Below are 46,610 nucleotides of genomic sequence, written 5' to 3' on the forward strand. Positions count from 1 at the left end.
AGGTCACGGAGTCATCCCTCTTTAGTGACAGAAATAACCCCATTGCGATTCTGAAAAAACTCCGCGCACTGGGCGTAAGAATTTCCATTGATGATTTTGGCACGGGTTATTCGTCGCTCTCCAGACTCAGCGAACTGAATTTTGATAAAATCAAGATCGATAAATCTTTTGTCAATCCGATATCTACACAAGAAGATGCGCTTAATATTGTGAAGCTTATTACCGGTATGGCTAAGAGCCTTAATATGCGCGTTATAGCCGAGGGCGTTGAGACCGAAGAGCAGCTTGAGCGGCTTCAGGCTCTGGGTTGCGAGCTTGTGCAGGGATATCTTTTCAGCAAACCACAGCCTCGGGTCGACAGCAAAATTAAGAGCGGCCAGGAATGATTCCCTCTCCTCAGCCCGATGCCAACCGTGATCACGTTTTTCACCCCTGGGTATTCACTTATAAAAATCAGGTGTTATCATTCACCCCGTAAATACCTTTCAACTCAACCCGAGGCTTTGATGCTGGAGAATGTAATCATCCGATAATCAGCTTACCGACCTTTCCAGGCCGGACTGATTATCAATGCGCCGAAATCGAATGCGGACACCGCTGTGTGTTTGCACGTTTTGCACATGATGATTAAACAGGTTTTCCAGTATGAATTTATCCCGTCAGGAACAACGTACCTTACACGTTCTCGCCAAAGGTGGCCGTATTGTGCACGTCCGCAATACCTCCGGCCGCGTCACCGCCGTTGAATGCTATAGCCGCGAAGGGCTACTGCTGGCTGACTGCACGCTCGCCGTTTTCAAAAAGCTCAAAACCAAAAAGCTGATCAAATCCGTTAACGGTCAGCCCTACCGCATTAACACTACCGGGCTGAATAACGTCCGCGCCCAGCCCGATAACCGTTAAGGAGAGGATGATGGATATCCCACGTATTTTTACTGTTAGCGAAAGCGAACACCGCATTCATAACCCCTTTACGCAAGAGAAGTACGCGACGCTGGGCCGCGTGTTACGCATGAAGCGAGGCACACGCATTCTCGATCTTGGCAGCGGCTCGGGAGAGATGCTTTGCACCTGGGCACGTGATTACGGTATCACCGGTACCGGCATCGACATGAGCCCGCTCTTCACCGCGCAGGCCACGCGGCGCGCAGAGGAACTCGGCGTCAGCGAACGCGTCCATTTCATTCATAACGACGCGGCTGGCTATGTCGCGAATGAAAAATGTGACGTGGCGGCCTGCGTTGGCGCAACCTGGATTGCGGGTGGCGTAGCCGGGACGATGGATCTGCTGGCAAAAAGCCTCAAGCCCGGGGGAATAATGCTCATTGGCGAACCGTACTGGCGTCAGGTACCCGCGACGGAGGAGACAGCCCAGGCGTGCGGCGTCTCGTCGATTGCAGACTTTCTCACTCTGCCCGGTCTGGTTGCGTCTTTCGATCAACAGGGCTATGACCTGGTTGAAATGGTGCTGGCAGACCAGGAAGGCTGGGACAGGTACGAAGCCGCAAAATGGATGACCATGCGTCGCTGGCTGGAGGAAAACCCAGAAGATGACTTCGCGCAGGAGGTTCGGGCGGAGCTGACGATAGCGCCTGAACGTCATGTGACGTACTCGCGGGAGTACTTTGGCTGGGGGGTGTTTGCGTTAATGGCGCGATAATATGGCGCTGGCGGTATAGCCTTGGGGGTTATGCCGCCGATCAACAGACAGGGTTGAGCATTCAGCCAGAAAGTGCAGCATAGATGGGTTGAGTTGTTCAGGATGAACTGGATATTGATAGTAAGGCGCTACGCATCACCCAGGGCAAGACAGGTGCTCAAGGCTCGTTATAACGAACGCGGGGATATCAGCGAAGGCGCCGACGCCGAAGACCTGGTTTAAGAATAGTAAAGTATCAGGCTGGTAAATTCAGCCGTCCTGATACTTACGCGCATCAATTTTCAACAATTCAACATTGTATTTATTAATTAATTTCCGATTGGGCAAAAGCGACCAAAACATAACCGCCATATATAAACAAGACAACATCAAGATAATTCCAACAATCATATAGCCCGTACCATCCTTCAATAGCGTAGATGGAAATATAAGACCAAAAACAATATAGAAAATGGCAGCAAGTTTAGCACATAAACGATAGCGGCTATACTTACCCTTATAACGGATAAAGAACTTATCATATTTCTTCTGAATGTGGGGTGCTAAGTGTCCCCATCGCCATGATGGCATATTCAATTCGGAATGAGTCCTTATATACAGAACTAACTGCCTGAGTTTTTTGTTTTTCATTCCCAATACGCTTTTTTTAACATCCCTTTTTATTTCGGCTTTCATAAACTCCATTTCGAGAGGGTCAATATACTCAGAGTATTTTTCAAAAAGATGTGTATATCGCGTCGCTTTTGGTAGAAACCAACTCACATCTTTAAATAATTTATAAACGCCGACTGCTGCGGTTATAGACGTGATAACGAGCCCTGCAAATGTGAGTATATCTTTTATCTCCATACAACGATTCCTCCTGAGTAATAGCCATGAACAATATACTATGGGGAGACCTGGAATCCTATTACGAAAATCCCATCAACAATGGTATCCATGCCTATGCGGAGGGTGTCGAAGTAATGCTGTTCGCCTTGGCTACCTGTCCCAGCTCGTGGCACTTGCTCAGAACCGCTATCACGATGCGCCGAAAGAAAATGTTTTTACAGGGCATAAACTGGATGTACAAAATGATCGAGAAAGCTACGAACCTTTTAGCGGTGACGAACTGACTAAGGTATATACGGTGCTTGATGAAGAGATGAAAGCAGTAGCGATGGTGGGGATGTATAGCGGCATGAGATTAAACGAAATCTGCTCTCTGCGACTCAGCAATATCAAAACTATTGAGGGGAGTTGGTGTTTCGAGGTGACGGAAGGTAAGACACGCAATGCGGCTCGCCTGGTTCCAATTCATAGTCGATTGACGACGCTCGTTAAAGACCTCATCCAGAACAACCACAATGGCTACTTATTCTACTATGCCAGCATCACAGAACGTGCAGATGGCAAGCGCTCAACGTGGCATACACAGCGATTTATACGGGCTAAACGTAAAGCGTTGGGTGAAAAAGGCACGGAGCGGAAGGTGTTTCATAGTCTGCGAGGAATGTTTATCAGCCAGCTTGATCGGCATGGTGTACCAGAGGACAGGATCGCTTTGATTGTGGGTCATGAGCGAGGGAAAACGGAGAGTTTCAGAACCTACAGCAAAGGCGCGGGGATGAAAGAACTATCGGAGTATGTAGAGTTGGTAAGTTACGGTAATATAGAATGAAAACAAGGGGCAAGCCCTGCCCCTTTCAGAATGGGAGAGTGCCGGTACATGGACCTACAAGCATGGGATAACATTATCTCTATCGCTTCGAATGCAGTGACAGCGCTGGGTGTGGTTGGAGGTGTAGTTTTTGGCGGTTCGAAACTGAAAGACTATCTTGATGTAAAAAAGAACGATATTGCTTTTCACACCGCGTTAGCATTATATGATGAGATCACAAACACTCGTGCTAAGTATAGCCAAATACGTATTTCATTAAATTATGTAATGAACATGTTGGGTGAACTATGCAAAAGCAATACAAATATTACTTCTAGTTCATATTTCCAAATTCAAGAAATAGGCACCACCGCTTTTCAGAATTCATTGACCATTGGCAACCTCCTTATCAAAACCAACAACTTCAATGTATTATTTAAAGGTGATTCATTTCCCAAAATACATGATATCGTTAACACCACTAATAAAATATCACTTAATATCACTAATTTCTTCGCTTGTGCCATCAACTCATCAAAAGGGAAATTAATTTCAAAAGAAGAACTAGAAATATTATCAGGACACTATAAAGAATATGAAAAACTGACAAGTGAATATCTAGACAAGTGTTCTGAAATACAGAAAACAAAGTTTGAGGACTTCATTATGTTTAAATAAAAAAGCCGGGATTAACCCGGCTCTTATGTTTTATTCTTTCTCAACTTCAACAGCGCTTCACTGATAGCCTTCTCAAGCCCGTTTTGTTCAACGTCCATCATGAACGAAGAGCGTGGAACCTTCAGGAACCGACACACGGCGCTAACATTCAGAAAGTCTGAAACGCGCTCGTCTGCAACAATCAGCAGTGGGAAACCGTTATTCGTCTGAAATTGAATTTTCATAGTAATCACCTCTTCTTTGCCTCGCCCTCTATCACCTGCCGTGTAGGTTTGACTATAGCCAAATCGCCAACAGCGGTGGTATGGGCAATTCTTCACGGTGGGGCCAAATGGTCAGCCCCAAAATCCGCTTTCTTACGCTGTGTCGTTCGTTAGTCGTGTAGTGAAATCCGGACGGTACACAACAGGCAAGATAGAGCTTTCTGCGAATAGCTCAACGTTTTTAAACTTGTCTTGTACGCTCCAGATAATGGTGGAACATACGGGGCTGTTACGTTGGCTGTTTACGATTGTGTGGGGAAAGTAATTCATGATGGCAACGCCGCTAGGAGGATATCGCCTGTTGTTGGTGGGTTGTCTGATGGTGAAACCGGATGAATGCATCTATTTTATGTCGGAGGCCTCACTGTACACGCATAAGAGAATACTGAGTCTATTAACCCCCTTAGTTGTGGGAAAACATCAGAAAAGAGACGTCAGAGACAGTAAAAAGTCTATGCAAAAACAGACCTCTTTTATGCAGTGTTTATGCACTCGGTTTTATCGCCTTTTCACTAGAAAACATCGCTAAATAAGGCTTATAGCCTAATTAGGTCATGAGGCTGATCGCGTGGTGTACATAACGTACAATATGTTAAATGGCTGTACAATTAGTGAACACAGGCACTTCAAAACATCAAGTTATCTCCCTTGCCTCAGCCCAAAGCAGCATTGTGTAACTGCACTGCTTGTTGCAGTGAGGCGTGTCGCTGAAGGCATCACGTAGCGATATTTGGCGAAGAAAAGCGCTTTTCACCGAGGGCCTGGGCTGACGGTCTAGCAGATCACCAACAGAGCTGGGGATATTTTCAACAGGAGAATGTAAACTTGGAGGATAAAGAGCCGGGACACTTACGGGGCAGGTTGTAGAAATGAAGAAAATTTTACTATTTGTTGTGGCACTGCTGCCGCTGGCGGCTCATGCAGGAAAAATCACCATGAGCAACCCCGACGAACAAGTATTAAAGGGCGGGAGGAGGCTTTGCACTTACGAAAACAACATTTATCTGTTCACGCTGGTGACGCGCTCACAGTCCTGTCCTCACTCCAAGACGTTTGAGGCATCAGAGAACGAAAAATAGTTACTTGCTCTACTTCATATTGGATGAAATTTAATCGCAATGGTGATGGTGATGGTGATATGCTAAAGAAGAAATGGGTTAAGAATTTGTTGTTTTTCATCGCATTAGCACTCATAGGTGCTGGTGTATTTGTCACACTTATAGTAGGAGCAACTGAGGGAACTGTTGTCATTGTAACAGGTTTCGGGTTGATGGTGCTTACTCAATTTGAATGGCATGAAATAAAGCTCTTAGGCATGGAAGCAAAATTAAGAGATACTATTAACGATGCTGAAAAAGTTTTAGAGAGTTTAAGAAAAGTTTCCTTACCTATTTCTGAAGTAGCTATTTCATTAGCCTCCAGAACCGGACGTCTAGATACAGCAACATCAAACAAAGATCTTTATAAATTAGTATCTTCAATTTCGAGTGAACTTGAACAAATTGGAGTTAAGCAAGATGAATTAACCGCAATCAAACACGATTGGTTTTACTTTACTACTTTTGACATGTGCTCATTGCTCTCAAATAAAATCATAACTATTCTTCAGGATCATCATAAAGAAGCAAGCAAAATCTATCAACAGTGGGTTGGAAATAAACCTATTAACGATACAGAAAAACAGCTTGAACTTCTAAAACCCGTTCGGGATGCAAGTGCTGAAATTGAAGAATTCCGTCATGCTTTCTGGAAAAAACCCTATAAAGACATCCCTGGAATTCTCAAGAAGTTAATAGATGATAGTAAAGTCCTTACAATGAATGAAAAACAAATATTCTGGAAAGAAAATGAAGAAAGCTGGAATGATGTTCTTTATTTTATTGAAAAAAATGAATTTAGACGACCAGAAGTTTGGTTAGCTGCGTAATTAATATATTGGGGCTAAATGCCCCAATAATGTTAACAACTATGCTTATAATAACTATGGTAAGGGCTTCCAAGGTACTAAATAAAATTCTTCTCCAAGACACTCAACACTGAGTCTTTCCCAGTTTATAATTGCTTTGGCAGGGAAATCCCCCCTGTTAGGCAATACATAACCTACTGCCCCAGGAATAATAAACGAATCATTTATAATTTCTTTCCCCGGTCTGCTTTCAAAAGCAGTACGATCTGCAAGATAAAACCAACCGTCATGACTAGGCTTTTGGAAAACAAGTCCGTAGGTGATATCTTTCGAGTCAATGATCTTGAACTCATCATAGAGCATCGGCTGCCCATTAGTGCCAAGTTCAATGATACGCACTATACTGGGAGCAGTTCCAGGTGGAGTAGCGCTCATTAAAGCATCTAAAACTTCTTGGTCACGAGAGGTGGGTTCATCTGTATTCAGCCACGTCTCGACCATATGTTCCTTACCTTGCGCAAGAAAATAAATCCTAAAGTATCCCGCCATTATCAATGCCTCCGCACAGTGTTTAAACCGAACCAGCATAACTTAAAATTTCAACAATAGAAGCCATAAAGCCCCATTAGTGGTAAAGAGGCAAGCGGAGCCGTTAGGCGACTACATCAATGTTCAGAATGATCACACCTTATCAGGGTGCTCGTGTACCTTTCGGAGCGTGAGCGAAGCGCTGGCAGAGCCTGCATGTCGTGTGCAGGTACGTTTACCACTATTCACCTGTTTACGTGGCTCATACGGCCACACATCGGGCTTAAATGCGTGTGATCAATCTGTTTCGGGAGGATTTAGAGACGTTGGCAGCGTCATCAGCTTCGAGTTGATAGCGGTTCGTATGGACTGTTCACGCTTTGTACCTGTTCGAGCTTTACAACTACAGGCCGCTACGTGCTAACATCCCTGAATAGCCACTGTTAACCATAGCGGCAACTGTTGGTCATAGAATCCCTTAAAAAAAGATTGTATCTTGAGAGCGATAATCGCCTTAAGATATTGTTTTTAAAGGATTTTGTTGTGTGAGTGCCGATAATAGGAGTCGAACCTACGACCTTCGCATTACGAATGCGCTGCTCTACCAACTGAGCTATATCGGCCCTGAGAGGCCGGTTACGAGCGTAACCACGGGGCAAAAGAGTAGATCTAACCGGGTGATGCGTCAATGCCCTTTTGAATCAAACGGCTATTTTTGCATCACCCGAGATTATTTACGCACGAATGGTATCATCACCGAAGCCGATCCACTTGTAGGTGGTCAGCGCTTCCAGCCCCATCGGACCGCGGGCATGCAGCTTCTGAGTGCTCACAGCCACCTCCGCGCCAAGACCAAACTGGCCGCCGTCGGTGAAGCGCGTCGAGGCATTCACGTAAACCGCAGACGAATCCACTTCATTCACAAAACGATCGGCATTGCGCAGGGTGCGCGTCAGGATCGCGTCAGAATGCTGGGTTCCGTGTTCACGAATGTGCGCAATAGCGTCATCGAGATCCGCAACTACCTTCACGTTCAGATCCAGCGACAAATACTCATCGTCGTACTGCTCCGCGTTAACCGGAACGACCTTTGCCGGACCGTCTTTCAGCAGGGCGAGAGCCTTCTCGTCCGCATGCAGCGTAACGCCACTTTCCGCCATCTGCTTGCTCAGCGCTGGCAGGAAGGTACTGGCGATGCCCTGATGCACCAGCAGCGTTTCCACCGTATTACAGGTGCTTGGACGCTGAGTTTTAGCGTTGACGATAATCTTCAGTGCAGGTTCGATCTCCGCGGTGTCATCCACCACGATATGGCATACGCCGATACCGCCGGTAATGACCGGAATGGTGGAATGCTCACGGCACAGCTTGTGCAGGCCCGCGCCGCCGCGTGGGATGAGCATGTCGATGTGTTTGTCCATGCGCAGCATCTCGTTGACCAGCGCGCGGTCGGGGCTTTCAATCGCCTGCACGGCAGCCGCCGGTAAGCCGCACTCCTCCAGCGCCTGCTGAATGACGTTCACCGTCGCGGCGTTGGTGCGCCAGGTCTCTTTCCCGCCACGCAGGATAGCGGCGTTACCGGTTTTCAGGCACAGGGAGGCAACATCCACCGTCACGTTTGGACGCGCTTCGTAAATCACACCGATGACGCCGAGTGGCACACGACGACGCTCAAGGCGTAACCCGCTGTCGAGCACCCCACCGTCAATCACCTGCCCTACCGGGTCGGCGAGGTTGCACACCTGACGGACGTCGTCGGCGATACCTTTCAAACGCGCCGGGGTCAATGCCAGACGGTCGAGCATCGCTTCGCTCAAGCCGTTGCGACGCGCTTCCAGCAGATCCTGCTCGTTGGCGAGCAAAATTTCCTGCGACTGGGATTCCAGATAATCAGCGATTTTTTCCAGCACGCGGTTTTTCTCGCGGCTGGAAAGGAGCGCCAGTTTATACGAGGCGGCTTTCGCGGCTGCGCCCATTTGTTCCAGCATGTTCTGGCTCCTTAACGAATAATCATGTCGTCGCGATGCACGGCAACCGGGCCATATTCATAGCCCAGGATGGCGTCGATCTGCTGGGAATGGTGGCCAGCAATCCGACGCAGCGCGTCGCTGTTATAACGGCTTACGCCATGAGCGATGTCGCGACCTTCAAGGTTACGGATTCGGATCACTTCACCACGCGAGAAGTTGCCTGTCACGCTTTTAATTCCTTTTGGAAGCAACGAGCTTCCTCTTTCCAGAATAGCGGCGGTCGCGCCTTCATCCACGGTCAATTCACCAGCCGGGGGCGCGCCAAAGATCCAGCGCTTGCGGTTTTCCAGCGGGGAGTCCTGGGCGTGGAAGCGTGTGCCCACAGAGATGCCTTCCATCACATCACCTATCACGCCCGGACGGCTGCCCGCGGCAATGATGGTGTCGATACCGGCCCGGCACGCCACGTCCGCAGCCTGGAGCTTGGTGCCCATACCGCCTGTCCCAAGACCAGAAACGCTGTCTCCCGCAATGGCACGCAGCGCATCGTCAATGCCGTGAACGTCTTTGATCAGTTCTGCCTGTGGATTGGAACGCGGGTCAGCGGTAAACAGCCCCTGCTGATCGGTCAGAAGCAGCAGCTTATCGGCCCCTGCCAGGATCGCCGCCAGCGCAGAGAGGTTATCGTTGTCGCCTACTTTGATTTCAGCGGTGGCAACAGCGTCGTTTTCGTTGATGACCGGAACGATATGGTTATCCAGCAGCGCGCGCAGCGTATCGCGGGCGTTCAGGAAACGTTCCCTGTCTTCCATATCCGCACGCGTCAGCAGCATCTGCCCAACGTGAATGCCATAAATGGAGAACAGTTGTTCCCAGAGCTGTATGAGTCGGCTTTGTCCTACGGCGGCCAGCAGCTGTTTGGAGGCGATCGTCGCGGGGAGCTCGGGGTAGCCCAGGTGTTCACGCCCGGCGGCAATCGCCCCGGAGGTCACAATCACAATACGATGCCCTGCGGCATGCAACTGAGCGCACTGACGTACAAGCTCAACGATATGGGCACGATTAAGGCGGCGCGATCCGCCTGTTAACACACTGGTACCGAGTTTTACCACCAGCGTCTGGCTGTCACTCATGATTCTCTGCCGTTCAACAATAAGGGAAAATGATGTCAGTCAGACGTTTTAACAGGTGTCAGCCCCGTTGCCAACTGCCTTAGCACATCACCCGTCACTTTGTTGCGCGGGATCAGGAAGCGTAGCGGCAGATTTTGACAATTTTATTACCGAAAAATTAAAACATACTTTTTTAGACATATTCTTACTTTGTCATAAAACGTTCACCCACTAACGATAAAACCCTTCCTGTTTTTCACGGGGTAATAAGTTGAATCTTATTGCTCAGCGAATATTAGCGCGTTTTTATAAAATCAGGATTGAAAATGAAAAAGAGCACTCTGGCATTAGTGGTAATGGGCGTAGTTGCATCCACATCTGTTCACGCAGCAGAAGTTTATAATAAAAACGGTAATAAACTGGACGTGTACGGCAAAGTAAAAGCAATGCACTACCTCAGTGATGATGACGCGAAGGATGGTGATCAGACTTACGTTCGTTTTGGCTTTAAGGGTGAAACGCAGATTAACGATCAGCTGACGGGCTACGGACGTTGGGAAGCAGAGTTCGCGGGTAACAAAGCAGAAAGCGATTCTTCTCAAAAAACGCGCCTGGCATTTGCGGGTATTAAACTGAAAGATTTTGGTTCTTTTGATTACGGTCGTAATCTGGGTGCGCTGTATGACGTCGCCGCATACACCGATATGTTCCCGGAGTTCGGCGGTGACGGCCTGGCGCAGACCGATAACTTCATGACGAAACGCGCTTCCGGTCTGGCCACATACCGTAATACCGATTTCTTTGGCATGGTTGACGGTCTTAATATGACCCTGCAATATCAGGGTAAAAATGAAAACCGCGACGTGAAGAAGCAAAACGGTGACGGCTTCGGTACCTCCCTGAGCTATGACTTCGGCGGCAGCGATTTCTCTGTGATTGGTGCGTATGCCAACTCCGATCGCACCAATGAGCAAAACCTTCAGGCACGCGGCGAAGGTAAAAAAGCAGAAGGCTGGGCGACCGGTCTGAAATATGATGCCAACGATATATATCTGGCCACTCTCTATTCTGAAACCCGCAATATGGCCCCTATTTCCGGTGGCTTTGCAAATAAAGCGCAAAACTTCGAAGTGGTTGCGCAATATCAGTTTGACTTTGGTCTGCGCCCATCTCTGGGTTACGTGCAGTCTAAAGGCAAAGATATCGAAGGCATCGGCGATGAAGATATCGTGAAATACATCGATGTAGGTGCGACCTATTATTTCAACAAAAACATGTCTGCGTTTGTTGATTATAAAATCAACCAGATCGATGACGATAATAAACTGGGCGTAAGCAGCGATGATATCGTTGCGCTGGGCATGACCTACCAGTTCTGATGTTGTGGTAATAAAAAAACCGGCGCTGAGCCGGTTTTTTTGTGCCCGGTGACGCTGTGCTTACCGGACCTGGGGAGTAATACGTTTTTAGGCCGGGTAAGGCGTAGCCGCCACCCGGCGCTGTGACATCATCAGGCTCTCAGTTTCACCGCTTCGCTGGAAAAATCGTCCGCAGGCTCCAGCTTCAGATCCAGCGTTGCCAGCAGGTCGCGAGCTCTGCCGTGAAATTCTTTTAGCGTATGCTCCAGGCGATCGATCACTTCCTGATCTTTGATGCTCGTCGCCTGCCAGTGCCCGTCTTTATTAAACAGGCCAAACTGATAGCTATAGGTAAAACGGTTTTCCTGTGCTTCCATTTCCATCCACCAGCCCCAGAACTCACGTTTTTCGGGTGCAGGCTTCACGTTGACGCAAACAGCCAGGCAGTCGAAAAAAAAGCGATTCTCTTCACACTGCTCTTCTCGAATATACGGGCCAAGAGCCATGAACTTCTTAATCAGTCTACTTTTCGGGTGTCCACTCGGTAACGTCATTGCGATCTCCTTTTGTGAAGCACTGTTTTACCAAACCAACGAAATTTAGCAAACTATTAACACAATCTCTGCGTGATCCAGCGTGTGATCTCTTTAAGCGCTTTGTCAAAATTCTGGTACACCGGGCTGAAGGGTACCTCCAGCAATTTGCCATCCGAAGATGACGAGGTGATTAAGCGTGACTCCTCTTCCGGGCTAAATGGATCGTTCTTCCAGAAACCGGACATCATCGGGGTTGGGCAACGGCGGCCCAGCAAGCCCTGCGTTTTTAAAGAATACCGATTAAGTTCAATGCGCAACGCTTCATCTGAAGCATCATGCATGCCAAGTCGGCTCGCCAGCACGTCCAGATACATTTCAGGAACGCTACCCTGACGCGCAGGATCGCTTAACAGTGCATGCACTACCGGGCCAAGACAGGCGACGGCCTTCAGGCGGGAAGATTCAAGGTAGGCCAGCCGTACCGCGACGTTAGCGCCAAAGCGGAAGCCAAACGCACCTACCCGGGTATGGTCAACCCAGGGGATATTCTCCAGCGCTTTTAATGCATGCTGGTGCAGCAGGCTGGAATCTTGCGTAAGTTTCCATTTGGATGAAAAACCAATTGATGGCATATCGAGCGTCAGCATGGCGATCCCGTTTGGGGCAAAGTAGCGCTCATACAGGCTGTAATAATCAATTTGTAACGAATCCAGGCCGCCGCACATCAGAACCGTCGGGAACGGGCCTTCCCCCTCCGGCATATGCAGGAATCCAGTCACCGGGCTACCGCCGGGAATGGCGAACTCAATTTCACGCATCCGGCCAGGCAGCCGCTGGGCGGCCTCTTCATAAGCCCGGTTTGCCAGCGCCTGGGCCTGCTCCGCCAGTTCGTCTCCTTTCAGATGCGGGTATGCAGCGATGCTGTAAAGGTTTGCCGCATGCAGCCAGTGTTTGCCGCTGAGAGTGGCATCTTCTTCCTGGCTCGCTTTTTGCTGCCAGAGCATGGCCTGCTTTGACCATTCGTAGATCCAGTTCCCACCACGGTAGCCCACTACCGTGTCGTAGAGATCGCTGTCGGTGCGCTCAGACTCGCTCATCACGATACGCGCCTGCACGTCGAGGATTTCGCGCGGGTCGATACCACGCCAGATCCACATCAGGCGGTTAATCATGCGATACCAGTGGGGCACGTTTTTACCATCTAACGCTGACTGTACAGCAGGCATGGTCCCCGGATTAAACCGACGCACCAGCGTCGAGGTTTCAGGGTGCTTGAAACGGGGTTTGAAAAGAGTTTCGGTGAGATTCGCCTGCGCCATTGCGTTGCCTCCATGGATACATCACTTGGAGACCATTGTAACGCGTGGCAGGGTAAAAAGAACAACGCCCGGCATAACCGGGCGTGTAAAGTTACGTACTGAAATTAACGGCCAGAGATAGGCGGTACGAAGACCACGCCCATATCCCATGGCTGTTCAATCCAGGTATCCTGCGGGATATCAATGACGTAATCATCAACCAGGGGACGACCCGCTGGTTTCGCGAAGATAGTGACGAAGTGCGCTTTTGGATACATTTCGCGGATAGCCACAGCGGTACCGCCGGTGTCCACCAGATCGTCGATAACGATAAAGCCTTCACCGTCGCCTTCCGCGCGCTTCAGCACTTTCAGCTCACGCTGGTTATCGTGGTCATAGCTGGAGATACATACGGTATCGACATGACGAATACCCAGCTCACGTGCCAGCAGCGCCCCCGGTACCAGACCGCCACGGCTGACGGCAATAATGCCTTTCCACTGTTCGGAAGGCATCAGACGCGCAGCCAGTTTGCGTGCGTGAATCTGCAACATGTCCCAGGTGACGACGTATTTTTCGCTCATGTGAAGTGTCCCAGCCTGTTTATATACGGCTTAAAAAAATGAGGGTGAACCAGGTTGCGCGAGATTATAAAGATCTGACGCACTAAAAACCAGTGTTACGCGCCATGAGCCTGAGTTTTTACATGCTTAATGCTACCAGCCACGGGAGAAAGTGGTATTCTCAGATGCATCTCGCAAGCCCGTCTTGTGGTAACGATTAACCTGCTAACCCAGTGACCTGCAACATTGTTTTGCAGCGCAACGACAAGGAGACCTATCGTGTCTGAACTGTCTCAATTATCTCCACAGCCGCTGTGGGATATTTTTGCCAAAATCTGCTCCATTCCGCACCCTTCCTATCACGAAGAACAGCTTGCCGAACATATTATGGGCTGGGCAAAGGAAAAAGGTCTGCACGCTGAGCGCGACCAGGTTGGCAATATTCTCATCCGCAAACCTGCCACCGCAGGTATGGAAAACCGCAAGCCGGTTGTATTGCAGGCGCACCTGGACATGGTTCCGCAGAAAAACAACGACACCGTTCACGACTTCACAAAAGACCCGATTCAGCCGTACATCGACGGTGAGTGGGTGAAGGCGCGCGGCACGACCCTGGGCGCAGATAACGGTATTGGTATGGCTTCCGCGCTGGCCGTGCTGGCTGACGACAGCGTGGAACACGGTCCACTGGAAGTGCTGCTGACCATGACTGAAGAAGCGGGCATGGATGGCGCGTTCGGTCTCCAGGCAAACTGGCTGCAAGCGGACATTCTGATCAACACCGACTCCGAAGAAGAAGGTGAGATCTACATGGGCTGCGCGGGCGGGATCGATTTCATCTCTACCCTGCCGCTGTCCCGCGAAGCGATTCCTGCCGGATTCGAAACCTTTAAGCTGACGCTGAAAGGGCTGAAAGGCGGTCACTCCGGCGGCGATATCCATCTGGGCCTGGGCAACGCCAACAAACTGCTGGCACGTTTCCTGGCGGGCCATGCCGCTGAACTGGATCTGCGTCTGGTGGACTTCAACGGTGGCACTCTGCGTAACGCGATCCCTCGTGAAGCCTTTGCGACCGTGGCGGTGCCTGCGGCGAAAGCGGAAGAACTGAAAAAACTCTCCAGCCTGTATCTGGATATCCTGAAAAACGAGCTGTCTGAGAAAGAGAAAAACCTGACGGTGGTACTGGAGTCCGTTACAACGGATAAAGCCGCGCTGACCACTCAGTCTCGTGACACGTTCGTCCAGTTGCTGAACGCAACGCCAAACGGCGTGATCCGCAATTCTGACGTCGCAAAAGGCGTGGTTGAAACCTCCCTGAACGTGGGCGTAGTGACCATGGGCGACGACAGCGCAGAGATCATTTGCCTGATCCGTTCCCTGATCGACAGCGGTAAAGAGTACGTTGTGAGCATGCTGGAATCTCTGGGTACCCTGGCGGGCGCGAAAACGTCTGCAAAAGGCAGCTACCCGGGCTGGCAGCCGGATGCAAGTTCTCCGGTCATGGCACTGGTGCGTGAAACTTATCAGAGACTGTTCAACAGCACCCCGAACATTCAGGTTATTCACGCGGGTCTGGAATGTGGTCTGTTCAAGAAACCGTATCCGGATATGGACATGGTCTCCATCGGGCCGACCATCACGGGGCCACACTCCCCGGATGAGCAGGTTCACATTGAAAGCGTCGGTCACTACTGGACGCTGCTGACTGAGCTGCTGAAAGCAATCCCTGTTAAGTAATAAGCCGTTTGATGCCCGGTGGCGCTTCGCTTACCGGGCATACGATTAGCCTAATCTACAGTCCCAGCACCAGCTGACGCTCCAGCTGCGGATCCAGCAAGGTGACGTGCAGCCCCACCAGCCTTACCCCTCGTCCGCCCCGCCGCTCTTCCCATGCCTTTTTTGCCGTCGCAATAAGATCCTCTTTGTTGAGGCGTGGCCAGACGTGTTCCTGCGTCGTCTGCTGAAAATCGTTAAATTTCAGTTTGATGCCCTGCCGGGCAATAAGCAGATCTGGTTTGACCTTCAGTAAGCGTCGTTCAAGCTCAGGATAGAGTTGTTCCGTAATAATGGTTTCACACTCCGTCCAGTCATGGATATCTTCGCTCAGCGTGCGTTCAACGCCGACCGATTTACGCAGCCGTTCGTTGTTCACATCCCGGTCATCAATGCCCTGACTGCGTTCCCACAGTACGCGGCCAAACTTACCAAAACGCTTAAGCAGCAGCGCCAGATCGCTGCGCTGAACGTCTTCACAGGTGCGTAGCCCCATATTTTCCAGCTTCGCGGCGGAGACTTTACCCACACCGGGGATTTTGCTGAGCGGCAGCGTCTTTAAAAACGCCGGAACCTCTTCCGGGGTGATAACGTACTGGCCGTTGGGCTTATTTAAATCGGAGGCGATTTTGGCGAGAAATTTTATCGGCGCGACGCCTGCCGATGCCGTCAGGTTCAGCTCGTTAAAAATAGTCTGGCGGATCTCCTGCGCCATCAGGGTGGCGGAGCCGTGGCAGTGCACGCTGTGGGTGACATCCAGATAGGCTTCATCCAGCGATAACGGTTCAATCAGAGAGGTGTAGCGGGAGAAGATCTCCCGAATGTGGCTCGATGCTTCTTTATAGGCATCAAAACGTCCGGGCAAAAGAGTGAGATGCGGGCACAGTTTTAGCGCCATCGCTGTCGGCATGGCGCTGCGCACACCGTATTTGCGAGCAGGATAGTTGGCGGTGCTGATGACACCGCGCTGAACCCGGCTGCCGCCAATGGCGATGGGAATATCCCGCAGCGCCGGGTTGTCACGCATCTCCACTGCGGCAAAAAAGCAGTCCATATCGACATGGATTATTTTGCGCATAGTAAGCCCTCACTCATTACTGGATAAGTATACAGTAAACAAATGAGGGTTGAGAAGTATGCGTGGGAATTGTCGGGTGGCGGCGTTGCCTTACCCGACATACAAAACTAAATAATGCGTTGCTGCTCGCGAGCCATCCGTTTTTTTCGCGCATCGCACGGTTCCGGACAATCGCACACTTTTTCCATTCCGATGGAAGATATACCTCCACAGCTGCCCTGGATGCTTTTACGCTTGATGATCCAGCCTAAGGACATCCCGAATATCACCAGTACAAACACCGCAAATGTCGCCAGAAAGGTCAGCATAATCAACCTCCGAAATCATCGAGCATGATGTTCTCATCTTCCACGCCAAGATCTTTTAGCATCTTAATCACGGCGGCGTTCATCATTGGTGGACCACACATATAGAACTCGCAGTCTTCCGGTGCCGGGTGCTGTTTGAGGTAATTTTCATACAGCACGTTGTGGATGAAGCCCGTATAGCCTGTCCAGTTATCTTCCGGCTGCGGATCGGATAGCGCCACATGGAAGGTAAAGTTAGGGTTATCACGCGCCAGTTGTTCAAACTCATCGTCATAGAACATTTCGCGCAGTGAACGCGCCCCGTACCAGAAGCTGATCTTACGCTTGCTGCCAAGTCGTTTGAGCTGGTCAAAAATATGCGAACGCATCGGCGCCATCCCCGCACCGCCGCCGATAAAGACCATCTCCGCATCGGTATCTTTGGCAAAGAATTCGCCGAACGGGCCGGAAATCGTCACTTTGTCGCCAGGCTTGAGGGACCAGATATAGGACGACATGACGCCAGGGGGTGCATCAGGCACATTCGGCGGCGGCGTGGCGATTCGCACGTTGAGCATAATAATGCCCTTCTCTTCCGGATAGTTAGCCATGGAATAAGCGCGAAGCGCGGGCTCTTTTACTTCGGAAACAAAGCGGAAGAGGTTAAATTTATCCCAGTCGGCCCGGTACTCCTCGGGCACGTCGAAGTCAGCATACGCCACGGTATGTGCCGGACAATCAATCTGGATATACCCACCCGCACGGAACGGGACGCTCTCCCCTTCAGGAACGCGCAGCTTGAGCTCTTTAATGAACGTGGCTTTGTTATCGTTAGAGATAACTTCGCACTCCCATTTTTTCACGCCGAAGATCTCCTCCGGCAGCTCAATCTTCATGTTCTGGCGCACAGCGACCTGACACGCCAGACGGCAGCCCTCTTTCGCTTCACGCTTCGTGATATGCGACAGTTCTGTTGGCAGAATATCCCCGCCTCCCTCTTTCACCGTCACACGGCACTGTCCACAGGAGCCACCGCCGCCACAGGCAGACGAGACAAAAATCCCGTTGCCGGAGAGCGTATTAAGCAGCTTATCCCCTGCCGGGGTACGGATCTGATTCTGCGGATCGTCATTGATATCAATGATCACATCCCCGGAATTAACCAGCTTAGCACGCGCTGCCAGGATCAGCCCTGACAGCACCAGTACTATCAGCGTGAACATCACCACGCCAAGAATAATTTCCATCTTTTAGCCCTTATAGCTGCACACCGGAGAAGGACATAAAGCCCAACGCCATCAGGCCGGTGGTGATAAAGGTGATCCCTAAGCCACGAAGCCCCGCAGGTACGTTGGCATATTTCATTTTTTCACGGATCCCCGCCATGGTGACAATCGCCAGCATCCAGCCGATACCGGAACCGAAACCATACACAACCGATTCACTGAAGTTGTAATCGCGCTGAACCATAAATGAGACGCCGCCGAAAATGGCGCAGTTCACTGCGATTAGCGGCAGGAAGATCCCCAGTGCGTTGTACAGCGACGGGAAGTATTTATCGAGGATCATCTCCAGGATCTGAACAAGTGCCGCAATCACCCCGATAAAGGTGATGAAGTTCAGGAAGCTAAGATCAACGCCCTCCACCAGCGCGCCATCGCGAAGCACGAAGTTGAACACCAGGTTGTTAATCGGAACGGAAAGCCCCAGCACAACAGTGACCGCCACACCCAGACCGAATGCCGTCGATACCTTCTTAGAAACAGCAAGGAACGTACACATGCCCAGGAAGAAAGCGAGCGCCATGTTTTCAACAAACACCGCGCGCACAAATAAACTCAGGTAATGAGCCATTGTCGGTTACTCCTTTTCCTGCTGTTCAGGCTTCAGCGTACGAATCAGCCAGATCAGCAAACCGATAATGAAAAATGCGCTTGGTGCCAGCAGGAACAAACCGTTCGGCAGATACCAGCCGCCGTTCTGTACCGTATCCAGCACCGAGATGCCAAACAGTTTTCCGCTGCCAATAAGTTCGCGCAGGAAACCAACCGTCAACAGGATCACGCCATAACCCAGCCCGTTGCCGATACCGTCCATAAAGCTCGCCAGTGGCGGCATTTTCATCGCATAGGCTTCAGCGCGCCCCATCACGATACAGTTGGTGATAATCAGGCCGACAAACACCGAAAGCTGCTTCGAGGTTTCATAAGCGAAGGCGCGCAGAAGCTGATCAACCACGATCACCAGCGAGGCGATGATCGCCATCTGGACAATGATCCTCACGCTGTTGGGTATGTGGTGGCGGATCATTGAGATAAACATGCTGGAAAACGCTGTCACCAGCGTTACCGCCAGCGTCATGACCACCGCCGTTTCCAGCTTGGTGGTTACCGCCAGAGCCGAGCATACGCCCAGCACCTGAAGCGTTATCGGGTTATTGGCTAAAAGTGGGCCAATCAGCACCTTTTTAACTTCTTTCAGTTCACCCGTATCAGCCATTGTTCAGCGCTCCTTCACGTACATTCTTCAGGAAGGGACCAAAGCCCAGTTCACCCATCCAGAAATCAAAGCTGTGCTGCACCCCATTAGAGGTGAGCGTGGCGCCGGAAAGGCCATCAACGGCAAATTCATCACCGGGACGCGCTCCTCCTTTCACCACCTTCAGCGCAGGCTGGCCGTTGTCATCGAGCACTTTTTTACCGACAAACTGTGCCCGCCAGTTAGGGTTCTCAACTTCGCCCCCCAGCCCTGGTGTTTCGCCCTGATCGTAATATGTAATGCCTTTGACCGTACGGCCATCGGTATCCAGCGCCACAAAGGCGTACATCATTGACCATAAACCGTTGCCATAGATGGGCAACACGATTTCCTGGATGCGCTTTTGCTCGTCGCGGACGAGGTAAATCTCCGCGACATTGCTGCGGCGCTTAATGCCTGCCGGATCCTGCGAGGCGTCAAGCATGGTGCTCATCTGCGGATCTTTTAGCGCCAGCGCCTGGTTATATTTCGCCGGGTCTTTATCCATTAACTCCCCGGTTTTTAAATCCACCAGCCGTGCGGTAATGCGTTCGGCAAACACCGCTGCGACGTCATCCTTCGTCATGCCTTCCTGCATCAGCCCGGCAACGGCCAGGATGTTACGCTGTTTATCCAGCGCACGTTGCTCCTGCTGTAGCGGTTTCAACCCAACGGCAGAACCGGCCACGACAATGGAGCAGACCAGACACAGTACCAGCACCACCAGCAGCGTTTTGCTGATACTGTCGTTATTTTTGATCTCAGCCACGCGCCTTCCTCCGCTTAATGTTGGCGCGCACGACCAGGTAGTCGAACAGCGGCGCAAACAAATTGGCAAACAGAATGGCCAACATCATCCCTTCCGGATAGGCCGGGTTGACCACGCGAATAAGTACACACATCACCCCAATGAGCGCGCCGTAGCACCATTTACCTCTGTCGGTAAACGAAGCCGAGACGGGATCGGTGGCCATGAACATCATGCCAAACGCAAAGCCTCCCAGCACGAGGTGCCAGTACCACGGCATGGAGAACATCGGGTTAGTGTCTGAACCAATGAAATTGAAAAGCGTGGCGGTGAGGACCATCCCAAGCATGACGCCAGCGACAATGCGCCAGGACGCCACGCGGCCAAAGAGGATGATGGCTCCGCCGATCAAAATCATCAGGGTAGACACTTCACCGATGGAGCCTGGAATATTGCCAATAAACGCATCAAACCAGGTGACAGGCTGTCCGGTTGCATTGTTAACCAGCGTTTCGCCGCCGCCAGCCGCCCACTGTGAAAGTGGCGTCGCGCCGGAGAATCCGTCTGCTGCCGTCCACACCAGGTCGCCCGAGATTTGCGCCGGATAAGCAAAGAACAGGAACGCGCGCCCTGCCAGTGCCGGGTTGAGGAAGTTGCGTCCGGTCCCGCCGAAGATCTCCTTGGCAATCACCACGCCAAAGCTGATCCCCATCGCCGCCTGCCAGAGCGGCAGCGTTGGCGGAACAATCAGCGCAAACAGAATAGAGGTAACAAAGAAGCCTTCGTTTATCTCATGTTTGCGAATAATAGCGAACAGAACCTCCCAGAAACCGCCCACAATAAAGACAGTCATATAGATGGGGAGGAAGAAGACAGCGCCCAGCGTCATCATGCTGATCCAGCCTGCATCTGCCGCAAAGCTCACCCCCAGCGACTGCGCCAGACGATAGTGCCAGTCAGACTGAATCACCTGCGCCAGCTGCTCTGCATCGTACATATGGTGCAGCGCCGGAATAGTCTGCAACCCAACGTTATACATCCCCCAGAACATGGCCGGGAAGACCGCAAACCAGACCAGAATCATCATTCGCTTGAGGTCGATGGCGTCGCGAACGTGCGCCGCGCCTTTCGTCACCAGACCCGGCGTGTAGAAAATGGTCGTTGTCGCTTCATACAGCGGGTAGTACTTTTTGAGCTTCCCTTCGGTAAAGTGCGGCTCTATTTTTTCAAAGAGGTGTTTTAAGCCCATGGTTATCCTTCCTGCTCAATGCGGGTTAACACCTCGCGCAATACGGGTCCATATTCGTATTTACCTGGACACACATAGGTACACAGCGCCAGATCTTCCTCGTCCAGCTCCAGACAGCCCAGCGCCTGGGCACCGTCGGTATCGCCAGCCAGCAGATCGCGCAGCAGCACAGTGGGCAGAATATCCAGCGGCATCACGCGTTCGTAGTTGCCAATCGGGACCATGGCGCGCTCACCGCCGTTGGTGCTGGTGGAGAAGTTAAACAGCTTACGACGCAAAAAGTGGCCGAGCGTGGTACGGGTTACCGAGTATTTTTCTGCGCCAGGCAGCACCCAGCCGAACAGCTCTTTCTCGCGCCCTTCAAGCACCACGCTCACCTGAAGATGGAAACGACCCAGCCAGGCCATCGGGCCTGTCGCGTGTCTGCCGCTCAGCACCGAGCCGGAAATAATGCGGTTTTCACCTTCTTTCGTTTCGCCAGCCAACAGCGCCGTCAGGTCTGCCCCAAGCAGCGTGCGAACCAGACGCGGTTGGGTTGCCTGAGGGCCGCCGATGGCAATAATGCGTTCTGCGCACAGCTCACCCGTGGTGAAGAGCTTACCGATAGCGATCACGTCCTGATAATTAAGATGCCAGACCTGTTTCGTCAGGCTTACCGGCTCCAGGAAATGAATATGCGTTCCCACCAGCCCGGCCGGATGCGGGCCGGCAAATTCATTAAAGGCGACCTGCCCTTGCGGATGCCCGCCCAGCTTACCGCCGCTGGCCTGGCAGACATGCACTTTGCCCGGCGTCAGGCGCGTTAACACGGTGAGGCCGGCATCGAAAGCTTTGCGTTCCGCCAGGATAAGAGGCTGCGGATCCGCGCTGAGCGGGTTAGTGTCGATGGCCGTAACGAAGATAGCGGCTGGCATCGTGCCAGGTACGGGCGTTTTGCTATAGGGACGCGTGCGAAGCGCCGTCCACAGTCCTGATTCCAGCAGTTGTGTCTGCACCGCGTCGTGGCTGAGGCTAGCGAGATCGGCGGCGTCAAAACGCGCAAACTCGCGTTTCTCATCGCCTTCAATTTGAATAACTACCGATTGCAGAACGCGACGCTCACCACGATGGATGGCGACGACGGTACCGCTGGCAGGGGCTGTAAACATAACGCCAGGATTTTTTTTATCCTCGAAGAGTGCCTGGCCTTTTATTACACGATCGCCTTCCTGTACCAGCATCGCGGGGCGCATGCCCACGTAATCATCACCCACAATAGCGACATGATGAATACTGGCGCCGGTCGTTACGTGCTGTTCAGGCACGCCAGAGATTGGCAGATCGAGTCCTTTTCTGATTCTAAACATGTGGTTAGCAGGTATCCATGAACAACAATCCAGAGAGGCCGGAGTGTACCATTTTCGGCCCTGCCAAGGGCAGTAAATCCGCCGTCTGGCGCGCCGAAATGCGAGCTATTGCGCAAAGTTCCTGGAGTCAGGACAATATGAATGGGTTATAAAGTAAAACTAATTTGTAAACGCAAAGGTTGGCTCTTGCGAAAATCTCCATCGGTGCTAATGTGAGCGCTCCTGTCCAGATTAGTCTGATTTCGGGTGTCTTTTGCCGTTCTGGCAAGTTGGTCATTGTTTTATCAAGGAACCAGTAGTATGCGTAAAATCGCATTGTTCATTGCGATGCTTCTGATACCGTGCATGTCGTTTGCCGGGCTGCTTGGCAGTAATAGTTCAACGACGCCGGTCAGCAAAGAGTATAAACAGCAGTTGATGGGATCCCCTGTTTATATTCAAATCTTCAAGGAAGAGCGCACACTCGATCTGTTTGTCAAAATGGGCGAGACGTATCAACTGCTCGATAGCTACAAAATCTGTAACTATTCTGGCGGACTGGGGCCGAAACAGCGCCAGGGTGACTTCAAAAGTCCGGAAGGGTTTTACAACGTTCAGCGTAACCAGCTAAAACCGGACAGCCGCTTCTATAAAGCGATTAACATCGGTTTCCCCAATGCCTTCGACCGTGCGCACGGTTACGAAGGGAAATACCTGATGATCCACGGCGCCTGCGTGTCTGTCGGCTGTTATGCGATGACGGATTCCGGCATTGATGAAATCTTCCAGTTTGTCACGGGCGCACTGGTCTTCGGCCAGCCGAATGTTCAGGTCAGCATCTATCCGTTCCGTATGACGGATGCCAACATGGCGCGCCATAAGTACTCTGTTTACACAGATTTCTGGAAACAGCTAAAACCGGGTTATGACTACTTCGAGCAGACCCATAAGCCGCCGGTGGTGTCCATCGTCAATGGCCGTTACGTGGTGAGTAAACCGCTCAGCCATGAAGTGGTTCAGCCTCAGCTGGCGTCAAATTACGCGGTCCCCGAGACAAAATAGCGCCCACTCGCCTGGCATGATCTTTTGCCAGGTTTCGTTGCCCGTCAGCGGCTGCGTTGCAATGACAGTGACCACATCGTTCGGTGTGGTCTCCTTCTGAAAATCAATTTCCACATCCTGATCGAGCAGCGTGGCGACGCCAAACGGCGCACGTCGGGTGATCCAGAACAGGTTTGTCGAGCAGAATGCCATCACGTAGCGTCCGTCAGACAGCAGCATATTAAACACGCCCTTCTCGCGTAACTCAGACGCCAGTGACGCTATGTACTTAAATACTGCGGTCATGTTGCCGGGCGTACGGGGGTAGCGCTCGGTCAGCTTGTGCAGCAGCCAGCAAAATGCTTTTTCGCTGTCCGTTTCACCGACAGGACGAAAATTGCCGGTTTCCAGTGATTTATAGCCCGAGAGCTGCCCGTTGTGCGCATAGGTCCAGTTACGTCCCCACAGTTCACGGGTAAACGGATGGGTATTTTCCAGCGCCACTTCGCCGCGATTGGCCTGGCGGATATGGGCGATCACCGAACAGGATTTAATAGGATAGTCCTGCACCAGTCTGGCAATGGGTGAGTTAAAGCTGGGCTGTGGATCTTTAAACGTGCGACATCCTTTGCCTTCGTAGAAGGTAATGCCCCAGCCGTCTTTATGCGGCCCGGTTCCTCCACCGCGCTGAACCAGCCCGGTGAAACTAAAGCAGATATCGGTTGGCACATTGGCGCTCATCCCGAGCAGTTCGCACATAGAACACCTCCACAACAGCGGGGGGCACCGGCGCCCCCCAGCGAAGTCTTACTTAACCATCTCTTTTTCGATCAGTTGGATCAGGATGTGGATCACTTTGATGTGAATTTCCTGAACGCGATCCGCATAACCGAAGTGTGGTACACGGATTTCAATGTCCGCTGTACCGTCCATCTTACCGCCATCTTTCCCGGTCAGGGTGATCACTTTCATGCCCTTCTCACGCGCGGCGGCGATCGCTTTGATCACGTTAGCGGAGTTACCGGACGTGGAGATCCCCAGCAGCACGTCGCCTTCACGGCCTACGGCTTCAACGTAGCGGGAAAAGATATGGTCGTAACCGAAGTCGTTGCCTACACAGGAGATGTGGCTCACGTCGGAAATCGCAATCGCCGGGTAGCCCGGACGGTTTTCGCGATAGCGTCCGGTCAGCTCTTCGGCGAAGTGCATGGCGTCACAGTGGGAACCGCCGTTACCGCAGGAGAGCACTTTACCGCCGGCTTTGAAACTGTCGGCAAGCAGGACCGCCGCGCGCTGAATAGCGTGAATATTGGCATCATCTTTCAGAAAATTCGCCAGCGTTTCCGCCGCTTCGTTCAGTTCGTTACGAATAAGATCCTGGTACATGAGGATAATCCTTCAGTATTGATGAAATAACACAGTGGAGTGTACCGGATAGCAGTAAAAGCGAGAAGCTAAAGCCATGCGAATCGTCCGGCGTTTTGATTTTTTGTGCCGGCTAAAACGCGAACAATGTGAACCAGGTTGTAATTATTTTGTAAACACATTGCTAAAGGAAATGACATCAACTACAACCATATCATCACAAGTGGTCAGACCTCCTACAAGCAAGGGAGCTTTTCTTTATGATGATTTTGAGCATTTTCGCAACCGTTGTGCTGCTCGGGGTGTTGTTCTATCACCGTGTCAGTTTATTCCTGAGTAGCCTGATTCTTCTGGCCTGGACGGCTGCACTTGGCGTAGTTGGCCTGTGGAATATCTGGGTACTTGTTCCCCTGGCAATCATTTTGCTGCCGTTTAACCTGACGCCGATGCGTAAGTCGATGATCTCCGCGCCGGTGTTCAAGGGATTCCGTAAAGTGATGCCGCCGATGTCGCGCACGGAGAAAGAGGCGATTGATGCGGGCACGACCTGGTGGGAAGGCGATCTGTTCCAGGGCAACCCGGACTGGAAAAAGCTGCACAACTACCCGCAGCCGCGTCTGACCGCCGAAGAACAAGCCTTTATTGACGGCCCGGTGGAAGAAGCCTGCCGCATGGCGAACGATTTTGCCATCACTCACGAAATGGCCGACCTGCCGCCTGAGCTGTGGGCATATCTGAAAGAGCATCGCTTCTTCGCGATGATCATTAAGAAAGAGTACGGCGGTCTGGAATTCTCCGCTTACGCTCAGGCTCGCGTCCTGCAAAAACTGGCGGGTGTTTCTGGGATCCTGGCGATCACCGTTGGCGTGCCAAACTCCTTAGGCCCGGGCGAGCTGTTACAGCATTACGGTACGGAAGAGCAGAAAGATCACTATCTGCCGCGTCTGGCGCGTGGTCAGGAAATTCCGTGCTTCGCGCTGACCAGCCCGGAAGCCGGTTCTGATGCCGGTGCGATCCCGGATACTGGCGTGGTCTGCATGGGCGAATGGCAGGGCGAACAGGTGCTGGGCATGCGCCTGACCTGGAACAAACGTTATATCACCCTGGCGCCTATCGCCACCGTACTCGGTCTGGCGTTCAAACTTTCTGACCCGGAAAAACTGCTGGGCGGTGATGAAGATCTGGGCATTACCTGTGCGCTGATCCCAACCTCGACCCCGGGGGTTGAAATTGGTCGTCGTCATTTCCCGCTGAACGTACCGTTCCAGAACGGCCCGACTCGCGGTCAGGATATCTTTGTGCCGATTGACTACATCATCGGTGGACCGAAAATGGCCGGTCAGGGCTGGCGTATGCTGGTGGAATGTCTGTCGGTGGGCCGCGGCATTACCCTGCCGTCGAACTCTACCGGCGGTCTGAAATCGGTGGCGATGGGGATTGGGGCTTACGCGCATATCCGCCGTCAGTTCAAAATCTCCATCGGCAAGATGGAAGGTATCGAAGAGCCGCTGGCGCGTATTGCGGGCAATGCCTACGTGATGGACGCCGCAGCCTCGCTGATTACCTACGGTATTATGCTGGGCGAGAAACCCGCCGTGCTGTCGGCGATTGTGAAGTACCACTGTACCCACCGCGCACAGCAGTCAATTATTGATGCAATGGATATCGCAGGCGGTAAAGGCATTATGCTTGGCGAAGGCAACTTCCTGGCGCGCGGCTATCAGGGCGCACCGATTGCCATCACCGTGGAAGGGGCAAACATCCTGACCCGCAGCATGATGATCTTCGGCCAGGGTGCGATTCGCTGCCATCCTTACGTGCTGGAAGAGATGGCCGCCGCGCAGAATAACGACGTGGATGCCTTCGACAAGCTGCTGTTCAAACATATCGGTCACGTTGGCAGCAATGAAGTTCGCAGCTTCTGGCTCGGCCTGACGCGGGGGCTGACCAGCGCGACGCCGACCCGCGATGCAACCAAACGTTACTACCAACACCTGAACCGTCTGAGCGCTAACCTGGCGCTGCTGTCTGACGTCTCCATGGCCGTTCTGGGCGGAAGCCTGAAGCGTCGCGAACGCATCTCCGCCCGTCTGGGTGATGTGCTGAGCCAGATCTTCCTGGCCTCTGCGGTGCTGAAACGCTACGACGATGAAGGCCGTCAGGAAGCGGATCTGCCGCTGGTGCACTGGGGCGTGCAGGATGCGATGTATCAGGCGGAACAGGCGATTGACGACCTGCTGGCAAACTTCCCGAACCGCTTCGTGGCGGGCGCCCTGCGCGCGGTGATCTTCCCGACAGGTCGTCACCATCTGGCACCGTCTGACAAGCTGGATCATAAAGTGGCGAAGATCCTCCAGGTACCAAGCGCAACCCGTTCCCGTATTGGCCGTGGTCAATACCTGGAACCTACCCCGCATAACCCGGTAGGTTTGCTGGAAGAAGCGCTGCTTGACGTGATGGCCGCCGACCCGATTCACCAGAAGATCTGCAAACAGCTGGGCAAAAACCTGCCGTTTACACGACTGGATGAGCTGGCAAAACAGGCGCTGGCGGGTGGCATCATCGACAACAGCGAAGCTGCGATTCTGGTGAAAGCCGAAGAGAGCCGTCTGCGCAGTATTAACGTGGATGATTTCGAACCTGAAGAGCTGGCGACTCAGCCGGTAAAGCTGCCAGAGAAGCACCGCAAACCTGAAGCGGCATAAGGTATTTTGCTCTCACAAACCCCGCCCCGCGCGGGGTTTTTTATTGCCACATTTTCTGGTAATGACGTGCTACAGTGTCAAAAAGTGTTTATTAAGGAGCCTGTATCGTGCCTGGTTTAAAGATTTCTGTTTTGCAGCAACCTTTAGTGTGGATGGACGGCCCCGCCAACCTTCGCCATTTTGATCGCCAGCTGGAAGAGATTACCGGACGCGATGTGATTGTCCTGCCGGAGATGTTCACCACAGGTTTCGCGATGGAGGCAGCAAAACAGTCCATGCCGCAGGACGAGGTGGTGGCCTGGATGCACGCCAGGGCGCAGGAAACAAACGCGCTGATTGCCGGCAGCGTCGCGCTCCAGACCGCGCGCGGCCCGGTCAATCGCTTCCTGCTGGTCGAGCCGGAAGGAAACGTCCATTTCTACGATAAGCGCCATCTGTTCCGCATGGCGGATGAACATCAACATTATGAAGCCGGAAACGAACGCGTGGTATTTGAATGGCGCGGCTGGCGTATTCTGCCGCTGGTCTGCTATGACCTGCGCTTCCCGGTGTGGTCGCGCAACCGCAACGATTATGACCTGGCGTTGTACGTCGCCAACTGGCCCGCCCCACGCTCCCTGCACTGGCAGGCTTTACTGACCGCGCGCGCGATTGAAAATCAGGCTTATGTCGTTGGCTGTAACCGTGTAGGAACGGACGGTAACGGGCATCACTATCGCGGTGACAGCCGGGTGATCAGTCCGCAGGGTGAGATTATTGCCACCGCCGAGCCGCATCAGGCGACACGAATTGACGCTGAGATCTCGTTAACGGCGTTAAAGGAGTATCGGGAGAAGTTTCCGGCCTGGCAGGATGCAGATCCATTTAGCATTGGATAAGAAAAAGCCGGGTGGCGGCTGCGCCTTACCCGGCCTACAAATCAGCTCACCAACGCCTGCCCGTCTTTGCGGCTCTCCGTCGCAGCCACGTAGTGCCCTTCCGGCATACGGTAAATCACCTGCGCGCCGCCAAAATTGTAATCCTGAAGCGGATCTTCCACCACGATCTGGTGTCCGCGCTCGCGCAGCGCCGCGATGGTATTGCGATCGAAGGTCGATTCAACAACCACTTCCCTGCCCTGCACCACGCGCCAGCGCGGGGCGTCAATCGCCGCTTGCGGGTTTTGCCCGTGCAGCATAATGCGCAGCGCCATCTGCATGTGCCCCTGCGCCTGCATCGGGCCGCCCATCACGCCGAAGGACATCAGCGGTTTGCCGTTACCGTCCATCGCAAAGCCCGGAATGATGGTGTGGAAAGGACGCTTGCTGCCCGCCAGCGCGTTCGGGTGTTTGGGATCGAGTACAAAGCCGCAGCCGCGGTTTTGCAGGCTGATCCCCGTATCCGGCACCACGATCCCTGAACCGAAGCCCATAAAATTGGACTGAATAAAGGAGATCATCATCCCGCTGGAATCCGCTGCGCTGAGGTAAACCGTCCCACTCTGCGTCGGCGATCCGTACACAAAATCAGAGGCTTTATCGTGATTGATAAGCGCGGCGCGCGACTTCAGATAATGGTCGCTCAGCAGCGCTTTGGCGGCAAACTCCATATGCTCTTCATCCGCAACGTAGCGATCGAGATCCGCCAGCGCCAGCTTCATTGCCTCTATAGAGAGGTGCAGCCCCTGCACGGAATCCGGGTGATGTTTCTCGATGCCGCACTGCTCCAGAATGCCGAGCGCAATCAGGGTGGCGATCCCCTGACCGTTTGGCGGCAATTCCTGCACCGAACCGCCCGCGAAGTCGCGCGATAGCAGTTCCACCCAGTCCACACGGTGATTCGCCAGGTCTGCTTCGGTCAGGTGTGCACCATGTGCTTTGGCGAAGGCGGCAATTTTCTGCGCCAGTTCGCCACGGTAAAACGCGTCGCCGTTGGTTTTGGCGATCAGCTCCAGTGAGTTCGCCTGCGCCGGGTTACGGAAGATCTCCCCCACGCGCGGCGCGCGGCCTTCCGGCGCAAAGCAGGCACTAAACCCGGGCTGATCTTTCAGCTTGTTGTAGCCGCGCTGCCAGAGATGGCCGATCAGCGGCGAGACCGGGAAACCGTTACGCGCGTAATCAATGGCTGGCTGCGCGAGCGTGGTCAGCGGCAGCGTGCCAAAACGTTCAGCCAGCGCCACCCAGCCCGACACCGCACCCGGCACGGTCACCGCGTCCCAGCCGATTTCCGGTACGGCGGTTTTTCCGGCAAACAGATCCGCATGCCAGCTGGCTGGCGAACGACCGGACGCATTCAGACCGTGAAGTTTTTCACCGTCCCAGACAATGGCAAAAGCATCGCTGCCGATGCCGTTGCCGGTCGGCTCGACAACGGTCAGCGCCATGGCGGTTGCAATCGCCGCATCAACGGCATTTCCGCCCAGCTGTAGCATCTTCATTCCCGCCTGTGCCGCCAGCGGCTGCGAGGTGGCAACGGCGTTATGGCCCATCATCGGCGGGCGTCGTGAATCGTAACCGGTTGTAAAATCGAGCGCTTTGGTCATCATGACTCCTTAGTCGTGGCGCGGATCGAGCGCATCGCGCAGCCCGTCGCCGAGTAAATTAAAGCCCTGAACGGCAAGGAAAATCGCCACGCCGGGGAAAACCGACATCCACGGCGCCTGTTCGAGAAACCCTTTTGCGGTGTTGAGCATGGAGCCCCAGGATGGGTTCGGCGGCTGTTGGCCTAACCCTAAAAACGAAAGGCTGGCTTCGGCGATAATCGCCGAGGCAATGGCCAGCGTGGCCTGCACCAGGATAGGTGACATCACGTTGGGCAGAACGTATTTAATGATGATCCAGCGGTCCGGCAGGCCAATCGCCCGCGCGCCGTCGATGTACTCTTCGTTGCGAATGGCGATCACCTGGCCGCGCGTCAGGCGGGCGAAGATCGGCATTGCCGAGAGTCCAATAGCGATCATGGCATTCGTCAGGCTTGGGCCTAAGAATGCCCCCAGCGCGATCGCCATGATCAGGAATGGACAGGCCAGCAGTGCCTCAATAAAGCGGGAGATCACCCCGTCCCACATCTTCTGGAAATAACCCGCCACCAGCCCCAGCGGCACGCCGATGACAACCGCGATCGCCACCGACATACAGCCCGCCATCAGCGAGGTTCTCGCCCCCCAGATAATGCGGGACAAGATATCGCGCCCCAGCTCGTCGGTGCCGAACCAGTACATCGCCGATGGCGCTTTGCGCACCGCGAGGAAGTTAGCTTTGACCGGGTCAAATGGCGCGATCCACGGCGCCAGCAGCGCCACCAGCACAAAAAAGCCCACCACAAGCGCGCCAATCACCGCACTTTTATTGGCGAGGAATTTTTTCAGCACCCGGTTTTGCGCGCGCGGCAGCGCGGGCGCCACGGTTTGCGTCGTCAGTTCCGCCATGATTAACCTCGCATTTTCGGGTTGATAAGGACGTAGAGCACGTCAGCCAGCAGGTTGAGCATCAGGAAACCGATCGCCACGATCAGCACTACGCCCTGCACCACCGCGTAGTCGCGGTTGAACACCGAGTCGACGATCATTTTGCCGAAGCCCGGAATGGTGAACACCTGCTCGGTCAGCACCGCCCCGCCCAGCAGCTCGCCGAACAGCAACGTGGTGAGGGTGATCACCGGCACCAGCGCATTGCGAAAGGCGTGCTTCAGGATCACCGCTTTCGGCAGCAGCCCCTTAGCGCGCGCGGTGCGGATGTAATCCGCTTTCAGCACCGCAATCATCGACGCGCGGGTATGGCGCATCAGCGTCGCCGCCAGGCCGGTTCCGAGCACGGACGCGGGCAGCAGCAATGTCCGCAGGTTCTGGATCGGATCTTCACTGAACGGCACATAACCGGACGCAGGCAACCATTGCAGGTTTACTGAAAAGACCAGAATCAGCAGGATCCCCAGCCAGAAGTGCGGTATTGAGATCCCCGAGATCGCCACAAAGTTCGCCCCGTGATCGACCCAGCTGTTTTTGTTCACCGCCGCGAGGATCCCCATGCTGATACCAAACACCAGCGCGATAATCATCGCCAGCAGCGACAGTTCCAGCGTGACCGGCAACTTGCTGGCAATCAGTTGCGTGACCGGCTCATGAGTGCGTAAGGAGACACCCAGATCGCCTTGCAGCGCGCGCGTCAGCCAGTTGAAATACTGCACGGGGATCGGCGCGTCCAGATTCAGCTCAGCACGCAGCTGGGCGATCACCGCCGGATCGCGCTCCTCCCCGGCCATGGCAATCAGCGGATCGCCAGGCAGCAGCTTTTGCAGGCCGAACACCATCATGCTCACCAGCAGCAGAGTGGGTATAGCCAGCAGCAGACGTTTGCAAATCAGTTCCAGCATGGGTTCTCCTCAGGAGGTTTATTTCGCCAGCGTTAAGCCAGCCAGACGCACAATGCCGTCCGGGTACGCTTTAAAGCCCTGCACGCGCTTGTTCAGGCCAAAAATGCGCGGTTCGAAGTAAAGGTATGCAATCGGCATATCGGTCTGAAGCTGCTTCACAACCTTGTCATACAGCGGCTGGCGGGCGGCCTGATCGGTGCTCTGGCGCGCCTGCGTCAGCCATTCATCCACCTGAGCATTGCTGTAGCGGCCGTCGTTGAGGGTGCCTTTGCTGTTGATAAAGCCGTAGATGCTGCCATCTGGATCCGGGCGACCCGACCAGCCGGAGAAGCTCAACTGGTAGTCACCGCTCTGCTGGCGATCCAGCAGCGTGGCGAACTCGGTCATTTGCAGGTTCAGGTTAAAGCCCGCCTCTGCCACCATCGCCTGCAATACCTGGCCCACCTGCTGCGAGGTTGGGTTGTTCGGCACCAGTAGATTGACGGTCAGCGGCGCGGTGACGCCTGCGGCTTTCAGCAGCGCTTTGGCTTTTTCGACGTCACGCGGGGGAACCGGAAGATTGACGTGATACGGGCTTACCGGCGAAAACGCCTGGTTTGCCGGAGTGTAAAGCCCTTCGAACACTACCTGGTTTAAAGCATCGCGATCTATGGCCTGGGAAAATGCTTCACGCACGCGGGCATCTTTGAAGGGATCGTTCGCCGGGACTTTGCCATTGTTAATATTGAAGGTGATGCCCTGGTATCCGAGGCCCGTCACCTTCGCCAGCGCCAGCTTGCTGTCGGCTTCGACGGTTTTGACGTCGCTGGCGGCAATGCCTTCGGTCAGGTCGAGATCGCCCGCGCGCAGGTTCGCCAGGCGCACGGAGGCATCCGGGATCGGCAGATAGATAATTTTATCGAAGTGGTAGGCGTCTTTGTTCCAGTAGTTGTCGAAGCGGGTCAGCACAATGCGGTCCTGCGACACGCGGCTGTCGAATTTATACGGGCCGGAACAGACCGGATGGGCGGCAAAATCGGCTTTTTTCGCGGCTTCCGGCGCCATCATTGCGCCTGCGCGATCGGTGAGCTGCATCAGAAGTGCGGCATCCGGCGTTTTCAGGTGCAGGGCTATCTGCATCGGGCCGGTGACCTCCACCGACTCAACGGAAGAGAGTTCACTTTTACGCAGAGAGCCTTTTAGCGTCAGGGCCCGGTCGAGGTTGTATTTCGCGGCGGCGGCATCGAATTTTTCACCGTCGTGGAAGGCCACGCCTTCACGGAGATCCAGGGTCAGCGTTTTGCCGTCATCGCTCCACGCCCAGGATTTCGCCAGTCCCGGCACCACCTTGAGGTGCTCGTCCACGTCCACCAGCCGGTCACACAGGGAGGCAAAGACGAAGCGGCCATAATAGGTACGCGCCAGATGCGGGTCCAGCATGTCCGGATCTGCACCCAGGCCGATTCGCAGCACGCTTTGAGAATGGGCGGGCAGCGCCGCACCAAGCAACATAACACTTCCCAGTACGGTCAAAAGAGAATTACGCATTGTCATTATCATGAGTTCCTTGAAGGAAGGGAGGAGTGAGTAGCCGCGTGTTCAAACAGCGCGCGGCGGCGCAAAAATGCGGCGGATGGCGGTGCGATCTGTATAACGCTGCGATCGCGATTAATCTCCTGCCAGCGGTGGCAGGCGACCTGACGTCCGCCGTCGATTACCTGATGAATCGGCTCAACCTGACGACATTCATCGCTAACATAGGGGCAACGGGTGTGGAAACGGCAGCCGGAGGGCGGATTAGCCGGGTTCGGTAAATCACCCTGCAACAGCGGCGCATCCCGCGCTACGCCTGGCTGCATTTGCGGCGCAGAGGCAATTAATGCCTGGGTATAAGGATGCAGCGGCGCGTCGAAGATATCGTCGACGGTGGCCAGCTCGACGATTTGCCCAAGATACATCACCGCCACGCGGTCGCTCATATGACGGATAACCGCCAGACCGTGGGCGACGATCACCATCGTTAGCCCCAACTGGTGCTTCAGGCTTTCCAGTAAATTGACCACCTGTGCCTGGACGGAAACATCCAGTGCGGAAACCGGTTCATCGCCCAGCAGCAGCTTTGGGCCTGACGCCAGCGCGCGCGCAATGCCGATACGCTGACGCTGCCCGCCGGAAAATTCGTGCGGATAACGTCCGGCCCAGGCCGCGGGCAAGCCGACCGTCCTGAGCAGCTCGGCGACGTGGTACTGGCGATCCGCTTTTTTCATGTTCTGGTGCAGCCACAGCGGCTCACCGACAATCTGTTCTACCGTCATGCGCGGGTTCAGCGAGGCGAAGGGATCCTGAAAGATGATCTGTAGCTCACGCCGGAGCTGGTTCAGACGTGCGCCTGAGGCGTGGGTGATCTCCTCACCCTGATAAAATACGCGCCCTTCGCTGGCGCCCAGCAGGCGCAGCAGCAGACGGCCGAGGGTGGATTTCCCGGAACCTGATTCGCCGACAATAGCCAGCGTTTCGCCTGGCAGCACCGACAGTGAAACGCGGTCAACAGCCGTGACAAAGCGGGCCGGCGTAAACAGTTTTTTCGGGCCGGGGAAAAGCTTGCTCAGATCCCGGGCTTCAAGAATGGGCGTGGTCATGCAATTTCTCCCAGGGCAATGTGTTGTTCCAGCGGCACGCGGAAGCAGGCAACCTGATGACCCGTGCCGAGCATAGTGAGCGGTGGTTTTTCAGCATGACAGCGCGTCTGCGCGAAGGGACACCGGGTGGCGAAGCGGCAGCCCTGAGGCATAGATTCCGGCAGCGGGACCGATCCGGGAATGGTGGAAAGCTGGCCCTTGCGTACGCCAAGGGAGGGGATCGAGCCCATCAGGCCAATTGTGTACGGGTGCTGCGGGTCGGCAAATATCGCCTCGACGCTTCCCTGCTCTACTACCTGGCCGGCATACATCACCGCCACCTGCTGTGCCACTTCGGCCACCACGCCTAAATCGTGGGTGATCATCAGCACCGCCGTGCCCGTTTCTTCTTTTAAGGTATTGAGCAGGGCGAGAATTTGCGCCTGAATGGTCACGTCCAGAGCGGTAGTGGGTTCGTCAGCGATCAGTAATTTGGGATGGTTTATCAGCGCCATCGCAATCATCACGCGCTGGCGCATCCCCCCGGAAAGCTGATGCGGGTAAGCCTTAAGGCGCATCTCTGCGGCCGGGATCTGCACCTTCTCCAGGATCTGTAGCGCAACCGTCAGCGCCTCAGCCCGGGAGATCGTTTGATGGCGCATCACCGCTTCACTGAGCTGATCGCCAAGCGTGAAAGCCGGGTTGAGCGAGGTCATGGGCTCCTGGAATATCATCGCCAGCTCGCTGCCGCGCAGATTGGCATACTCGCGCGGCGAGAGCTTGCGCAGATCGTGGCGGCGGAAGTGCATCTCCCCACTGACGATCCTGGCGCTGGCAGGCAATAACCCCATCAGCGCCAGGGAAGTGATGCTTTTACCGCAGCCGGACTCGCCCACCAGCGCCAGCGTTTCGCCCGCCCTTACCGTCAGCGAGATGTCTTCGAGCACGCTTACCGGCGAGCCCGCGAATTTAACGTTGAGGTTTTGCAGCCGCAGTACGGGCATGGAGTCCTTAAAGGGTATCGTCGTCATAGCGTGGAATCGTCCTCAAGGTGGATGGCCTGAATCAGGGCGGTTTGCAGGCTGAGCAGGTGTTCGCGCATGGCGGCCGCAGCTTCATTAGGCTGGCGATGAATAATCGCTGACATGATTTTGTGATGGTGGTCGTTATAGTTGTCGACACGTTCGGGGGTGCGGGCAAGCTCGCGTAAATACTGCCAGCCGGGCTCCCGGCGGACGGCATCTATCGCATCGAAAAGCCCTAGCATCAGGCGGTTGCCGGCAGCTTCCGCAATGGCGCGGTGAAAGGCGCTATCCCACAGTTCGTTAAGATCGCGGTCATCCGGGCTGACCTTGTCAATGCGTTCCAGCATGCGCTGCATGAGCGCGAGGTTTTCCCTGGTGGCACGCAGTGCCGCAAGTCGGGCTAAGCCGGGTTCGAGCTGTAGTCGAGCTTCCATGACTTCCAGCAGGTTGGTTTGCTGAACCAATCCCTGAAGCGCCAACGGCTCAACAGGGGCAGCCGGACCAATGAAGGTACCTTTGCCCTGCTTGCGCCAGATCCGCCCTTCTTCTTCCAGCACGTCCAGCGCGCGACGCACTTCGCGTCGTCCTACGCCGAGTGTTTCCGATAGCTCACGTTCAGTGGGCAGCGGAGTGCCTGGTGTTGACTCGTGCTGGTTGATAAGCCCGCGCAACTGGTCAAGCGCGGTGCTGGAATTTGCTAAAACCCGTGAAGGTTTTTCCATATTGGTTCGCTCGCTTTCATCATGACTTTATTTTTATTAACGATAAGTTATTGATATGACGGACTACTTATCGTGCTAATGATTAAGCAATAAGCGAACCAATAGCGCATTGGTTCAGATCTTTTCTGAAAAATGATCGGTAACCGAATGATTTCTTATGAATTATTTTTACATAATTATTACATAACTAAGTGAGGTTCGGAGAGGGGATGGGCAAACAATGCACAAAAGCAGTGCAAATAACGCACTAAAACCGTGCAAATGTTAATAAATTGCACTGATTATATTAACTTTTTGTTAACGAAAATAAGAAGAGAGTTAAGCGAGTGTAGGGAGTATAAAACGACGAAAGCCTGAATCATTTCTGATTCAGGCTTTCTGAATAGTGGCGGAACGGACGGGACTCGAACCCGCGACCCCCTGCGTGACAGGCAGGTATTCTAACCGACTGAACTACCGCTCCACTGTTCCCGCTTGGGGAACGAGGCGAATATTACGGTCTGCCTCGTAACTCGTCAACGCTTTTTCTCAGGTTTTGAATCGTTTGCTGCAAAAATCACCCAAACGGTGATTTAACAAACGTTTCCGCCTTTTTTCACCCACGCCACAGACAGCTTCCGCCCTTCTTCTGCACTAAATCGAGGCGAGATTCGTGGTTCATCAGCTCTTCATCACTGGCTAAAACAACCCGCAGGCGATTAGCCTGGCGCACGACACGCTGAATGCCGCCTTCATCCCGCGTCTGCTGGGATTCATTTTCCATACTGAATTTTATCGACGTTTGCCCGCCGGTCATGGTCAGGTAAACATCGGCCAGGATCTGGGCATCGAGCAATGCGCCGTGCAGGGTTCGCTTGGTGTTGTCTATCTCATAGCGAGAGCACAGGGCATCAAGGCTGTTACGCTTGCCGGGAAACATCTTCCTTGCCAGCGCCAGGCTATCCGTGACTTTACAGAACGTATTGGTCTTTGGAATATCGCGGTTGAGCTTGCTGAACTCATAGTCCATAAAGCCGATATCGAACGACGCGTTATGAATGACAAGTTCCGCACCTCTGATGTAGTCGAGAAATTCATCCGCGACATCGGCGAAGGTGGGCTTATCCAGCAAAAACTCATCGGCAATCCCGTGAACGCCGAACGCTTCCGGATCCACCAGCCGATCGGGTTTGAGGTAAACGTGGAAGTTGTTGCCCGTAAGACGGCGGTTCACCACTTCAACGGCACCAATCTCAATGATTTTGTGCCCTTCGTAGTGGGCGCCAATCTGGTTCATACCGGTGGTTTCGGTATCAAGAACAATCTGGCGAGTAATTGCAGTGCTCATAGCGGTCATTTATGTCAGACTTATCGTTTTACTGAACGTTTCAAATACAGGAAGTCTACCAGAGATGCGTAAACAGGTAGAAATTTTCACCGATGGATCTTGTCTCGGTAACCCAGGGCCCGGCGGCTATGGCGCCATTATGCGCTATCGCCAGCATGAAAAAACATTTAGTGAAGGCTATTTCCTGACCACCAACAACCGCATGGAGTTGATGGCGGCCATCGTGGCGCTGGAAGCCTTAAAAGAACATTGTGACGTGGTGCTGAGTACCGACAGCCAGTATGTTCGCCAGGGCATTACCCAATGGATCCACAACTGGAAAAAGCGCGGTTGGAAAACGGCAGAGAAAAAACCCGTCAAGAATGTCGATCTCTGGAAGCGTCTTGATGCCGCCCTCGGTCAGCACGAAATCAAATGGGAGTGGGTAAAGGGGCACGCCGGTCACCCTGAAAACGAACGCTGTGACGAGCTGGCTCGCGCGGCGGCATCAAACCCAACCCATGAGGATGCAGGTTATCAACCTGAATCCTGATCACGGTTTTTTGTACTGCCGCGTGGCACCCACGGTCTGGCGGATCCGCGTTTTTGATTTGCTTTGCTTCATTGGGTTGAGCGTAAGTGGGATCGTCCTCTTACGCGCGACAATAAATTGCATGCAGCCCAGCGCGGGTAAATGGGTACTTAATAAGACCCCGCCTTTACGCGTCCAGGGGATGACCTGAAAACCCCCGTAGCTCAGCACTTCGAAATTTAACAGTGAAAGCCAGTCCAGCTGGCGCATCATGGTAAACATCCGGCTGTTATATGGCGCCGTGCGGCGCAGAACGGGCGTCAGTTTACGTAGCCCGATCAGACTCAGCGGATTAAAACCGCTCAGGATCAGCCAGCCGTCATCAATCAAAACGCGGTCGGCTTCCCGCAGCAGACGATGGGGATCGCTGCACCAGGGCAGCGTATGGGCGAGCAGACAGGCATCAATGGATTTTTCCGCAAAAGGCAAATGCAGCGGATCAGCCTTCACCTGAACCGGGGAGCCATTAAGCGATACGCTAACCTGATGCGAGATAGCGCAGCTTTCGGTATTGATTTCTGCGCTCAGATTGCCAATCTTAAGCAGGTGAAAACCATACATTTTCGCGAGCCAGGGTTTAAGCTGAAGTTCTAAGGCCTCGCGATAATATTCACCCCAGGGCAACTCTGCCCAACGTTCCGGTGGTGCGACAGTCTGAGGTATCCTTGCCGGTTTCATCAAAACACCCGCCACGCTATAAGAGGTAATGCATGAATCTTATCAGTATTTCCGCCTTTCAGGACAATTACATCTGGGTTTTAGTCGATGACGATCGCAGATGCATCATTGTTGATCCCGGCGAATCCGTACCGATCCTGCACGCGATAGAAGAAAACGACTGGCAGCCTGAAGCGATCCTCCTTACCCATCACCATCACGATCATGTCGGGGGTGTTCCCGATCTCCTTGCGCGCTATCCCCATATTCCCGTCTACGGACCAGCAGAGACACAGGATAAGGGTACGACGCAAGTTGTCGAAGAAGGCGAAAGTATCCTCATCCTCGGGTGCGAGTTTTCCGTATTTGCTACGCCAGGTCACACTTCCGGTCATCTCTGTTTCTACAGCAAACCTTATCTTTTTTGTGGCGACACGCTGTTTTCCGGCGGCTGTGGAAGGCTGTTTGAAGGCACGCCAGAACAGATGTATCAATCTTTACAAAAAATTAATGCGCTGCCAGCCGACACCGTAATTTGTTGCGCACATGAGTATACATTAGGGAATATGAAGTTTGCTGCAAGCGTACTACCAGAGGATCGGGCGATTCAGGATTATTACCAGAAAGTGAAGGAGTTACGTGCAAAAAACCAAAAAACACTCCCCGTAATTCTGAAAAATGAGCGACAAATAAATTTATTTTTAAGAACGAATGACGTTGATTTAATTAATAAAATTAGTCAAGAAACAAATTTGTTACAACCTGAAGCGCGATTTGCATGGTTAAGGTCAAAGAAAGATAACTTCAGATAATTGCGGGTTGCCTTTTCAAAATTTCGCCGTTATCATCGCTCGTCTTTTAAGCAACTATTGACACACACATGAAGGCAAAAGCGATATTACTCGCCTCTGTCCTGCTTGTAGGTTGCCAGTCACAAAACGGCAGCAACGTACAACAGCACGCACAGAGCCTTTCTGCGGCTGGTCAAGGGGAAGCAGGGAAGTTTACAAGTCAGGCGCGATGGTTGGACGATGGGACATCCTTCGCGCAGGAACAAGACTTGTGGGCCTCTATTGGCGACGAGCTAAAGATGGGAATTCCGGAAAACAGCCGGATTCGCGAACAGAAACAGAAGTATTTGAGAAATAAGAGCTATCTCCACGATGTAACATTACGGGCAGAGCCGTATATGTACTGGATAGCAGGGCAAGTTAAGAAACGTAACATGCCTATGGAACTGGTACTACTACCCATAGTGGAGAGCGCTTTTGACCCGCACGCGACGTCTGGCGCCAATGCAGCAGGCATCTGGCAGATCATTCCGAGCACAGGGCGAAATTATGGTTTAAAGCAGACCCGCAACTACGATGCGCGTCGTGATGTTGTCGCTTCAACGACAGCCGCTCTCGACATGATGCAACGTCTGAACAAGATGTTTGACGGCGACTGGTTATTGACTGTCGCGGCGTATAACAGTGGTGAAGGTCGTGTACTGAAGGCAATGAAAGCGAATAAAGCGCGTGGAAAATCCACAGACTTCTGGTCGCTCTCACTGCCACAGGAAACAAAGATTTACGTACCGAAAATGCTGGCATTGAGTGACATTCTCAAGAACAGCAAACGTTACGGTGTACAACTGCCAACACCAGACGAAAGTCGTGCACTGGCGCGTGTCCGCCTCAGCAGCCCTGTTGATATTCAACAGGTTGCCGATATGACGGGTATGTCGGTAAGTAAGCTTAAAACCTTTAATGCAGGTGTTAAAGGCTCCACGCTGGGTGCAAGCGGCCCGCGCTATGTGATGGTTCCGCAGAAACACGCGGAGCAGTTACGTGAGTCTTTAGCTTCGGGTGAAATTGCAGCCGTTCAGTCTACGCTGATTGCTGATACGTCGCCTGTAAGCAGCCGCAGCTATAAGGTGCGTTCAGGTGATACGCTTTCAGGTATTGCATCACGTCTTGGCGTGAATACGAAAGATCTCCAGCAGTGGAATAATCTGCGCGGATCCGGTCTGAAAGTGGGTCAAACGCTGACCGTAGGTGCAGGTAGCAGCGCACAGCGTCTCGCTAAAAACAGCGATAGCATTACCTATCGCGTACGTAAAGGCGACTCGCTGTCCAGTATTGCTAAGCGTCACGGCGTAAACATCAAAGATGTGATGCGCTGGAACAACGATACTGACAACCTGCAACCTGGCGACCAGCTGACGTTGTTTGTGAAAAACAGCGCTACGCCAGATTCCTGATAGTACGATCGCTTATTAAAAAGGCACCGATTCCCCTCGGTGCCTTTTTTGTTTATCCCGCTTTTTGCGCTTCAGCCATAATGGTGTCGCTGGTAAACGATCCATCGTCATGCAATTCAAAGTACGCCTTGACATCAGCAGAGGCACTCTCCTGATACAATCGGATCGCCTGAGTTAATGCCTCCGGTGTGCGCATCCGTGCAATCCATGACGTGAACTCCAGCGACAAACGGTCGGTTATCAATGAGCGTGAAATCAAGCCAGCTTCGGTGATAAACGTAAGCCACTCTCCACTGGAGTAGTTTTGCACGTGCGAGGTATCACGCAGCGCTTCAACCGTCTGGAGCCAGATATTCCGTACCGGATGCCCGGGAGACATCACGTCCATGATGATGAATATTCCGCCCGGTTTGAGCACGCGTTTCACTTCCCGTAATGCCTGCCCCACATCATGCCAGTGGTGTGCAGAGTAACGGCTAATCACAGCCTCAAAGGATGCATCCTCAAAGGGTAAAGATTCAGCGTAGCCCTGGCGCGTCGTGACGTTATTCAGCCCTTTCGCTTTCGCCGCTTCAGCAACCACATCCAGCATCTGGCTCGATAAGTCATACGCCGTCACCTGAGCAACCTGCTGTGCGGCGGTAAAACTGGCGTGCCCCGCTCCGCAGCCTAAGTCCAGCACGTGCGCGTCAGGAAACGCGGCGAGCCGTTCGCCGAGACGTACCAGATCGCGGCCAGAGGCATGTACGGCACTGCTCAGGTAGGCACTTGCCTGAGAACCAAACTGTTTTTCGACGTTGTCATGATGGGAGTGTGTTGTTGTCATGTTGCTGTCCTTTTATGGGTTAAAAAATAAAGGGCAGCACCCGCACAGGCCTGCCCCACGGCAGACCTGACGCACCATTATTTATCAGGTTTGCCGGGACTGAATTCGACTAGTAGAGGATTATGATCGGAGGCGCGCGTCACCAGAACGGAGGCGTCGTGCACGCTTAAACCCCGATAGAAGACAAAATCGAGAGGACGACCAAACGCTTTCTTGCGCTGGTCATCGTTAAAACGAACTTCACGCAGCGACATTTCACGCGCGAAGCGGTACAACGCGTTCATACGCGGACGGCTCCAGGCATTGAAGTCCCCGGCCATAATGATCGGCCCACTGTGATGAGCAATCTGATCGCCGATGGGAAGTAACTGCTTACTGTACACATCAACACCCAGGCTGAAGTTCACCGCATGAATGTTTACCACCATCAGCAGACGGGTGTCGGGCAACGGATAGACCGTGACCAGCGCTGATTTTGCCAGACGCAGGATCGGCTCACGTTCACGCAGCGGGCAGCAATAGACCGGATGTGCGGCTGAAAGGGTCATCACCCCGGAAGGATGCTGTGGCAGAACAAAGGCAGGCACCTGATCGGCTGCAAGATAGTTCGTCGTTGCAAACCTGACCAGTTCAGGCGTGGTTTGCGCCTCCTGTAACAGAACCAGATGCGCATCTTTACCAAAATTTTGAAGTACGGATAACCACTCCGCACGCTGTTGCTTAAAGATGTTCCACACCAGTACGCGAATTTTTTCGTCACTGCTTAATGGAGTGCCCGCTGGTAATGCCTGGCTAAGGCTCGCAAACGACCCCGGAGGCAAGATCCTCTCCGCAGGCATTCCGGCAACATAACGCATGGCATAGGTATTTTTTCGCACTTTTGGAAACGGCCTCTGTAACATGAACCAGCCCGGAAAACGGACTGGTTCTAATGTTATAGGGATTTTAGGTCACACTTTCAACGCAATTACTGAGAAACCGCTTTCCAGTTTTGTAAGCAAGCACTTACTGATACTTATCCAAGTGCGACGCGAGCGGGTTTATCAAGCCGTCCACTGAGACCAATAAGGAGGAAAGCGATAAGCACAATTACCGCACCAATCCATGGCGTTTGGGTTAATCCAACATGTTCAACCACCAGCCCACCGATAACCGAACCGAGTGCGATACCGATATTAAATGCGGCGATATTCAGCCCAGATGCGACATCCACCGCATTAGGCGTATAACGTTCGGCTTTCTGCACAACATATACCTGCAATCCCGGCACATTACCAAAAGCGAATATCCCCATAACCAACACCGTTACCAGCGCGGCGTATTGCATCGATGCGGTGAACTGGAAAATCATCAGCAGGGCAACCAGGGCGGCGAAGATGAATTTCAGCGCCGGTACCGCACCATGCTTATCCGCAAGCTTGCCGCCCCAGATATTGCCGATTGCGACGGAGATACCGTAGCCCAGTAAAATCCAGCTCACCGCGCCCGGAGAAAAACCAGCCAGTTCCTGCATCATCGGTGCAAGGAAGGTGAACGCAGTGAACACACCTCCATAACCCAGGGCCGTAACGGCATAGATCAGCAGCAGGCGCGGGTGTGTCAGAACTTTAACCTGATCGCTCAGGCTGGCGCTCGCGCGCCCCGGAATACTGGAGGGCACCAGCAGCAGGCTGGCTACCAGAGCAATCACGCCCAACAGCGATACCGCGAGGAAGGTTTCACGCCAGCCAAAATGTTGTCCGATAAACGTTCCTAACGGCACGCCGGTGACCAGCGCGACGGTTAAGCCACCAAACATAATCGCAATGGCTGACGCCGCTTTCTCTTTTGGCACCAGGCTGGTTGCAATCGTGGAACCGATGGAGAAGAAGACACCGTGCGCGAGGCCTGTCAGCAGGCGGGCAATGACCAGCGTGGAGTAATCCGGTGACTGCCACGCCAGAATATTGCCGGCGGTGAAGAGCACCATCAGGGCAACTAACAGTTGTTTACGTGGAAAGCGTCCAGTCAGTGCGGTCAGCACAGGCGCCCCAACAGCGACGCCTAACGCGTAAATAGATACCAGCAGCCCGGCAGAAGGCAGCGAGATAGCGAGTTGTTCAGCAATGGTAGGAACAAGTCCTACAATAACAAATTCGGTCGTGCCGATTGCGAAGGCACTGATCGTCAGGGCAAGAAGCGCCAGTGGCATAAAATACTCCGTCTCTTCAGGATTAAGATGACAGGCAGTATGCGCCAGTGTTTAAATAACAAAAATGGTTAGAATCTCAATAGAATTTTGCAGGTGATGCAATAATGAAAGCCACATCGGAAGAACTGACTGTCTTCGTTGCCGTTGTTGAAAGCGGCAGCTTCAGCCGTGCTGCCGAACAGCTCGGACAGGCGAACTCCGCCATCAGCCGCTCGGTGAAAAAGCTGGAGATGAAGCTCGGGGTGAGTCTGCTCAACAGAACAACGCGGCAGCTCAGCCTGACGGAAGAAGGTGAACGTTATTTTCGACGCGTGCAGTCCGTTTTGCAGGAGATGGCGGCAGCAGAAACGGAAATCATGGAATCTCGCAGCACGCCGCGTGGGCTGCTGCGCATAGATGCGGCGACGCCGGTCGTGCTGCATTTCCTGATGCCGTTGATTAAACCCTTCCGCGAACGCTACCCGGAGATGACCCTGTCTCTGGTCTCCTCTGAGACGTTCATTAACCTGATTGAGCGTAAAGTTGACGTGGCGATCCGCGCGGGAACCCTGACGGATTCAAGTTTACGCGCTCGCCCTCTGTTCACCAGCTACCGCAAAATTATCGCGTCACCGCAATATATTGCAGAGCATGGCAAACCTGAGACCGTTGAGGAGCTGAAGCAGCACCTGTGCCTGGGCTTTACGGAGCCTGTCTCGCTGAACACCTGGCCCGTGGCCTGTCATGACGGACAACTTCATGAGATCACCTGCGGACTTTCGTCTAATAGCGGGGAAACGCTGAAACAGCTATGTCTTGAAGGAAACGGGATCGCCTGTTTATCAGACTATATGATTGATAAGGAAATAGCTGCGGGCCAGCTAGTTGAGCTAATGGCTGACAAACGCTTACCTGTAGAGATGCCTTTTAGCGCGGTGTATTACAGTGACAGAGCAGTAAGTACGCGCATACGCGCTTTTATCGACTTCCTTAGCGAACATATAAAAACAGCTCCCGGAGGAGCTGTGTGAGGGTTTAAGGGTACAGAGGGAGGGTTTTTATTAATCCCAGTTAGGTGCTAACCCTTCGGGACTGACCAGACGATCGTTGCATTCCAGTGCAGCGATCGCTTTTTTATCTTCATCATCGAGCTGGAGATCCCACGCTAACAGGTTACTTGCCAGGTTTTCACGTTTGGTTGAAGACGGGATCACGGCATATCCTTCACCTATCGCCCATGCCAGGATCACCTGTGCAGCTGTTGCTTTGTGTTTTTCAGCGATGCGTGCAATCACTTCATCTTTCAGGGCCTTACCATATGCCAGCGTCATGTACGAGGTGATGTGAATGCCATGCTGTTTCGCCCAGTCCACAACTTTGCGGTTTTGCAGGTAAGGAGAGAGTTCAATCTGGTTAGTAGCAATATTCTCTTTACCCACTGCGGCAATGGCTTTTTCCATCAATGGGATAGTGAAATTCGAGATACCAATTTCACGCGTCAAGCCCTGCTCTTTTGCTTCCAGCAGCGCCTGCATGAACTCTTCTACGGAGACGGCATCGCCAGGTGATGGCCAGTGGATCAGCGTCAGATCAACATAATCAGTACGCAGCTTTTTCAGACTTTCCTTCAGGCTTAGGATCAGCTTGTCTTTGCTGAGGTTCTCAATCCAGATTTTGGTGGTGATGAAAAGCTCATGGCGCGGTACGCCGCTCTCCTCGATAGCCTGACCTACGGCAGCTTCGTTGTCATAAATCTGCGCCGTATCAATAGCGCGATAGCCCAACTCGAGTGCGGTTTTAACAGATGCGATAACAACGTCGTCCTTCAGGCGAAAAGTGCCCAGACCCAGTGCAGGGATAGTCATATCATTCCTCAATCGTTATGTTCGTAAACTGAGGAGGATTATCGCTGTGGTTGTTATATCGAAAAAGATCGTAAAATGCAGAGGATTTTTGCTAATTTCGCAATAGTAAAACGACAGATATGAAAAAAGCCCTGAGCGTTAGCTCAGGGCTTTTAATAAGTGGCGGAACGGACGGGACTCGAACCCGCGACCCCCTGCGTGACAGGCAGGTATTCTAACCGACTGAACTACCGCTCCACCGAATACTTCTGTAACCACCGGATTAATGCACCGGCTTACTACTTAATTTGATGCCTGGCAGTTCCCTACTCTCACATGGGGAGACCCCACACTACCATCGGCGCTACGGCGTTTCACTTCTGAGTTCGGCATGGGGTCAGGTGGGACCACCGCGCTAAAGCCGCCAGGCAAATTCTGTTAATCTGTATCAGGCTGAAAATCGTCTCTGTCTCTTCGCCAAAACAGCTTCGGCGTTGTAAGGTTAAGCCTCACGGTTCATTAGTATCGGTTAGCTCAACGCATCGCTGCGCTTACACACCCGACCTATCAACGTCGTAGTCTTCAACGTTCCTTCAGGAGACTTAAAGTCTCAGGGAGAACTCATCTCGGGGCAAGTTTCGTGCTTAGATGCTTTCAGCACTTATCTCTTCCGCATT

General features: G+C 53.2%; 46 protein-coding genes, 3 tRNA genes, 2 rRNA genes and 1 pseudogene (1 of these 52 cut by a window edge). 16 read left to right on the top strand and 36 right to left on the bottom strand.

Annotated elements, in window-relative coordinates; all coding sequences use genetic code 11:
- From ACNQ0T_RS10935 to ACNQ0T_RS10945, 3 genes are all read left to right on the top strand, one after another.
- On the top strand, positions 1-386 hold the final stretch of the coding sequence (locus ACNQ0T_RS10935; protein ID WP_417930029.1) for a putative bifunctional diguanylate cyclase/phosphodiesterase. It extends 1,552 nt beyond the left edge of the window; the window shows 386 of its 1,938 coding nt (coding positions 1,553-1,938); its start codon lies beyond the left edge, outside the window; its stop codon occupies positions 384-386.
- A gap of 259 nt (positions 387-645) precedes the next feature.
- A complete protein-coding gene (locus ACNQ0T_RS10940; protein ID WP_022647185.1) occupies positions 646-903 on the top strand; it encodes a YjhX family toxin in 258 nt (85 codons plus the stop codon).
- Between the two features lie 10 nt (positions 904-913).
- Complete coding sequence (locus ACNQ0T_RS10945) at positions 914-1,660, top strand: SAM-dependent methyltransferase (RefSeq protein ID WP_022647184.1); 747 nt, start codon at positions 914-916, stop codon at positions 1,658-1,660.
- Between the two features lie 249 nt (positions 1,661-1,909).
- Here ACNQ0T_RS10945 and ACNQ0T_RS10950 read toward each other — a convergent pair whose 3' ends face one another.
- Positions 1,910-2,509 (bottom strand): hypothetical protein, encoded by a 600-nt coding sequence (locus ACNQ0T_RS10950; protein WP_045308927.1) that lies wholly within the window; start codon positions 2,507-2,509, stop codon positions 1,910-1,912.
- 136 nt (positions 2,510-2,645) lie between these two features.
- Between ACNQ0T_RS10950 and ACNQ0T_RS10955 the strand changes: the two are divergent.
- Positions 2,646-3,320 (top strand): annotated as a pseudogene (locus ACNQ0T_RS10955) (site-specific integrase); the annotation flags it as partial.
- A 48-nt stretch (positions 3,321-3,368) separates the two neighbouring features.
- Positions 3,369-3,977, top strand: coding sequence for a hypothetical protein (locus ACNQ0T_RS10960; protein ID WP_199126354.1), 609 nt, complete (start codon positions 3,369-3,371; stop codon positions 3,975-3,977).
- 23 nt (positions 3,978-4,000) lie between these two features.
- Here ACNQ0T_RS10960 and ACNQ0T_RS10965 read toward each other — a convergent pair whose 3' ends face one another.
- Positions 4,001-4,201, bottom strand: coding sequence for a hypothetical protein (locus tag ACNQ0T_RS10965; RefSeq protein ID WP_045308928.1), 201 nt, complete (start codon positions 4,199-4,201; stop codon positions 4,001-4,003).
- A 908-nt stretch (positions 4,202-5,109) separates the two neighbouring features.
- Here ACNQ0T_RS10965 and ACNQ0T_RS10970 point away from each other — a divergent pair.
- Positions 5,110-5,319: a hypothetical protein gene (locus ACNQ0T_RS10970; RefSeq protein ID WP_199126352.1), complete on the top strand. Its 210-nt coding sequence runs from the start codon at positions 5,110-5,112 to the stop codon at positions 5,317-5,319.
- Positions 5,320-5,378: 59 nt separating this feature from the next.
- Positions 5,379-6,167, top strand: a complete 789-nt coding sequence (locus tag ACNQ0T_RS10975; protein ID WP_199126350.1) for a hypothetical protein — start codon at positions 5,379-5,381, stop codon at positions 6,165-6,167.
- A 54-nt stretch (positions 6,168-6,221) separates the two neighbouring features.
- Here the strand turns inward: ACNQ0T_RS10975 and ACNQ0T_RS10980 are convergent, their stop codons facing one another.
- The 4 genes from ACNQ0T_RS10980 to proB all read right to left on the bottom strand — a co-directional run bounded on the left by ACNQ0T_RS10980 (position 6,222) and on the right by proB (position 9,777).
- Complete coding sequence (locus ACNQ0T_RS10980) at positions 6,222-6,695, bottom strand: hypothetical protein (RefSeq protein WP_265186656.1); 474 nt, start codon at positions 6,693-6,695, stop codon at positions 6,222-6,224.
- A gap of 529 nt (positions 6,696-7,224) precedes the next feature.
- Positions 7,225-7,297, bottom strand: a tRNA-Thr gene (locus tag ACNQ0T_RS10985).
- Positions 7,298-7,408: 111 nt separating this feature from the next.
- A complete protein-coding gene (proA, locus tag ACNQ0T_RS10990; RefSeq protein ID WP_022647151.1) occupies positions 7,409-8,662 on the bottom strand; it encodes a glutamate-5-semialdehyde dehydrogenase in 1,254 nt (417 codons plus the stop codon).
- 11 nt (positions 8,663-8,673) lie between these two features.
- On the bottom strand, positions 8,674-9,777 hold the full coding sequence (gene proB, locus ACNQ0T_RS10995; protein ID WP_126504231.1) for a glutamate 5-kinase: 1,104 nt from the start codon (positions 9,775-9,777) through the stop codon (positions 8,674-8,676).
- Positions 9,778-10,082: 305 nt separating this feature from the next.
- On the opposite strand from proB, the gene phoE reads away from it, so the two are divergent.
- Positions 10,083-11,135, top strand: coding sequence for a phosphoporin PhoE (gene phoE / locus ACNQ0T_RS11000; RefSeq protein WP_063151178.1), 1,053 nt, complete (start codon positions 10,083-10,085; stop codon positions 11,133-11,135).
- A 131-nt stretch (positions 11,136-11,266) separates the two neighbouring features.
- On the opposite strand, the gene crl is transcribed toward phoE, so the two are convergent.
- From crl to gpt, 3 genes are all read right to left on the bottom strand, one after another.
- Positions 11,267-11,668, bottom strand: a complete 402-nt coding sequence (crl, locus tag ACNQ0T_RS11005) for a sigma factor-binding protein Crl (RefSeq protein WP_022647149.1) — start codon at positions 11,666-11,668, stop codon at positions 11,267-11,269.
- A 56-nt stretch (positions 11,669-11,724) separates the two neighbouring features.
- Positions 11,725-12,969, bottom strand: coding sequence for an esterase FrsA (gene frsA, locus ACNQ0T_RS11010; protein WP_038415404.1), 1,245 nt, complete (start codon positions 12,967-12,969; stop codon positions 11,725-11,727).
- Positions 12,970-13,073: 104 nt separating this feature from the next.
- Positions 13,074-13,532, bottom strand: coding sequence for a xanthine phosphoribosyltransferase (gpt, locus tag ACNQ0T_RS11015; RefSeq protein ID WP_003863205.1), 459 nt, complete (start codon positions 13,530-13,532; stop codon positions 13,074-13,076).
- Between the two features lie 258 nt (positions 13,533-13,790).
- Between gpt and pepD the strand changes: the two genes are divergently transcribed.
- Positions 13,791-15,248, top strand: a complete 1,458-nt coding sequence (pepD, locus tag ACNQ0T_RS11020; RefSeq protein ID WP_280005501.1) for a cytosol nonspecific dipeptidase — start codon at positions 13,791-13,793, stop codon at positions 15,246-15,248.
- Positions 15,249-15,303: 55 nt separating this feature from the next.
- On the opposite strand, the gene dinB is transcribed toward pepD, so the two are convergent.
- The 8 genes from dinB to ACNQ0T_RS11060 all read right to left on the bottom strand — a co-directional run bounded on the left by dinB (position 15,304) and on the right by ACNQ0T_RS11060 (position 22,509).
- Positions 15,304-16,362 (bottom strand): DNA polymerase IV, encoded by a 1,059-nt coding sequence (dinB, locus tag ACNQ0T_RS11025; protein ID WP_048965736.1) that lies wholly within the window; start codon positions 16,360-16,362, stop codon positions 15,304-15,306.
- A gap of 107 nt (positions 16,363-16,469) precedes the next feature.
- A complete protein-coding gene (gene nqrM / locus ACNQ0T_RS11030) occupies positions 16,470-16,670 on the bottom strand; it encodes a (Na+)-NQR maturation NqrM (protein ID WP_003863212.1) in 201 nt (66 codons plus the stop codon).
- Positions 16,671-16,672: 2 nt separating this feature from the next.
- Positions 16,673-17,896, bottom strand: a complete 1,224-nt coding sequence (nqrF, locus tag ACNQ0T_RS11035; RefSeq protein ID WP_015571374.1) for an NADH:ubiquinone reductase (Na(+)-transporting) subunit F — start codon at positions 17,894-17,896, stop codon at positions 16,673-16,675.
- 10 nt (positions 17,897-17,906) lie between these two features.
- Complete coding sequence (nqrE, locus tag ACNQ0T_RS11040) at positions 17,907-18,503, bottom strand: NADH:ubiquinone reductase (Na(+)-transporting) subunit E (RefSeq protein ID WP_003863217.1); 597 nt, start codon at positions 18,501-18,503, stop codon at positions 17,907-17,909.
- 6 nt (positions 18,504-18,509) lie between these two features.
- On the bottom strand, positions 18,510-19,148 hold the full coding sequence (locus ACNQ0T_RS11045) for an NADH:ubiquinone reductase (Na(+)-transporting) subunit D (RefSeq protein WP_058645998.1): 639 nt from the start codon (positions 19,146-19,148) through the stop codon (positions 18,510-18,512).
- Entirely contained in the window at positions 19,141-19,935 is a 795-nt protein-coding gene (locus ACNQ0T_RS11050; RefSeq protein ID WP_022647144.1) for a Na(+)-translocating NADH-quinone reductase subunit C, read from the bottom strand. Before ACNQ0T_RS11050 ends, ACNQ0T_RS11045 begins: the two co-directional genes overlap by 8 nt.
- Positions 19,928-21,163, bottom strand: coding sequence for an NADH:ubiquinone reductase (Na(+)-transporting) subunit B (locus ACNQ0T_RS11055; protein WP_022647143.1), 1,236 nt, complete (start codon positions 21,161-21,163; stop codon positions 19,928-19,930). The genes ACNQ0T_RS11050 and ACNQ0T_RS11055 overlap by 8 nt, the downstream gene beginning before the upstream one ends.
- A gap of 2 nt (positions 21,164-21,165) precedes the next feature.
- Positions 21,166-22,509 carry a Na(+)-translocating NADH-quinone reductase subunit A gene (locus tag ACNQ0T_RS11060; RefSeq protein WP_193132234.1) on the bottom strand — a complete coding sequence of 448 codons (1,344 nt, stop codon included), beginning with the start codon at positions 22,507-22,509 and terminating at the stop codon, positions 21,166-21,168.
- A 300-nt stretch (positions 22,510-22,809) separates the two neighbouring features.
- Here ACNQ0T_RS11060 and dpaA point away from each other — a divergent pair, with 300 nt between their 5' ends.
- On the top strand, positions 22,810-23,550 hold the full coding sequence (gene dpaA, locus ACNQ0T_RS11065) for a peptidoglycan meso-diaminopimelic acid protein amidase (protein ID WP_006810008.1): 741 nt from the start codon (positions 22,810-22,812) through the stop codon (positions 23,548-23,550).
- Here dpaA and ACNQ0T_RS11070 read toward each other — a convergent pair.
- Both ACNQ0T_RS11070 and lpcA read right to left on the bottom strand, forming a co-directional pair.
- Complete coding sequence (locus tag ACNQ0T_RS11070) at positions 23,521-24,288, bottom strand: class II glutamine amidotransferase (RefSeq protein ID WP_017383120.1); 768 nt, start codon at positions 24,286-24,288, stop codon at positions 23,521-23,523. The genes dpaA and ACNQ0T_RS11070 overlap by 30 nt on opposite strands.
- Positions 24,289-24,336: 48 nt before the next feature.
- Positions 24,337-24,915, bottom strand: a complete 579-nt coding sequence (gene lpcA / locus ACNQ0T_RS11075; RefSeq protein WP_003863232.1) for a D-sedoheptulose 7-phosphate isomerase — start codon at positions 24,913-24,915, stop codon at positions 24,337-24,339.
- 239 nt (positions 24,916-25,154) lie between these two features.
- On the opposite strand from lpcA, the gene fadE reads away from it, so the two are divergent.
- Both fadE and ACNQ0T_RS11085 read left to right on the top strand, forming a co-directional pair.
- Entirely contained in the window at positions 25,155-27,599 is a 2,445-nt protein-coding gene (gene fadE, locus ACNQ0T_RS11080; RefSeq protein WP_126490718.1) for an acyl-CoA dehydrogenase FadE, read from the top strand.
- Positions 27,600-27,706: 107 nt separating this feature from the next.
- Entirely contained in the window at positions 27,707-28,477 is a 771-nt protein-coding gene (locus ACNQ0T_RS11085; RefSeq protein ID WP_022647139.1) for an amidohydrolase, read from the top strand.
- 41 nt (positions 28,478-28,518) lie between these two features.
- Here ACNQ0T_RS11085 and ACNQ0T_RS11090 read toward each other — a convergent pair whose 3' ends face one another.
- The 9 genes from ACNQ0T_RS11090 to dnaQ form a co-directional block, all read right to left on the bottom strand.
- On the bottom strand, positions 28,519-30,120 hold the full coding sequence (locus tag ACNQ0T_RS11090; protein WP_032624798.1) for a gamma-glutamyltransferase family protein: 1,602 nt from the start codon (positions 30,118-30,120) through the stop codon (positions 28,519-28,521).
- 9 nt (positions 30,121-30,129) lie between these two features.
- The gene (locus ACNQ0T_RS11095; protein ID WP_048965741.1) at positions 30,130-31,005 is read right to left on the bottom strand and encodes an ABC transporter permease; all 876 of its coding nucleotides are present in this window, start codon (positions 31,003-31,005) and stop codon (positions 30,130-30,132) included.
- 2 nt (positions 31,006-31,007) lie between these two features.
- A complete protein-coding gene (locus ACNQ0T_RS11100) occupies positions 31,008-31,949 on the bottom strand; it encodes an ABC transporter permease (protein WP_022647136.1) in 942 nt (313 codons plus the stop codon).
- An 18-nt stretch (positions 31,950-31,967) separates the two neighbouring features.
- Positions 31,968-33,482 (bottom strand): ABC transporter substrate-binding protein, encoded by a 1,515-nt coding sequence (locus tag ACNQ0T_RS11105; protein WP_417930032.1) that lies wholly within the window; start codon positions 33,480-33,482, stop codon positions 31,968-31,970.
- Between the two features lie 2 nt (positions 33,483-33,484).
- Positions 33,485-34,567 (bottom strand): ABC transporter ATP-binding protein, encoded by a 1,083-nt coding sequence (locus tag ACNQ0T_RS11110; protein ID WP_022647134.1) that lies wholly within the window; start codon positions 34,565-34,567, stop codon positions 33,485-33,487.
- Positions 34,564-35,577 carry an ABC transporter ATP-binding protein gene (locus tag ACNQ0T_RS11115; RefSeq protein ID WP_126490717.1) on the bottom strand — a complete coding sequence of 338 codons (1,014 nt, stop codon included), beginning with the start codon at positions 35,575-35,577 and terminating at the stop codon, positions 34,564-34,566. The genes ACNQ0T_RS11110 and ACNQ0T_RS11115 overlap by 4 nt, the downstream gene beginning before the upstream one ends.
- Positions 35,574-36,293, bottom strand: a complete 720-nt coding sequence (locus ACNQ0T_RS11120; protein ID WP_022647132.1) for a FadR/GntR family transcriptional regulator — start codon at positions 36,291-36,293, stop codon at positions 35,574-35,576. The genes ACNQ0T_RS11115 and ACNQ0T_RS11120 overlap by 4 nt, the downstream gene beginning before the upstream one ends.
- A 386-nt stretch (positions 36,294-36,679) precedes the next feature.
- Positions 36,680-36,756, bottom strand: a tRNA-Asp gene (locus ACNQ0T_RS11125).
- Between the two features lie 132 nt (positions 36,757-36,888).
- The gene (gene dnaQ, locus ACNQ0T_RS11130) at positions 36,889-37,620 is read right to left on the bottom strand and encodes a DNA polymerase III subunit epsilon (RefSeq protein ID WP_072201000.1); all 732 of its coding nucleotides are present in this window, start codon (positions 37,618-37,620) and stop codon (positions 36,889-36,891) included.
- Between dnaQ and rnhA the strand changes: the two genes are divergently transcribed.
- Positions 37,574-38,152 carry a ribonuclease HI gene (gene rnhA, locus ACNQ0T_RS11135; RefSeq protein WP_160840538.1) on the top strand — a complete coding sequence of 193 codons (579 nt, stop codon included), beginning with the start codon at positions 37,574-37,576 and terminating at the stop codon, positions 38,150-38,152. The genes dnaQ and rnhA overlap by 47 nt on opposite strands.
- Here the strand turns inward: rnhA and ACNQ0T_RS11140 are convergent, their stop codons facing one another.
- Entirely contained in the window at positions 38,153-38,869 is a 717-nt protein-coding gene (locus ACNQ0T_RS11140; RefSeq protein WP_023299381.1) for a class I SAM-dependent methyltransferase, read from the bottom strand.
- Between the two features lie 32 nt (positions 38,870-38,901).
- Between ACNQ0T_RS11140 and gloB the strand changes: the two genes are divergently transcribed.
- Positions 38,902-39,660, top strand: a complete 759-nt coding sequence (gene gloB / locus ACNQ0T_RS11145; protein WP_193132238.1) for a hydroxyacylglutathione hydrolase — start codon at positions 38,902-38,904, stop codon at positions 39,658-39,660.
- Between the two features lie 68 nt (positions 39,661-39,728).
- Complete coding sequence (mltD, locus tag ACNQ0T_RS11150; protein ID WP_022647128.1) at positions 39,729-41,093, top strand: murein transglycosylase D; 1,365 nt, start codon at positions 39,729-39,731, stop codon at positions 41,091-41,093.
- A 52-nt stretch (positions 41,094-41,145) separates the two neighbouring features.
- Here the strand turns inward: mltD and ACNQ0T_RS11155 are convergent, their stop codons facing one another.
- From ACNQ0T_RS11155 to ACNQ0T_RS11165, 3 genes are all read right to left on the bottom strand, one after another.
- On the bottom strand, positions 41,146-41,919 hold the full coding sequence (locus ACNQ0T_RS11155) for a class I SAM-dependent methyltransferase (RefSeq protein WP_023299379.1): 774 nt from the start codon (positions 41,917-41,919) through the stop codon (positions 41,146-41,148).
- Between the two features lie 77 nt (positions 41,920-41,996).
- Positions 41,997-42,797: an endonuclease/exonuclease/phosphatase family protein gene (locus tag ACNQ0T_RS11160; protein WP_032621812.1), complete on the bottom strand. Its 801-nt coding sequence runs from the start codon at positions 42,795-42,797 to the stop codon at positions 41,997-41,999.
- A 137-nt stretch (positions 42,798-42,934) separates the two neighbouring features.
- Complete coding sequence (locus tag ACNQ0T_RS11165) at positions 42,935-44,110, bottom strand: MFS transporter (protein ID WP_048966287.1); 1,176 nt, start codon at positions 44,108-44,110, stop codon at positions 42,935-42,937.
- 104 nt (positions 44,111-44,214) lie between these two features.
- Between ACNQ0T_RS11165 and yafC the strand changes: the two genes are divergently transcribed.
- A complete protein-coding gene (gene yafC, locus ACNQ0T_RS11170) occupies positions 44,215-45,120 on the top strand; it encodes a DNA-binding transcriptional regulator YafC (protein ID WP_022647124.1) in 906 nt (301 codons plus the stop codon).
- A gap of 30 nt (positions 45,121-45,150) precedes the next feature.
- On the opposite strand, the gene dkgB is transcribed toward yafC, so the two are convergent.
- From dkgB to ACNQ0T_RS11190, 4 genes are all read right to left on the bottom strand, one after another.
- Positions 45,151-45,954 (bottom strand): 2,5-didehydrogluconate reductase DkgB, encoded by an 804-nt coding sequence (gene dkgB / locus ACNQ0T_RS11175; protein WP_063850114.1) that lies wholly within the window; start codon positions 45,952-45,954, stop codon positions 45,151-45,153.
- Between the two features lie 160 nt (positions 45,955-46,114).
- Positions 46,115-46,191 (bottom strand) — tRNA-Asp (locus ACNQ0T_RS11180).
- Between the two features lie 55 nt (positions 46,192-46,246).
- Positions 46,247-46,362, bottom strand: a 5S ribosomal RNA gene (gene rrf, locus ACNQ0T_RS11185).
- Positions 46,363-46,431: 69 nt separating this feature from the next.
- Positions 46,432-46,610 (bottom strand): 23S ribosomal RNA (locus ACNQ0T_RS11190); the annotation flags it as partial.

The sequence above is a fragment of the Enterobacter cloacae complex sp.6700776 genome, from assembly GCF_048284255.1.
GTDB lineage: Bacteria > Pseudomonadota > Gammaproteobacteria > Enterobacterales > Enterobacteriaceae > Enterobacter > Enterobacter intestinihominis.

Bases quoted from the DNA above. Each gene is read 5' to 3' on its own strand.
- ACNQ0T_RS10980 (WP_265186656.1), bottom strand. From the start codon at position 6,695: ATGGCGGGATACTTTAGGATTTATTTTCTTGCGCAAGGTAAGGAACAT.
- phoE (WP_063151178.1), top strand. From the start codon at position 10,083: ATGAAAAAGAGCACTCTGGCATTAGTGGTAATGGGCGTAGTTGCATCC.
- ACNQ0T_RS10940 (WP_022647185.1), top strand. From the start codon at position 646: ATGAATTTATCCCGTCAGGAACAACGTACCTTACACGTTCTCGCCAAA.
- ACNQ0T_RS11095 (WP_048965741.1), bottom strand. From the start codon at position 31,005: ATGGCGGAACTGACGACGCAAACCGTGGCGCCCGCGCTGCCGCGCGCG.
- dinB (WP_048965736.1), bottom strand. From the start codon at position 16,362: ATGCGCAAAATAATCCATGTCGATATGGACTGCTTTTTTGCCGCAGTG.
- ACNQ0T_RS10975 (WP_199126350.1), top strand. From the start codon at position 5,379: ATGCTAAAGAAGAAATGGGTTAAGAATTTGTTGTTTTTCATCGCATTA.
- lpcA (WP_003863232.1), bottom strand. From the start codon at position 24,915: ATGTACCAGGATCTTATTCGTAACGAACTGAACGAAGCGGCGGAAACG.
- ACNQ0T_RS10965 (WP_045308928.1), bottom strand. From the start codon at position 4,201: ATGAAAATTCAATTTCAGACGAATAACGGTTTCCCACTGCTGATTGTT.
- ACNQ0T_RS11155 (WP_023299379.1), bottom strand. From the start codon at position 41,919: ATGACAACAACACACTCCCATCATGACAACGTCGAAAAACAGTTTGGT.
- ACNQ0T_RS11060 (WP_193132234.1), bottom strand. From the start codon at position 22,509: ATGTTTAGAATCAGAAAAGGACTCGATCTGCCAATCTCTGGCGTGCCT.
- ACNQ0T_RS11140 (WP_023299381.1), bottom strand. From the start codon at position 38,869: ATGAAACCGGCAAGGATACCTCAGACTGTCGCACCACCGGAACGTTGG.
- ACNQ0T_RS11100 (WP_022647136.1), bottom strand. From the start codon at position 31,949: ATGCTGGAACTGATTTGCAAACGTCTGCTGCTGGCTATACCCACTCTG.
- gpt (WP_003863205.1), bottom strand. From the start codon at position 13,532: ATGAGCGAAAAATACGTCGTCACCTGGGACATGTTGCAGATTCACGCA.
- nqrM (WP_003863212.1), bottom strand. From the start codon at position 16,670: ATGCTGACCTTTCTGGCGACATTTGCGGTGTTTGTACTGGTGATATTC.
- nqrE (WP_003863217.1), bottom strand. From the start codon at position 18,503: ATGGCTCATTACCTGAGTTTATTTGTGCGCGCGGTGTTTGTTGAAAAC.
- ACNQ0T_RS11070 (WP_017383120.1), bottom strand. From the start codon at position 24,288: ATGTGCGAACTGCTCGGGATGAGCGCCAATGTGCCAACCGATATCTGC.
- ACNQ0T_RS10945 (WP_022647184.1), top strand. From the start codon at position 914: ATGGATATCCCACGTATTTTTACTGTTAGCGAAAGCGAACACCGCATT.
- ACNQ0T_RS11165 (WP_048966287.1), bottom strand. From the start codon at position 44,110: ATGCCACTGGCGCTTCTTGCCCTGACGATCAGTGCCTTCGCAATCGGC.
- ACNQ0T_RS11105 (WP_417930032.1), bottom strand. From the start codon at position 33,482: ATGACAATGCGTAATTCTCTTTTGACCGTACTGGGAAGTGTTATGTTG.
- dpaA (WP_006810008.1), top strand. From the start codon at position 22,810: ATGCGTAAAATCGCATTGTTCATTGCGATGCTTCTGATACCGTGCATG.
- dnaQ (WP_072201000.1), bottom strand. From the start codon at position 37,620: ATGAGCACTGCAATTACTCGCCAGATTGTTCTTGATACCGAAACCACC.
- ACNQ0T_RS11115 (WP_126490717.1), bottom strand. From the start codon at position 35,577: ATGACGACGATACCCTTTAAGGACTCCATGCCCGTACTGCGGCTGCAA.
- ACNQ0T_RS10970 (WP_199126352.1), top strand. From the start codon at position 5,110: ATGAAGAAAATTTTACTATTTGTTGTGGCACTGCTGCCGCTGGCGGCT.
- ACNQ0T_RS10960 (WP_199126354.1), top strand. From the start codon at position 3,369: ATGGACCTACAAGCATGGGATAACATTATCTCTATCGCTTCGAATGCA.
- gloB (WP_193132238.1), top strand. From the start codon at position 38,902: ATGAATCTTATCAGTATTTCCGCCTTTCAGGACAATTACATCTGGGTT.
- ACNQ0T_RS11090 (WP_032624798.1), bottom strand. From the start codon at position 30,120: ATGACCAAAGCGCTCGATTTTACAACCGGTTACGATTCACGACGCCCG.
- crl (WP_022647149.1), bottom strand. From the start codon at position 11,668: ATGACGTTACCGAGTGGACACCCGAAAAGTAGACTGATTAAGAAGTTC.
- ACNQ0T_RS11120 (WP_022647132.1), bottom strand. From the start codon at position 36,293: ATGGAAAAACCTTCACGGGTTTTAGCAAATTCCAGCACCGCGCTTGAC.
- proA (WP_022647151.1), bottom strand. From the start codon at position 8,662: ATGCTGGAACAAATGGGCGCAGCCGCGAAAGCCGCCTCGTATAAACTG.
- fadE (WP_126490718.1), top strand. From the start codon at position 25,155: ATGATGATTTTGAGCATTTTCGCAACCGTTGTGCTGCTCGGGGTGTTG.
- yafC (WP_022647124.1), top strand. From the start codon at position 44,215: ATGAAAGCCACATCGGAAGAACTGACTGTCTTCGTTGCCGTTGTTGAA.
- nqrF (WP_015571374.1), bottom strand. From the start codon at position 17,896: ATGGAAATTATTCTTGGCGTGGTGATGTTCACGCTGATAGTACTGGTG.
- ACNQ0T_RS10950 (WP_045308927.1), bottom strand. From the start codon at position 2,509: ATGGAGATAAAAGATATACTCACATTTGCAGGGCTCGTTATCACGTCT.
- mltD (WP_022647128.1), top strand. From the start codon at position 39,729: ATGAAGGCAAAAGCGATATTACTCGCCTCTGTCCTGCTTGTAGGTTGC.
- frsA (WP_038415404.1), bottom strand. From the start codon at position 12,969: ATGGCGCAGGCGAATCTCACCGAAACTCTTTTCAAACCCCGTTTCAAG.
- ACNQ0T_RS11110 (WP_022647134.1), bottom strand. From the start codon at position 34,567: ATGACCACGCCCATTCTTGAAGCCCGGGATCTGAGCAAGCTTTTCCCC.
- proB (WP_126504231.1), bottom strand. From the start codon at position 9,777: ATGAGTGACAGCCAGACGCTGGTGGTAAAACTCGGTACCAGTGTGTTA.
- ACNQ0T_RS11055 (WP_022647143.1), bottom strand. From the start codon at position 21,163: ATGGGCTTAAAACACCTCTTTGAAAAAATAGAGCCGCACTTTACCGAA.
- dkgB (WP_063850114.1), bottom strand. From the start codon at position 45,954: ATGACTATCCCTGCACTGGGTCTGGGCACTTTTCGCCTGAAGGACGAC.
- ACNQ0T_RS11045 (WP_058645998.1), bottom strand. From the start codon at position 19,148: ATGGCTGATACGGGTGAACTGAAAGAAGTTAAAAAGGTGCTGATTGGC.